Origin of the sequence: Bacillus cereus group sp. BfR-BA-01316 (genome assembly GCF_022664195.1) — a bacterium.
Taxonomy (GTDB): domain Bacteria; phylum Bacillota; class Bacilli; order Bacillales; family Bacillaceae_G; genus Bacillus_A.
Window position 1 is genome coordinate 1 of the sequence record NZ_JAKUGX010000032.1, and the last position, 57,671, is coordinate 57,671.

Sequence of the window (57,671 nt, forward strand, 5' to 3'; positions counted from 1 at the left end):
TCACTTTTCCAGATCCATCTGCTAGTTTATTTACTCCATCGATTAGCTGGGTTGAGCCAGTTGACATTTTATTTAGACCACCATTTAAAGTGCCTATGCCTGTTGTTACTTTGCCCGAGCCATCCGCTAATTGGGTTACTCCATCAATTAATTGACCTGACCCGTTATTTAATTTATCTACACCCACTTTGGCATTACTTAATCCTTCACCAAACCCTTGAAATTTTTCAACAAATCCTTTTTGTGCACTGGCTAATTCCTCAATACCATCCGTTAAAGATTGCAATTTCGCTGTATTCGGTAGTTTGTTTTGCGCATCACTTGTTGTTTGATTTATTTCACCTTTTAATTGTTTTACTTCTTCATTTAATTTATTTGTTCCACCTGCTACTCCAATAGCTTTTTGCTGAACTGTGGCTGTACTTTTTGCCGCATTTGTTATATACGGTTGTAACTGCTCTTGATATTCTTTTGGTAAACTCTCGATTTGCTTTTGCAAATTAGCTACATCTTGTGCTGCAGTTTTTGCATCTCCTGCTGTTGATTGAGTAAATTCATTTAACTGATTTACGTTTTCTTCAGCTCCGTTCATTTTCTCATTTACCGTATTTAATATAGTAGGAACTTTCGACTGCATTTCCTCTAAACCTGCAACAGAATTTTTCACTTTACTATTTAACTCTTGCAAACCCTTTTCAATTTTTTGAGAACCTTCTTCTAATTGACTTTGTCCACCAACAAGCTTTTCCATACCATTTGCTAATTCATTCGTTCCTGTTTTTAATTCACCTGATTTATTTGCTAATGTATTCAAACCATCGGTTACTTTCTGGGATCCATCTTGTAATTTCCCTATACCAGTCTGTATTTCACCTGTTTTGCTATTTAATGTATTTAAACCTGCTGTTACTTTTCCGGACCCATCTTGTAATTTATTAGATCCATCTGCTAATTTCTGAACTCCATCTTTCATCTCCCCGGATTTCCCTTGAAGTGTATGGAGCCCATCCGTCACTTTACTTGATCCATCATGCAACTCACTAGCTCCATCATGTAACTTATTTGCTCCGTCCGCTCCATCTGCTAATCCTTTTGAGACGTCTTTAATAGAATCAAACATTTTCTCTGCATATGTTTTTGTTAACGTGCTTGATACTTCACCTTTAATTTTTTCAATTGCTGTTCCGCCAATTTGTGAAGATAAGAAGTTTAAACTTTCATTTGGAATATATTCTAAGTTTAATGGTTTCGGATCGTCTTTTAATAACGTTGTAGCGTTACTTGAGAAGTCATCTGGAATACGTACTAACATGTAATACTTTCTGCCTTCCATTCCCTCTTTCGCTTCTTTTTCACTTACAAATTCCCATTTAAAACTTTTATTATCTTTTAAGTTATCAACGAGCCCTTTCCCGACCTCAATTGGTTTCCCATCAAGTTCTGCACCTTTATCTAAATTGACTACCGCAACTGGCAAGTCATCTAGCTGTTCATACGGATCCCAAAAGGCCCATAAAAACATACCCGCATATAAAATCGGTACAAATAAAACCGCAATGATTGAGATTAATATTTTTTTACTTTTTATAATCTCTGCAAATTCTTTACTAAGCAACTTATGCCATTTCATAATTTATCCCCCTTTTTAAAAATGACCGAAATGTCTATTTAGTCATTTTTACCCAAATAAAAAGGCTATATCTGTTCATACATATGCCTTATCCCCGAATTTATACTATGCACATTTTCATCTACTTGATTATACTATTTAACCACCCTTCTCATACATTTGACCGATTTGTTCAATTAGTCATTTTTTATAATATTAAAAGGATTATCTTAATTTGACAATCCTTTTAATAAATAAAGTTCGAATAATTCCGAGATTTTTTCTTTTTCTAACGGTTCATGATTTTTTTCCCAATCAAAAATAAGCGAAACGTATAGGCGAAGCATAATAAACGCTGTAATTTCTGGATCACATTTGCTAATCTCACCTTTTTCAATCGCAATCTCTAAATAAGATTGGATGACAGAAATGATTTCCACATCTACTTGTTGCATCACTTCTTGTACTTCTTTCGTTCCCATATCACGCTCTTCTTGAATTAGTTTAATCATGAGCTGATGTTCTTTTCTAAATTCTAATATGCTATATAATGCTCTATGTACATTTTCAAAAAATGAAATATCTGAACGAATTGCATTTTCTGCAACTTGCTTCATTTCTGTAATTAAATTAGAAATAATTTCGCCAAATAGTTCTTCTTTATTTTTGAAAAAAGTATAAATTGTTCCTTTTCCTACATTCGCTAACTTCGCAACTTGATCCATCGTCGTCGCCTTATAACCGAATGCTGAAAAAGACTTTGTTGCAGCTTCAATAATAGAACGTTTTCGATCTATCGCCACATCGTCACCTCCAAAAATGACCAATTGGATAATATAGTCAATCGGTACATATTTGATATTACCACACGCTTACATTCTATACAAGTTCTCTTTTTAGTTATTCCCAGTACAAAAACATTCCAGTCAATCTATATAATACTGTCATAGTGTATCAGAAAAAAAGGGGAAAGGAAAAAATGTTCTTCAGATATAATTTTTATGAACACCTTTTTCTTATTTCAACGTAAAAAGCGTAATTTTGTCTGAACTAGAATTCAATATGTCCTCTCTTTTCCTTTCACTCTGACAATCTTCTTCTACAGTTAAACCTTACCTAACAACACAAAAATCCCTCTTTTTCTAATAAACAAATAAAAAACCAAGAAAATCCTTACATTTAATAGTAATATAGAAAGTAAACATATTTATAAAAATAGTGGAGGCTTTTTCAGTCATGATGCGTGCGCTTCGTTTAAATATAAGGCAAGCTTTTTGTAGTCGGGTTTCTTTAATTATTATGTTTAGTGGATTAGTTCTTATTTCTATTTATCATTATTATTATGTAATGCGTTATTTAGGAGACGCAGCGAATGGGGCTATGGCAACTGCTTTTAAATGGATTGGGTTTCGTAATAATGAAATGGATGTTTATTTATTATTAATGCCTGTTATTGCAAGTTTGCCATTTAGTACAAGTTATAATTCCGATAAATCCGATGGTTTCAAAGCTTTTATAAGTAAGGAAATTTCCCTATTCTCGTATTCCTTTACAAAATATATCGTTACATTTTTTTGCGGTGGATTTCTTTATACTTTACCGTTCATTCTTTCTTTATTACTTTGCAAATTAACAATTCCAAATGGAGATCCCACCGTCAGTACTAGCATGATAAACGGCAACGGAATGTTCGCAGAGTTATATTTCTCTTCTCCCATCACTTATATTTATCTATATATTGGGATTAACTTTTTATTCGCTGGTTTAATGGCCCTCTTAGGTTTATCAGCGTCCACATGGTCACAAAAGGATTACATGGCACTTCTATTTCCATTTGCAGTTACTTCCATTCCTTTCGTCCTGCTAAATACAATATTCCCTACAATAGGCGGAGCACCTATTCACTTATATGATCCGAAACAACCATTACACGGGATGTCACCGTATATTTTACAATGTACATTTTTCTTCCTTGTCAGCTTATTCATGTACATAAAAGGATTACAACGGGACAAAAAAAGATATATGAGAAGACTTCAAAAACGAGATCGATGTAGAAAAGCTTTTCAGCCATTATAAAAACCTAATTTCCTCACGTTATCTTGGAAATTAGGTTTTTTCTATTCATTTACGGCGTACCAGCCAATCCCCACAAAATAACAACAGCCGCAAAGTAAATTGCTTTAATAGCTACCACTAAACATAATGAAATAATTGCATATTTACTTAATTCTCTTCTTGCACCTATTAAAGTAAAAATAACCGCCAAACTAAACGTTACATAGGAAGTTGCTGTATTTATTAAGTAATACATACTATCTAGATTCTGGGTAAGCCCTGTTATATCGGCTACAAACTGAAGCATGACGACTGTACTAAAAAAAATTGCAAGCTGATTCATTAATTTTCCATTTATTTGTGCTACCATATATCTACACCTCTCTCGTTTAAAGTCTGAATATTTAATTAATATTATCACCAAATCATAAAAAAAGGAATTCCCTCTGTATAATTCTATGACGATGTAAAAACAAAAAAGAACGCTTAGTTACCTAAGCGTTCCCCTACTTTAAGAAGCCTTCTTCAAATCAATTTGAGCAAGTACTGGGTCGTGGTCACTTACGCGTCCATGTTCTTTCATAATGTTTGAGTTTAGGTGTACAGGGTCTACAATTGTGTGCGGTGCGATGTTATTCGTTACTAAAATATGATCTAGCACTTGTGCATTTCCTTCATGAATGTACGTGTAGCGGTTCTCTTTCGGCACTGTGTTTAACATATCTTTTAATATCGTTCCTTGCAGTGCTTCTAACGGTTTAGAGAATTCAAAGTCATTCATATCACCTAATACAACAACTGGCGCATTCGTATTCTTTTCTTGAATACCTTTTACGAAATGATTCACTTCTTGTGCTAATTGTACTCGTTTTTCTTCACTCTTTAATACGAGAGGTTGTACTTTTCCAAATGGCGTTGCATCTCCTAATTTTGAGTTTAAGTGATTTGCAACAACAACGACGTTTTGTCCTTGGAATGTAAATTCTGCTGCTAACGGTTTACGTGTACTTTCAAATAATGGATTTTCGTCTCCGATGCGGACTACATTTTTATCTAGTAACTTCGGTACTGTCGCTAATTTCACACGTGATGGATTATAGAAGAAACCGACGCGAATATTAGCTCCTGGTGCTCCTCCGTCTTGATTGTTGCTTGGCACAATTTCTACATACTCATACTTCGGTCCACGAATTTCTAAAACTGCATCAATAATACGTTTTGCACTTAAAGAAGCATCTGTTGTTCCGTCATTAATCGATCCATTATTATCTTGCATTTCCTCTACACCGATAATATCTGGCATTTTTAAATTGTATTTAATAGAATAAGCTAACGCTTTTACTTTCTCATCTGATGTTTCTTTTTTATTCGCTGAGAAGTTTTCAATATTATATGTAGCAACTGTTAACTTATCAAGACGCGGCTGAATATTTGCCCCTACTTGCTTAAATCCACCATCTACTGCAGATGGTAATTCCGTTACTGGCGAAATGCGGTATGAACCGTAGTCATATCCTACTACTCCCGTTATATCTCCAGTGAACGTATCGCCTACTTTCGCGACATAATCACGAGGTACCTTTACAGAAAGACGTTCAGGGTTTAATTGGTTTTCATCTAAAAGCGGTGTACCATATTTCGTTACTACTTTATCTCCGCCATTTTTTACTGTTACATATAAATTTCCGTTTTTCTGAGGAGCGATAATTTTTGGCGCTGGCATCGTAACACGCATACCTTCTACACTTTCATAAAAATCGATTGCATCTTCATTTGGATCAAATAAACCGAATGCATCATTATCGATAATTTGATCAGGGATTTTCACACCGTTTTCTCCTAGTACAATCGGTGCTGGTAAAGGTTGATCTTTTGCGATTACAGCAATGCGACTCGCCTTAATTTCAGTCGTCGTTAAGTCTGTTTCAAAACGTTCTGCATATCCAGGTCCAACATATTCTTCTACTTCTCCATCAATTTGAATAAGATCTCCTACCGCTACATTCGCATCTTTTTTGTATACGTAAATACCTTCTGAAGTAGCTGGATCATTATCCGGCTGATTATCTTCTATATAAAAACCATTTTTATCAAGCGCTGTGACAACGCCTTCCACATTATTTACTTTCTTCCCATTGTAAGGAGAAATATGTGATTTCCCTTGAATATCATGAATACGAACTGGTTCATTTGTTACGATTATAAATGAAAATGTTGAAATCGCTGAAGAAGTAAGCCCTTCTTTTTCTGCGATTGCTTTCACTACACTATTTTCATTCACTACAATTTGTCCGTTATAGCGAACGCTTTTATTTGTAGGATTAGAGCCATCTAACGTATAGTAGATTGTTGCTCCTTCTGTGTTCGTTGTTAATGTTACTGCTGTTCCTTTAGCAACTTCCCCGCCATTTGGTGATGCTACTACATCGCTAACACGGTTTTGTTCTTCCCCTTGAAACTTATGAGCTGTTACTGATTTTAAACCTGGGCTACTAAAATATAATTCAAGCGTCCCTGTCAACCTAACTTTCTTCCCGATATTTTCAGGGTGATCTTTCACATTTACTGCCGATCTCACATCGCCTTTTGGCAACTGAACAGGCATGATCTTGTCTGGATTCGTTTCGTTTGGCGAATCGGCAATTGCCACATTTGTGTCGTCAAACTTAGCCGGATCCTTTGTGTACTTAGAAGGACTTTGCGTATATCCAACGATATATCCTTCCACTATCCCCTTCGTTTTCCCTTGCTGCTTGAATACTTGAATTGCTTTTTCTACTGACATAGAAGTAGTTTCTTCCGCCTGCGCTAAAGTTCCAGTAAATGAAAGCAATAACAATAATGATAAAAAGATACTTAACAATTTCTTCACAGCCATTTTCCTCTCCCTATTTCATATTTTCTCAGCATTTCTATCATATCAAATGATTCGTTATATAGAATGCTATTTCGACAAGTTTTACACAAAATTTATTTAATTTACAAGTTTTCAAACTATAATACAAAATAACTTATATAGGTTTATTGACTAACAGGTATTTTATCCAATAAACAAAACGCCTTCAATATAATTGAAGGCGTTTTGTTTGAAATATTTTAATGTGCGACTAATTCGGTTCCAATTACTTTCTCTAAATGAGATAACACACGCTGTGCCGCTCTCTCACCTTGCTCAATACAAGCCGGAAGACCAGAACCAGCGTAAGAACTACCTGCCAAATACACACCTGGCAATTCTTCCTCCATAAATGTTGTGAGCTTCTGCATTCGCTCCTTATGGCCTACTGTATATTGAGGCATCGCTTCTTTCCATCGGCTTACAATTGTAAACTCTGGATCCTCTGTAATATCCATTGTCTTTTGTAAGTCTTCTAATACGAGCTGCACAATTTCTTCGTCCGTTTGTTCGACAATCGCTTCATCACCTGGGCGTCCGACGTAACAGCGAAGAAGCGTTTTTCCTTCTGGCGTTGTATGTGGCCATTTTTTATGTGTCCACGTACACGCTGTAATCGTGTAATCACTATTTCTTGATACAACAAATCCGGTACCATCAATATCACGCTGAATTGCAGACTTCGAGAAAGCGAGTGCCACGTTTGCAACTGATGTAGACGGAATGTTACGGAAGAAACGAAACTGCTTGTACTGCGCAAACATAGACGGTAATACTTTATGCGGTGCTGCAACTACAATCGCACCTGCTTCCATTTCTTTTCCGTTACTAAGAGTAATCGTATAACTATCACCAAGTTTTGCAACTTTTTCAATACGAGTTCCCTTCATTACCATATCATTAGGAATCTTCACTTCAAGAGATTCTACTATAGATTCTAAACCGGTTTTCACAGTTTTAAAGATTCCCTTTTTCATTTCAGCCTTCTCTTGTTTTGGAGCGAGCGTACGCATACCGAGTGAAATACTACGGTGCTCCTGTTCAATTTGATAAATTTGAGGGAATGTTGACATTAAACTCATTTCATCAATATCCCCTGCATAAATACCAGATAATAATGGCTCAATTAAATTTTCAACGACTTCATTTCCAAGACGATGCCTGAAAAACTGCCCGAGTGATTGATCAGAAACTGGTTTTGATCTAGGCATTAACAAGTCAAAACCAGCTCTTAATTTACCAATTGGGGAGAACAATCCGGAAAAGAGAAACGGCGTAATTTGCGTTGGAATTCCCATCATTGAACCGCTCGGCATTTTATGTAGCCGATTGTTTACGAGAACGAACGATTGACCAGTCGCATTATTTACAAGTTCAGCATCAAGTCCTAATTCTTTCACTAATTTAGCTGCACTCTTTTTTCTTGCTAAGAAGGAATCAGGGCCACGTTCAATTGTAAATCCATCTTTTTGCACGGTTTGAATTTTCCCGCCAAGTTTACCAGACGCTTCTATAAGCAATGCATCTATCGGCAAGTTTTTTTCACGAATTTCTTTTTGTAAGTTATACATTGTTGTTAATCCTGTGATGCCACCGCCGATGATCACAACTTTTTCCCTCAAGTAAGCTCCCCCTTTCTACTTACATTACAGATTCTTTTTTCTTTAATACAACATCTGCTAAACAGTCGATAAATGCAGATGATGCGTTTGGCATTTCTGGACGATAATATTTCGCGCCAATTTCATCCGTTACAACTTTACACTCAAAGTCATTGTCATATAAAACTTCTAAATGTTCCGCTACAAATCCAACTGGTGCATATACAAATGAACTGTAGCCGTACTTTTCATTTAGTTCTCTCGTTAAATCTTGTACATCTGGACCAATCCAAGGATCTGGTGTATTTCCGGCACTTTGCCAGCCAACTGCATAATTTGCTACTTCAGCACCACGTGCAATATAGTCAGCTGTTTCATTTAATTGATCTGGATATGGATCGCCGAGTGTGATAATTTTCTCTGGTAAGCTATGTGCAGATACGATTAACACTGCTTTTTCACGTTCTGCTTCTGACATACCGTTATATATACCTTTCACTGCATCGACCCAATACTGAATAAATTTCGGTTCTTTATACCAGCTATCAATGCCGTGAATTGTTAAGTTTCCAAGTTTTTCTGCTTCTTCTTGCGCTCGTCCTACATACGACTTCACGCTAAAAGTAGAATAGTGAGGGGCAAGAACGAGTGCAATTGCATCTTCTATTCCATCTTTATGCATAGCTTGTACTACATCTTCAATGAACGGTTCAATATGTTTTAAACCAAGATACATGTGGTACTCTACTTCATCTTGCATTTCATTTAAACGCGTCTCTAACTTTTTAGCTTGCTCTAATGTAATAGTAGCTAAAGGAGAAATACCACCAATTGCACGGTAACGCTCTGTTAAATCTTCTAGCATTTCAGGACTTGGCTTTCTTCCTCTGCGAATATGTGTATAGTAACGTTCAATATCTTCTTCTTTATATGGCGTTCCGTATGCCATTACAAGCAAACCAATTTTCTTTTTCATACAGCCAATCTCCTTTACTTCGCTAACTGCTCTTTAGAGTATTCATGAATAAATGTAGTTAAGCGTTTTAATGTATCTGGATTTACTTCTGGGAATACGCCGTGACCTAAGTTAAATACGTAACCTGGCTGCTTCATCCCTTGATCTAAAATACCTTTTACATGTTCTTCAATAACAGGCCAAGGCGCTAGTAAGAACGAAGGATCCATATTTCCTTGTACCGCCTTATGAACACCGCGTGCGCGTGCTTCTTCGATTGATAAGCGCCAATCTAAACCTACTACATCAAGAGGCAAGTCGTGCCATTCATTCACTAAGTGTCCAGCCCCAACGCCGTGCATAATCATTGGAACACCCATCGTGCGAACTTCTGCAAAAATACGCTCCATCGCTGGTTTAATAAATATGCGGTAATCCGCTACATTTACTGTTCCAACCCAAGAATCGAAAATTTGAACAGCTTTTACTCCTGCGTTAATTTGCGCTTTTAAATATGTAATAACCATATCTGCAAGCTTATCCATTAATGCGAACCAAGCTTTCGGCTCTGCATACATAAACGCTTTCGTATTATGATAGTTACGAGAAGGACCGCCTTCAATCATATAGCTCGCTAACGTAAATGGAGCTCCTGAAAAACCGATTAACGGTACATCTAACATTTCTGTCGTTAATAAACGAATTGTATCTAGTATGTAAGGTACATCATCTTCTGGATTGATTTCCCCTAATTTTTCTACGTCTTGTAAAGAACGGATTGGATTATCGATAACTGGACCAATGCCAGATTTAATTTCCACATCAACACCAATTGCAGGTAGTGGTGACATAATATCTTTATAAAGAATTGCTGCGTCTACGTTATATTGATCAACTGGCAACTTTGTAACGTAAGCGCACAGCTCTGGATTATGTGTAATTTCAAATAAAGAATATTTCTCTTTTATCTTTCTATATTCCGGCTGTGAACGACCTGCTTGACGCATATACCATGCTGGTACATACTCTGTACGTTCCCCCTTACATGCTTTTAAAAATGTCTCATTTATAGTTCTTACCAAGACCCTAGCTCCCTTCCTTACCAATGCTTTTTCTTTAAATATGCTCTATTCCGATATTTATCTTTTTTTACTATACAGCTTGTAAAAACAAAATGCATAACATTATGTACGTTGTTCATTAAATTGACACAAACGTTCGTAAAACCGTTTACTATTTTCACAACATTCTTATTATAGCACAGAGAAAAACTACGGTTTAGCTACTTTTGACTTTTCTCCTTCACGGTTCGTTTGTGTGTCATATGGCACAACGTAAAAACTTGGTTTTGAGAATATATTAATAAACTTTTCCTCATATTTCCCTGTTCCTTTTACCGTTCCAACGTGAGTATGCCTTCCTTTTTCAACTTTATAAATTCGATACATAATTCTCTCATCAGGAAGCGGCGTCCAGCTTAGTTTCATTGCAAATAAACCGAAAGGACTAAAAGCTAGTTTTGCTTCCACGTTTTTAATCTTATCTAAACGAATTGGCAGCCCAATTGTTTCAACACCTTTTGGTCTATGAAAACTCGCTTTATCTTGTATATTTGCTTTCGTTAAAATCTTTTTAAATAACATCGTTGCAGATGCATTTCCATCTTGTAATTGATGCTCTTTATCGGTGCGGTCATAGCCAATCCAAACTGCACCTACTAAATTCGGTGTATATCCAACAAACCACATATCACGCGCGCCATGGTCATCATTCGGCAATGAAGTTGTGCCTGTTTTTCCAGCTAAAGCTCCATTATATACGCCAGCTTTCGCCGTACCTTCTTTCACAACTCCTTCAAGCATCTTTGTCATATACCATGCCGTTTGCTTCGAAAAGACTTTCGTTTCAGCTTTTGATGATTCTCCAATGACTGCTCCGTGTCTATTTAATACTTTATCGATAACGTGCGGTTCGATAATATTCCCATTTGCTAAAAAAGATCGGTACATTTTGACAAGATCAAATGGAGAAACACCATTTTTTAGCCCGCCAAGTGCTGTGCTTAAACCTGAGTCCGCAATATGAACATTCCCTTTCTCTAAATATTGCTTTCCCTCATCTACCCCTAATTCATTTAATAAAGATACAGCTGGCACATTTGCTGATTCTAATACCGCATCGTACATCGTCATCTCTTTCGCATACTCATGATTATAATTTCGAGGTTCATAGCCTTCAAACGAACTTTTTTCATTCGTTAATAAAGAATATGGATTATATTTCTTCGTCTCGAGTGCAGGTCCATATACAATAAGCGGCTTTAAAACAGAACCAGGCTGCCGCTTTGCAAAAACGCGATTAAGCCCTCTCGGAACATACCCTCTTCCTCCAATCGCGGCTTTAATTCCGCCAGTCTGATTATCCATTAATAAAAATGCACCTTGCGCCCCGTTTTCTTTACCAGGGAAATTTCTCGCATCTTGAAACTGGTTATATGCTACCTTTTGAACTTTTTCATCCATCGGTACGACAAACGTATATCCTCCGCGCAGTACTTCTTGATGCGATAAACCATATAAACGCGCCGCTTCATCTATAACCATATCGATATACGGCATATATGCGAGTTCACGTTCATCTGAATTTTTATAAAGAGCGATTGTTTTTCCTTGGTAACGAACACTATCTTCCGCTGTTAAATAGCCTTGTTTATGCATAAGTGACAAAATAAAATCACGGCGTGCCTTACTCTTCTCAGAAGATACGTACGGTGAATAGCCATTTGGCGCTTTCGGAAGCCCTGCAAGCATGGCTCCCTCTTCCACTGTTAAATCTTCTACATTTTTATTAAAATACAACTTTGCTGCCGCTTGAATACCATATGCCCCATGACCGAAATAAATATGGTTCATATACATTTCAAGAATTTGCTGCTTCGTATATTTTTGCTCTAATTGAAGAGAAATTGCGACCTCTTTCAATTTACGCGTAAATGTTTTTTCGTGAGTTAAAAAGACATTTTTAGCTAGTTGCTGCGTAATTGTACTACCGCCTTCTACCTTCTCTCCAGCTAATGCGTCTTTATAAAGCGCCCGAAATATAGAAGGGTAATCAATTCCTTGATGCTCATAAAAACGAGAATCTTCCACAGCAATAAATGCTTGCTGCACGTACTTTGGAATTTCTTCGATCGGCACGAGCTCTCTATTTTCTACATATAACTTCGTAATTTCTTTTCCTTTCTGGTCAACGATACGTGATGAAGAGTGGAAAACAAGCTGCTTTTCATCCATCATATAGCCACCAGTTAACACAATAAGTTTATAGAGTACAATCGCTACTACAAACGTTGCTACCCCGCCTAATAAAGTCCACTTTGCTTTCTTCATACATCGGCCTTCTTTCCAAATGATGGTACATTTATTATTTGAAAAAGGACTATCTTTATGTATATAATCTTCGAAGTTTTTCACAAGAGTTGATATAATAGAGACAAACTATAAAGGGGGCATTAAAATGAAGGCTATTATTTCATACGAAACACCTCTAGAACAGGCACATTTCACTGCAAAAAATAACGAAAAAGATATGTTTTACAAAGAAAATACTGAAGAATCTGTAGAATCTGCACTTCAGTATGACGTATTAGACGCTGTTGGAGAATTTAAAGGACAACCTGGCTACATCGTTTGTAACAACATTTCTGTAACAGACGAAGGTCGCCCTGTATTTGAAAACCGTTTTAAAAACCGTGCAGGTCTTATCGAAAACGAACCTGGTTTCCAGGCAATCCGCGTTCTTCGCCCATTAAGTAATGATACATATGTCATTTTAACGATGTGGGAAACAGAGCAAAACTTTAAAGACTGGACAGAATCACGTTCATTCGAAAACGCTCATAAAAAACGCCCTGCACATGCAGAAGCACAGGCGCATCCACATGCAGAACAGCAAAAAAGCATTTTTTCTCGCCCGTCGTTCGTGACTACTTTTGATGTGTTAGTTTAGTTTGCTGAGTTCGGAGCCCACGGTATGTGAAATTATATGAACGATTTTTTCAATATATCTATCACATCTTGAAATATATCAACGATTCGACTAAAGATATCGATTTAACGACAAAAAAGGAAACACCATTACACACTGGTGTTTCCTTTTTCTTTGTACCAATTATATATGCAAAGCGCGTCTTCTTTTCGCATATGCTTCACTTTATACCTATGCCCCGCTACCGATATGGCAGCTGTACATAACTCGTCTTTCTTTTGAAAATGCGACTGATTATATCCTACTACTTGAACATGCCTTCTTCGCATGATCCCTGTATATTTCGCAAGGCCTCGGTACACCATTATTAACTGATTTTCTCGTATCATATATCCACCACTTTTATACCTAGCGTATGCAAGTATTGTAAATACAGTAAATAGCAGTATAAGAACGAACAACGCAGTATGTTGTTTAAAATATATACTCGCACCAGCGATTGGCACAGCGAGCACAGCACTTGTAATCCAGCCCATTACGACGTAACGGCGCAATGCAGCCTTCGGTAAATGAACGATTTCTTCTTCTATTTCATACGGCAACTGTAAATAGGCAAGTAACTGCTGTACATCTTTTTTCTTCATGAAAGGATGTAACATCACTTCATTACCGGCGGATTCTATACTTTGAATGATTTCCACTTCGACAGAACAATAACCGAAAGGCTGGCGAAGAATTCCTTCTTTCACAGTAATCGCTTGAATGCGGTGTAGTTTTAAAACAAACTCTTTCTTATCAAATAATCCTTGTACGATGCGAATTTCATTTCCGTTTCGCTCTACTTTAAAGTTCGCATATTTTAACGCATAGCCAATTGTAGAAATGACCCACGAAATCGCCATTAAAATCGCGGCCATAACAATTAATTCATATACACCGTTATCCATCACATACGCTTCTACTTTATTTATGAGCCATTTCGGAAGAAATTCATTAAACTCTGTGTAAATAAGCAGTAGTCCAGAAAATACTAACCCGAATCTGCCAGATGTAATGGATGCGAATAAAATTTCTTTCGCTGTTAACTGATAAACCGTCTTACTTTCTTCTTCTGCGGGCGCCTCTTCACTCAGAACGCTGCTCTCTTTATGTAATAAAGCAATCAGTTCCTTCGCTTTATCTTCTTTAATACCAGCTAACATCACTTCTGGCTCACTACCGCCGCCCGCTACTTCAATATTTAATTTCGCAAGTCCAAGCAGTTGGTAAATGACATTAGAAGATGTACTAATGTTTTGCACACGGTCTTTATTTAAATAACTTTCCTTCTTCACAAAAACACCGTGTTTTATATGTAAAATATTATTCTCAATCCAGTACACTTTGAAATACCATTTTACAGCTGAAAAGATTGCCATAACGAATAATAGAAACAACAAAACAAAATAAAACAAATACCAAGGCTCATTCTCATCAGAGCGAAATATTACAAGAAAGATAAAAGGCAATAAACCCGCAATTCTAATACCTAATAATATCGTGATCGGATGTTGCCTCTTATACACCCTCATCACTCACTTTCGCAAGTTCTCCAATTTGTCTTTTCAACTGCTCTGCTTCTTCTTTCGTTAAGCCTGGAATACTATGAGAAGTTGCCGCTGTTGAAATATGTAATTCTGCTAAATTATACTTTCTCATAATTGGCCCTTGCTCAATCGTTACGTGCTGCACGCGGATCATCGGAATAAGCACGCGCTTTACAACGAACATTCCTTTTTGAATTTCAATCTCTTCTTCATTTAATCTGTAACTATAATAACGCTGACGTAAATTTGGAAACACAAAATAATCAAGTGGTATAAATGTAATAGCGCCTGTTACTAACAATCCAAACAACCAGCCCCACCAATTAAAATTGATCATAAAAAAGAAATACGCAATTACGACTGCTAGTATAACTGCCGCCCCAATTAAAGCGTGACTTCTCCACACTTTTAGCATATTAGAATGAATCTCCTTTTCTAACGGCTGCATCTCATCACTCCAATTATATGAATTTATTAATTATATATTAGCAGAAAATAAGGTTTTATATACAATTTTGTAAAATTATAGTTATCACATCGTATCGAGCATTTCTTTAAAATTCCCTTCATTAATCGAATACACTTGAAACTGTATGTAATCTATTTCATTCGTATTAGGACGAGCATATGGCAAAATGTTAAATTTAGAAGCAGATCTTCCTAACATATCTGTAACCATAAGAGCAACATCTACATACTCAAAATCTATACGGAACGCTACCGATTTGCCTGTAAATTCATAATCTTTAATCGCGTCATAAGACTTATTTGCACTAATCAGCATCACTTTTAATAGTTGGTTTAAATTTTCTGGTTTGAAATTAATCATGGACACAACTCTTTTTTTTAATAAAACACTACGAAAATAGTGTAATCTTTTACTTTCATAGCTTCACACATCAATTATATTAAAAATAAAGCTAGTTTTTTATAATTTTTTTGATATAATTACTTACGGGAAACGGGAAGACATTTATCTTCCCTTGTGTTTTTATTTGCATCTAGTACTTTTGCTAGATGCTTTTTTTATATCATTTTTATTTATAAAATTTGCTTCCAACTAACATCCTTCACATCTTCGCTAGTCGGCTTTCTAACTAATCCCATACAACATTCCTCGCAAGCACCAAACGCAATGAAATTTTTCTGCGCTTGCCTTAACGAGGCCTTATTTGCTCCGCCTTCAAAGTCATGATCGTTAAACTGAACCTCATCATCTTCCCAATAACATATTTTACAAATTTCATATGTACCTGGTGGTTCTTCTTCTAATGTTTTATATCCGCAGCATGGACAAGTGTATTTCATTTGTTCACTCCATTATTAACTTATTTTTTCTCCCATATATTCCGGTTCACAAAGAATGTAACAGCGCAAATCATAGTTATCCCCATGAAATACATCATTTGAAGAGTACTAGAATCTTCATATGTAGTTGGCATTCCTATCGTTACGAAAAAAAAGATAAAAACAATACTAAAAGCTAAAAGCAAATATAATAGTAAAGATATAATATAGCTCAATTTAAAGGGTACAATGATAAATCTAAACAATAACTCTCCAAGAAGACATCCACCTAAAATAATAGGTGCTCCAAAATACAATGTAAGGACTCCCATTTGCGCAGTAGCTTGAATTACATTTCCAAGTATGGTCGAAGTCTCCTCATTAAATCTTTCCATTCTATCATATAAATCAAGTACCGTTAATGAAACAAATAAACTTAATATAGAAAATGAATACGGTATTAAAAATTTCCCCAATCACATTCACCTCACTTTTTTCTTTACATATATTATTAATTATTTTCTATCATTTTTATATAAAAAAATAACCCGTCTTCCATGAAAGACGAGCCATTCCAATTAATTCTCACTTAATCAAGACCAACTAACTTTCTATTCTATAGTATAAATTAGCATAACACAGCAAAAAGAACCCTCTATGATAAAACATAGAGGGAAGAATTTCTATATAAAAACCTATACCTTATCCTGAAGTGAACCCCGAAAACGGGCCACATATTAAATCTGTTCCCTATATTCTTTAGGGAATAGGTGGTTTAGATGTTTTATTAGAAGATAGTATCTTCTTTTTTATAATATTCTTTTGAAATCTCTTCATAAAATGCTGCCGATGTCGCGTAAAAATAAGGCGCTAACCATAAGAAACCGATTCCTATAGTAAGAATACTTAAAATGAACCAGCCAAGGAAACTTAAGCATAGTAAAAAGTAATCCATTTTATGTCCATTCATCATACGGCGACTTTCGGTAATTGCTTGATTCGCTGTGTATTCTGGATGATCATTCAAAATAAAATACGTCATAGAATAAGAAAATGATTTAATAATACCCGGAATAATAAGAAGTAATGTCCATAGCATCAAGTATACATACATTAGTAAATATGTTAAAAATGACTTCATAAACTTACTTCCATCGCTAAACCATCTAAATAAATGACCAATGCGAGCACTAGTCCCACGGATTACATTTAAAACAAGATAATAGGCGCCTATTGTTAACGGACCGATAACAAGCATTGCAATAATATTTACTGTAAGCGAATCACTTGCTTCTTTCCAGCCCCAAAAAATCGAGAAAACACCTGTGATTAGAAGTTCGACAGCTCCAATAAGGATTCCAAGTAATATGGTTACCCCTACCGCTAATCCCCATTTTCCTTTTAATGCATCAAGTGCTTCTCTTTTCAACTGACTTATCATATACAACCTCCTAATACTATTTCTATTTTAGTATACCATTTATATCAAAACTTCCACAAAATTTCTAGAAATAGAAGCGTACTACCTTTTTTCTAATACATATTAATAAATGTGCACTGTAGTTGTACTAATATATGGATTAAACTAAAGAAAGCCTAGTCCGATTTCAAGCTACTCATTTCTCTATAACAAAAAAGCCTGCCTTTCATAATAGGCAAGCCTTTTCAAGTTAATCCTCACTTATTCTCTTCTTATACCAATCCTGCATTCTCTCCGCATCTTCTACTCTTATATGCTCTAGTTTGTAATCTGATGATGCACTAGAGAACTTATACGTACATAAATCCGCTCGGCGCTGGAAATATGATTGTGTCTTTTCAATTGACTGCACGTGTCTTCTTCTGACAAGCCCTGTATATTTCCCAATACTGCGGTAAACAAGTGTAATTTGTTCTCCGTTTACACCGTAACCATTTGTTTTAAATGTTGCATATCCAAGTGTAAAGATGAGGATAGCAAGCGGTAATACAGCCCACATGATGAAATACTTTTCAAAGTATATACTTATTCCAGTAAGCGGGATTGCTAGCATAGCGAAGAAAATAAAACTATCTATTAAGTAGCGGCGTAGTGCCGCTTTTGGTAATGATGTAATGTTCGTATTCAGTTCATATGGTAATTGTAAATGTACAAGTAAATCTTGCACACGATCCTTTCGAATAATCGGATGCAGTGTAACTTTGTCTTTCTCTTCTCCCATTCCCTTACTTTGAATGACTTCTACTTGTACAGCACAATAACCGAACATCTGACGTAAAATACCTTCTTTTATCGTAATACCTTGAATACGGTGTAACTTTAGTACAAGCTCTTTCCTTTCAAGCAAACCTTGAGAAATACGCACTTCATCATTTTTTCGATTTACTGTGAAATTCCCATGTTTTAATGCATAACCAATCGTGGATACAATCCACGAAATGACGAGTAAAATAGCTGCCATGTAAATCCACCCATATACATCATGGTCCATAACATAAGACTCTACCCTGTTTTTAATCCATTTCGGAATGTACTCATCTACTTGATGGTAAACGAAAAATATTAAGGAGAATAGTAATCCAAATTGACCAGATGTAACAGATGCTAATAAAATTTCTTTCAAAGTTAATTTGTACTCTGTCGCTTGCTTTTCCTCTGTAATGACTTCTTTTTCTACTACTTCTTCTAACGTTTCTTCTGCTTTCACTTCTGGAGTTGGCTCATTTAGTAAGGAAATAAGCTCCTTCGCCTCATCTTCCGTAATACCAGCTAGGCTTACTTCTGCATCATCGCCTCCGCCAGCTGTTTCGATTTGAATTTTTTTTAAACCGAGCATTTGATATAACACGTTAGAACTTGTATTAATCGTTTGAACACGTTCTTTATTTAAGTAGCTCTCCTTCTTCACAAAGAGCCCTTGTTTAACATGTAATACGTTATCTTCAACCCAGTATGTTGTGTAATACCATTTTTCAAACGCTGAAAAAACGGTGAGTAAACCGAATGCAGCGGGAATTAAATACCAAAATGGAAACTTTCCATTTAAACTAAACATGAAAATAATTAATGGTATAAAATCTGTTATTTTTAATTCTAATAACATCGTGATTGGATGCTGCCTCTTATACATCCTCATCACTCACTTTCGCTAATTCTGCGATTCTCGTTTTTAACATTTCTGCTTCATACATCGTTAAGCCGGGAATACTATGAGAAGTTGCCGCTGTTGAAATATGTAATTCTGCTAATCCATGTTTTCTCATAATTGGCCCTTGTTCAATCGTAACGTGCTGTACACGAATCATCGGTACTAATACGCGCTTTACAACGAAAAGACCGTGTTGAATTTCAAGCTCTTCTTCATTTAATTGATAGCTATAATAACGTTGACGAAGTTTCGGAAACGTAAAGTAATCAAACGGCGTATATACAATTGTTAATCCGATGAGCACATAGAAAATCCAAGCCCACCAATTAAACTTAATCATAAAGAAAAGATATGCCAAAATGACTATAATACTAATTCCTAGCTCAATTAAGGAACGCGTTTTCCACACCTTGACCATGTCAGGATGAATTTCATTTTTCAATGGCTCCATATAACCACTCCAAATCTAGTAATATAATATACGAATACTCTCAATCTATATTTTACATAACTTTACATAAAATTGAAATTTTATTGTTTATCCTCTTTTTTCTCAGGAATAAAATATCCGAACCAAAGTAGCCAAACTAAACTAATTAATGCAAACCAACCTTTATCCGCTTGAAAAGCTTCAATCATACCTGGAATTTTATACACTCCAATAAACCCCAAAAACCCGAGCCACCAGTTTTTTTGCATTTTCACCTTTATTCCCCCTTCATTACGTTTTTCACATTTTGAATCCAAATTTCTTTATACTTTAAATCGAATCCTATTAATATGTAATTACTCATATTATCAATAACGAGCGCTAACGTATGCGCGTTTTCTTCTGTTGCATGTTGTGACACAACGCCAAGTTCCACACCTTGCTTTAATAAATCGTGGAATCCATTTAAAAACTCTTCTTGTATTTCAAATAAGCGTTTCTGGTACTTTTCATTTCGCGTCGCAGTTACGATAAATTCATTTATGACGCGTAGTATGCCTTCTTGACCTTTATACTCAGACAACATATGTAAACCATCTGCGATTAACTTTTCTGCAAAGTTTTCTTTCGTATATTGTTCTTTATCGAAGTAATTGACAAAATGATATCCAGAAAATATTTCTTCAAATAAAAAATCAACTAGCGCTTCTTTAGACGGAAAATGATAATAAATAGCTGGCTTTGATATGCCTACTTCTTTCGCAATCATTGAAAGACTCATCTTCTCAATACCGTGCTCTGCCATTAGTTTAAATGATGCCTCTACAATGTTCTGCGATGTTTGTAAATTTTTTGTCATACTGTACCTCTTCTTTTTTTTACTTACCGGTCGGTAAGTAAATTGTAAAATGAAAATGAATGATTTGCAAGTTAATTAGAGTTTTTAAAGGAACTTCTTGATGAACCTAGAAAAATATAAAGTAAAAACAACGTATAACAATAAGGGAGCCATTCATATGGGATATGGCGGTAAAGGTGGTAGTGGTAGCCGCGGCGGTGAAGATGGCAAAGATGGTAAGGGCGCTAGTAGTGGGCTTTTATTACTCATTCTGCTCTTTATCGTATTCATTATAATTGGAGCTAGTTATAGTGTGCTTAGCTTCTAAGAAAAGACACAATTCAGTTAGTTATAGTAGCGTAGAAAACTGAAACAGATTACATTTTTCCTTCTTAGGATTTCTCCACCAGTTGCCTGCCAGCTACTAGGCGACTGGACTTTCACCAATAAGGGCACGCATAATAAAAAGCACCGGTTATATTTAACAGCCAGCGCTCTCTATTTTCGGTATTCTTATAATGTTTCATCTATATTTCCAACTCGCATGCGTGGGCGCTCTGTCGCAAACGTAAATCATTATTGATCATCCACAATAATGTACGCTGTTCTGATTGGCCCGTGTACACCTACGACAAGGTTCATTTCAATATCTGCGCTATTTGACGGACCAGAAACGAAATTCACACAAGCCGGCAGTTTTTCTCCCGCTTTATTTTGATCATGAATAAGTTTTGTAGCATGTGTTAATCTTGGTACAATCGTACTTTTAGGAACGATTGCAATATAGGACTCTGGAAGAAGGCTAACATGTCTTCCTTTTAACCCGTCATTAAATAGCACAACGGTTCCTGATTCTGCCAAAGTCATATCACTGAACGTAATGCCAAGGTCAGCAGCTTTCGCAAATTCTATGTCTTCTTCCTTATGTTCTAATCCCCATGTACGAAAATGTGTTGTACCTTCATTTTTGAAACATGGAGTGAGACCATACTCATTAAAGCGCTCATCATTCGAACACATAACTGATTTAATGTTCCATTTTTTTATAAAAGATTGAAATGTTTCAACAAGATTTTCCTTTGTTGTTCGCTTTACTTCTGTATGAATCACTTCGCAGTGCTCCATTAACTTTAATACAAGTTCATCTTGTGTGAGTCCGTCAAATACATTCCACTGCGGGGCAAAAGACCATTTCGGTCTTTTCACTGCTTCTGGACGTTTCCTACCAAGCTTTTCTGATAATTGGAGTAAAAATTCCTCACGATTTTGGATGGCCATCATCGTTCTCCTTTACGTGTTTTTCAAACCACTCTCGAAACGGTTGTTTTTTCGGAACTGGAAAATCTCTCGCGTCCGTCCAAGCTTTTAACGGCCCAATTCCGCGCTCGATCTTATCCCCTTTTGCAAGAGGTTTTAATGCATACGGAGCGCTCTTCGCAGCAAAAGAAAATAGTCTAGGACTCTTCACCGCTTTTTCAAAACCTTTCATAGCCACGTTCCAAGCTACAGGTGATTGTTTTTCTTCTACAATGCGGCTGCGATGTTTAATTAATAAGTCATGTAACGGGATTTTCACTGGACACGCTTCTGTACAAGCACCACAAAGGCTAGATGCATAAGGTAAATCTTTATATTCATCATATCCCCCTAAAAGCGGTGTCAACACAGCTCCAATTGGTCCTGGATAAATAGAGCCATATGCATGTCCACCAATATGCCTGTATACAGGACACACATTAATACATGCCGCGCAACGAATGCACTGAAGGACACTTTGGAATTCTGTTCCTACAATATCGGAACGACCATTATCAACAATGACTAAATGAAATTCCTCAGGTCCATCTGTCCCACCAGGCTCAGTTAACCCTGTAATATAACTTGTTAACTTTTGCCCTACAGAACTTCGGCATAGAAGTGTTACTAAAACATCAAGCTCTTCCCACGTCGGAACAATACGTTCCATCCCCATAACTGTAATCAACGTTTTCGGAAGTGTCGTAGTAAGTCTTGCATTTCCTTCGTTTGCTACGATAGAAATTGACCCAGACTCTGCAACAGCAAAGTTACATCCAGTCACCCCTATATCCGCTGCAAAAAAATCATCACGTAAATAAGATCTTACAAACCTCGCCATTTCCGTAGGATCAGATGTTCCAGTATAATCTAACTTTGTTTTAAATATTTCACAAATGTGTTCTTTATCCTTGTGAAGACACGGAACAACAATATGTGACGGAGGATCGTGGTCGTTCACTTGTAGAATAAATTCAGCAAGATCTGTTTCTAACACTTCCGCTCCAGCTTCTTCAATCGCTTCATTTAAACTAATCTCTTCCGTTACCATAGATTTTGATTTCACAATTTTTTTCGCATTTTTCTTTTTTACAATCCCTTTTACATATTCCCTTGCGTCTTCTGCAGTCTTTGCAAAATAAACAAAACCACCGTTTTTTTCAATATTTTCACTCAGTTGATATAAATAATAATCCAGGTTTTCTAATGTATGCTTTCGAATTTCTTCTCCTAAAGCTCGCCATTCCTCCCAATTCCCAAGACTCTCAGTAGCTTTTAATTTCTTGATTCTAAGACCATCTTGCGCTTTCCTAACAGCCTGTCGCATAAATTGATCCCCGATGCCTGTTTCAGTACGCTTATGAAAGGGATCGTTCCCAATTTTCATTCCCATCTCTATATCCCCCTCTTATTTTCGATCTTCATTTAATACTTGAGCAATATGTTTTACATCAATTGGATAACCATTACGTGTTAAACGTCCCTTTATATTCATTAAGCAGCTACAATCCATCCCAATTAACACTTCCGCACCGGTTTCCATAATATGCTTTACTTTTTCCTCAACCATTTGCTCAGAAATTTCTGGCATTTTCACTGAGAATGTACCCCCGAATCCGCAGCAATCATAATTATGCGGTAGTGAAACAACTTCCAGTCCCTTTACACATTTTAATAATTTTTGCGGCGGTTCCTTAATCCCCATTAATCGGCTCATATGACAAGATGTATGAACCGTTGCTTTTTTATGAAGCTCCGCACCTAAGTCTTCTTTCCCTAATACTTCAACAAGAAATTGCGTGAACTCATATGTTTTATTTGCAAGTTCAGTAGCTTTTTTCTTCCACTCCGCTTCACTTTCAGAAAATAAGCTAGAAAACTCGTGAACCATCATAGCGCAAGACCCTGATGGTGCCACAACATATTCTGAACTAGCAAAGGCTTCAATCATATGTTTTGCAGCTGTTTTTGTTTCTTTAACATACCCGCTATTATAAGCAGGTTGTCCGCAGCACGTTTGATTTTTAGGAAAATCAACTTCACACCCTAAATCTTCAAGAATTTCCACAACATCTCTTCCTACTTCTGGATAAAAAACATCTGCAACACAAGTGATAAATATTGATACTTTCATATTTTGCACCCCTAAATACAGTAAAGTAAGCTCAAGTAACTTTATAACCAAATATCCTTTATCTGTATATTATTGGTAATAATTTTAAAAATATGAATAGAAATAGCAAAAAACATCCTAAATTACACATTTAGGATGTTTTTTGTTAAGCAAATCAATTTCTATTAAGCAAGCGCATACGATAACAATTCATCGTCACTTCCCCAAGCCTTTGCAGTAATTGATAGTTCGCATATGCACCGACCGGGGCACCGATTATCGGGACGAGCTGAAGCATTTTTGCTAAATCTATATAGTCTCGGTATTCTGTTTGGAACTTTTCCCAGTCCATATGATTTTCTTCTTCTGTATCCCACGTTTCAATTGCTTTCCATACTTCTTTTCTATAGTCATCACTCGAAAAAGCAAGTTGGAAAACGTGAAGGATAAAAAGGCGTTCTTCTTTTTTACTCGTATCAAATCCGTACAATGTTGCTGCATCAAATAAAAATTTTATTTTAATGGTAAGTAGAAGCGGAAAATCAGCAAGGCCGAGGAGAATACCACCTGCTCCTGTTCCGGCCCCTTCTGCCGCTGCGACTTTTTTGTACTCATCCATTTTTTTACGTACTTCATCGTCTCGTCTTTGCAGTGACCAGTTCGTTTCTTTTAGCTTCGGTTTTATGAAGTTTGATCCAGCACTAATTGTTTGTACCATCATCCGAATCGTTTCTGTTAGTACCCTTTGTACTTTCGCGGGCACTAGCTGCTGCACTTTCACCTGCACTTTTTTAGAGAACCGTGTCATCATAGAAGAATCTTTCAAGAATGTAGCTTTCCACTGCTCCAATTCTTTTATAACCTTCTCTTCATATGTAATCATAGGTTCATTCCTTTCAGTTTAAACGCTCAATGCGCTTTGCACCGTATTGATAAACGAAACCAATACTAAATAATATGCTTACGACAAATAAAATGCCGGTCATCATGAAATCTTTCGTCGCAAATGCAAATATAACTGTAAACACAACGCTACCGATGATGAGAATCGCATTTAATAAAGTAAGAAAATCTTTCTTCTTCTCATCTCCCCCTACTGGATATAAATCAAGCCAAATTTTCATGCGGTGATGTTTCCAAAGGGTTAATAGCTGATAGCCGATTAAGTATAAGAAAATAAGACTTACGATAAAGCGTCCATATAAAAATGGGATGAAGTAAAGAATAATCCCGCCAAGAGCGAGTAAACGCGCATATAATCCGAAATAGTTACCTGATCTTAAAAATGTTCTCGTATATAAGTATAAATATGTACGTTTCTCACCGATCATCGAAAGAATGAAATCAAGCCATTTTCGGCGTGATACTCTCTCTTTTAACGCTGGTACATCAACGAACATATTCGCAATGCGGTACAGCAGCATCATTTTTTTACCTTCTTCAGAAATTAAATACTCCCAGTTTAGCGGCTTTCCCTTCACCTTTTGATGCATAACAGCAAGGTATAGCGCCATTAAAAAGACAATTACACCGGTAAAAATGACTGAAGTACGTTCTACAAGGAAGTACACAAATAAGCCGTTTAAGATAAAACGAATGAACCAATCTGCTTTTTGAACGCTTTGATCTGTTAAAAATGATTTTTCCCACGCTACGAATAAATTCCACGCCTTTACAATGACAAACGCGATTACAATCCATATGTAAGCCGCTCCTGTTTGTTTCATTTGCTGGAAGTATAACGGGGCAAGCGCAGCTGCTACCATTGCGATTATGTATAACTGAATCATAAACGTAAAGAGAAATGCCTTTGTAAAGTAAGGCTTTAACTTTTCTTCAACTGGCAGTAAATAAACGAGGTCCGCTTCTTTTAATAACGTTTGTATGGATCCGGCTGTTAATACGAGGCCAAGTAAGACTGCCATAACAATCGCTGTCGGAAACGAAGGTGTTAACGTTTGTAACCATTGCTGGTAATAATACGCTCCTGCGCCGATGATAAATACGAAAATAAATTTCAAATGATCATTAAATACGTATTTACTATATGTACGAACTTCTTTTAGAAAGTGCCGAAATCGTTCTTTCCATAACGCTGTGCTATTCATAATCTTCTTCCTTTGTTAATGCAATGTAAATATCATCTAACGTTGCACCAGGCATATTAAATTGTGATTGAAGTTCTGATAATGTTCCCATCGCTCTCACTTCACCTTGATGCAAAATAATGAATGAATCACAATAGCGCTCTGCTGTCGCTAAAATATGTGTACTCATTAAGATGCCCGCACCACTCTTTTTCATTTGATCCATCATTTGAAGGAGTGATTGAATCGCTAACGGATCAAGACCAACGAAAGGTTCGTCCACAATGTAAAGAGATGGTTCAACTAAAAATGCACTCATAATCATCACTTTTTGTTTCATCCCTTTTGAGAAATGAGACGGAAACCATTTTAAACGATTTTTCATGCGAAACTCTTGTAATAATTGTCCTACGCGTTCTTCATATTGTTTTTCATCTACACCGTACGCCATCGCTGTCAATTTCAAATGTTCTTCTAACGTTAACTCATCATATAATACTGGCGTTTCTGGAATGAAGGAGAAACTAGAACGGTACGCTGTCATATCATCACGAATTGTTTTCCCATTAATTGTGACAGTTCCTTTTTTCGGCTCCATTAAACCGATGATATGTTTAATTGTCGTACTTTTCCCAGCTCCATTTAAACCGATTAAGCCGACAAGTTCGCCTTTATTAACAGAGAACGAAACATTTTGCAGTACAGGTCGTTTCGTATATCCTCCTGTAACATTTTCTACACGCAATAACTCGCTCATACGACACCACTTTCTTCATTTATATTCATTCTCTTTTGTAAGAAATGTATATATTCATCTTACCAAAAATCATGGTGCACTACATAGTATCGATGCCTTCAAAAAAAATTTTAAATTTTTTGGCATATATTTTTACGAAAGCGGACATCATAATTAGTGAAGAAGGAACACATTGAAAAAGCAACCACCAATTGATGAGTACAACAACACAGTGAAGTCATCATGAAATGGGGTGTCCATGTTGGACAAAGAAATTTACACATAACCAGATCATTTGTTTCATTTTCGAAACGGGGTGTCTCCGAAAGAGCATATACTGTTTTAAAAAATAAACAATTTCATTTTAAAAAAAGATTGCAATTCATTTCACTTGAAAATGGGGTGTCTACGGCAGAAACTTTAGCCGATTTACCGTGCATTTCTTAAATAAATGAGGTGTCTGCGAACCGTAAATTATAAAAAATGCTTTTTCAATCCCTCTTCAGAAAACAGGAAGCTGAGTCAGCTTCCTGTTTTTCGTGTTTGTTCTCCTATGTAATTATGGTAAAATACGGCTAAGGCTATTTGAAAGGATGAGATCGATGAATCATACAGCGGACAATTGTATTTTTTGTAAAATCATTGACGGGCAAATCCCTTGCTCAAAAGTATACGAAGATGAACATGTACTCGCATTTTTAGATATTAGTCAAGTAACAAAAGGACATACTCTTGTTATTCCGAAAGTACACAAACAAGACATTTTTGCGTTAACGCCAGAAATCGCATCACATATTTTTGCTGTCGTTCCAAAAATCGCAAATGCAATGAAAGCAGAATTTAATCCAGTTGGTTTCAACCTACTTAACAATAACGGCGAGAAAGCTGGACAAACTGTATTCCACTTCCACCTTCATTTAATTCCACGCTACGGTGAAAACGATGGTTTCGGTGCTGTTTGGAAATCACACCAAAATGAATACACAATGGAAAATTTACAAAACATCGCAAGTACAATTGCAAATGGTGTGAAATAGTGCCACTATAATAAGAAGTAATACATAACAAACCGATTCCTCTGGCATTTATTGCATGGCTTGTTTCTTCACAAAAAATGCCGGGGGTATGATTTTTTGTGCATAGCATGTACAAGAGAGAAAAGCTCACTTTTCTTCCCCTTGTCTTAAAGATATGCACACTTTTATACATCATGAATACGAACGAAAAATAAGGAGGTTTCCTTTTATGTCAAAAGCTAAATCCTTTATTACAGGTGTACTTTGCGGCGGAGCAGTTGCTGGACTAGCCGTTCTTTTCTCAACTCCTTCTTCTGGTAAAGCTATGCGCGGTAAGCTGAAAGAAAAAGGGACTGATATTAAAAAGACATTAGCTGATATTACAGCTGATACAAAGTTATTAAAGCGTCAAATCGTTGAAACTGCTTCAGAAGGTAAAGAAGTATTCCAAGAACTAAAAGACGATATGCATGACACTCTTTCTAACTGGAAACAAGATATTTCTCAAAACAAACGACATATTGAAAAAGAAATTTTAGACATTCAAAAGTCAATTGAGAAACTACAAGAAGCCGTTCCAGAAAGAGCGTAAACATATTCCTGCTTAGTTTTTTGCATATAACAAATATTTTTCATACGAATTGACCTTAACACGGCATATCACATAGATATGCCGTGTTTTTATGCATTTACAATATATGTTATCCCTTAACATGTAAAGACAACACATGTATTCTCGACTCATAAAACGCTTCCAGAGTTATGCATGATTTGTATAGAATATCGTTTTTCCGAAAAATTTTCACAATTCTCACAAAAAGACTTTATTAATTTTTATTTTACTGGCATAATAGATAATAATGAAAAAAGAATGTTAAAGTGGGTGAGTAAATGAAAAGTGGAGAAAAAAATTACTCGGTAAAAGAAGCGATGATTTTCAGCCAACGTATTGCTCAATTATCGAAAGCGTTATGGAAATGCGTAGAGAAAGATTGGCAACAATGGATTAAACCTTACGATTTAAACATTAACGAGCATCATATTTTATCAATCGCTTATCATTTAAAAGGGGCTTCTATTTCTGAGATTGCTAAGTTTGGAGTTATGCACGTATCAACGGCGTTTAACTTCTCTAAAAAGCTAGAAGAACGCGGCTATCTTGTATTCTCTAAAAAAGAAGATGATAAACGAAATACGTACATTGAAATTACAGACAAAGGGGAAGAATTACTACTTCGCTTAATGGAGGAGTATGACCCTGAAAATAATTCTGTTTTTAATGGGGCACTTGAACTTCGTAATTTTTACGGTAAGTTCCCAGAAAATATCGAACTTATTGCGATCCTTCGCAATATTTACGGACAGGACTTCATCGATATTTTTGAGAAATCATTAGAGAATATTGAGGAGAACTTTACGGAGACCGATCAAAAATTAGTTAAGAAATAATCTATTTATCCTTTTGCAATCATGCGTAAGAATTCATTCATAAGTGGCACAAATAAGCCCTGTTTTGCTAGCGCTTCCGCAGTTTCGTGTACTTCGAGCTGATGTGGAAGCGCTTTTTCAAATTGATCTAATAGCGCATCAAACAATAGAAGCCCTTCTGCTTTCTCCACTACATATTGTTCGTTCAGCTTTTCACAAAGTTTTATTATACGTTCAATGTCTTTTTTACAAGCTTTTTTCTTTATGATTAAAGAATAAAATGGACACTTTTCTTCATCAATCATTTTAAATAGTAGGTCTACGTAGTATTCAGCTTGTTCTAGTCTTCTTACAACGTCCATTTTCTCCCTCGCTTCCTAACACAAAGTCTTCTATTTCTGAATTTTGTAACACGAACAAAATATCGTATGATACAATATATAAAGTATATGTATTTTAGCCAAAAGGAGGTCTCGCCTCATGACTCTTATAACCGTTGTTTTTGTCGCATTCGCACTTCTTGTTATATTTTACACGAATTTCATGACACATACACTGTGTGAGCGAAAACAAATATCTGCGAGCCGCCAGCCCGGTGTCTTTCGAGTTATTAATGTATGTATTACCATTCTATTAATTTCTAGTTATACAGAAATTATATTTCATGGAAAGTGAGGAAGGAAAGCCCCTTCCTCATTTTTTTCCTCTATAAGCAAATTATACCTACTATAACTAATAAAATAAACAGTACAAGTAATAAAATAAGTTTTGAATTCATCCCCCATCCCCTCCTATTTTCTGTATATGCGACATGCGCCCAATATGGTACCCTTTCAAAATCTGACACAAACTGGTTAAAATTTCTTTATCCCGCATTAACGGGCAGTAGGCAAAATGAAGTAAAACCTAATGAAACTGCCCGTTAATGCCCGATTCGTTCAACTAATAATCCTTTGGGACACTTCACCCAAAGGATTAAAGTTTCACTTTATCAATAGGAAAACCCGTCGAAATATGATATATTAAATTTTGTACATATTGCTTATACTATGAAATAAACGACACGCATCTAAACTTTATCCTAAAGCCTCGGTAAGCCCTGTTAAGCGTGCTTTTACATATTAAAAAAGCAAAGACATCAGTGAGACTTAATCAGGTTCTTATGAACGAAAATAACCTATCATAAGGCGTTTCTTCATTTGTACGGGATAAATTAAAAATACATAATAGTAGGAGTGTTTATTGAATGAAGAAAGCTATGCTTGCCTTAGCCGCTACAAGTGTAATCGCATTATCAGCATGTGGAACATCATCATCATCATCAGACAAAATTGTTACATCTAAAGCTGGTGACATTACAAAAGAAGAGTTCTACACTCAAATGAAACAAACAGCTGGTAAACAAGTACTAAATAACATGGTTATGGAAAAAGTACTTATTAAAAACTACAAAGTCGATGACAAAGAAGTAGACAAAAAGTACGATGAAATGAAAAAGCAAGTCGGTGACCAATTCGATACACTAATGAAACAACAAGGCCTTAAAGAAGAAACAGTCAAAAATGGTGTTCGCGCTTCATTAGCTCAAGAAAAAGCTATTGAAAAAACAATCACTGATAAAGAACTAAAAGAAAACTACAAGCCTGAAATTAAAGCAAGCCACATTCTTGTAAAAGATGAAGCTACTGCGAAAAAGGTTAAAGAAGAGCTTGGACAAGGTAAATCTTTCGAAGATTTAGCGAAACAATACTCTGAAGATACTGGTTCAAAAGAAAAAGGCGGAGACCTTGGCTACTTTACAGCTGGTAAAATGGTTAAAGAATTCGAAGATGCTGCTTATAAAATGAAGAAAGATGAAGTAAGCGAACCTGTAAAATCACAATTCGGTTACCACATCATTAAAGTAACAGATATTAAAGAACAAAAACCATTTGATGAAGTAAAAGGCGACATCAAAAAAGACCTTGTTCAAAAGAAATCACAAGATGCTCAATTTATGAACGATCTTATGATGAAAGAAATCAAAAAAGCTGACGTAAAAGTTGACGATAAAGATTTAAAAAATCTTTTCGAAGAGCCAAAAGCTGACGATAAAAAAGACGAAAAGAAATAATGAAGTGAAAAAAGCTTGGGAATATCCCAAGCTTTTTTATTTTGTAGTAGTTTTTTTGCCGATAAATCGATATACTCCCCCACCTTACTCCATTCAACACAAAAAAACCTTGATTCGCGCAGAACGAAACCAAGGTTTATCTCATTATCATTGATTAAATTAAAAAACTATGTTAAATTAGTACAGAAACGCATTCATCAAAAACAAGAGAATGTATTTATCCGTATCTTAATTGTACACCAAAACACATCTTCAGTCAACCTCTATTTTTCACTTTTAAAGGAGTGCTTACGTATGAACAAAAAACTTGATCAAGAGCAAAAACGATTGGATAACGTAATAGAAACGATTACGGAGCAAATTGATAAACTGAAAAGCGAAACTGGCAGACGCCGGGCAGAAGTAATCAACATTCGTAAACACTTCTGGGATGATGTAAAAGTTAACACTGATACTTTTGACGATTATCTTGAAACAGTTATCAACTTAAGACAACAAGCTCAGTCACTAGCCGTAACACAAATTACCCATAAGCACACCTTTAATCGACTTGCCGCACTAAGGCGTATGCATAAAGCACCTTACTTCGGACGAATCGATTTCAAAGAAGAAGGAGAATCTAGTGCAGAACAAATTTATATCGGCGTTGCTACACTTACCGATGCAAGCGGAGAAAACTTTCTTATATACGATTGGCGCGCACCAATTTCAAGTGTCTACTACGATTATCCACCAGGACCAGCTGAGTACAGTACACCAGGAGGCGTAATCCGCGGCAATGTGGAGAAGAAATTACAATATATTATTCAGGGCGGCACGATCGATTCAATGTTCGATACGAGTCTCACAATTGGAGATGAAATCCTACAACAAGCGCTCGGAAAAGGAACAAACAAACATATGCAAAGTATTGTTGCTACTATCCAGCGCGAGCAAAATGAGATTATCCGTCACGATGAAGGGCGACTACTTATCGTTCAAGGAGCTGCTGGTAGCGGTAAAACATCAGCTGCCCTGCAGCGAATCGCCTACTTACTATATAAATATCGCGAATGGCTAAAAGCAGATCAAATCATTCTCTTCTCCCCTAACTCCATGTTCAACAGCTACGTGTCTAACGTATTGCCAGAACTCGGTGAAGAGAATATGCAGCAAGTTACATTCCAGGAATATTTAAACCATAGACTAAGCAAGTCATTTGACGTTGAAGACCCTTATGAGCAATTAGAATATATGCTAACTGAAACGAATAGCCCTGCTTATAAAGCTCGAAATGCGAGCATTCGATTTAAAGCATCCACCCAATTTTTCGAGACAATTAGGATGTACAGACAATCTCTAGAATCGTCCGGTATGTTGTTTAGAGGAATGAAATTTAGAGGAAAACCAATTGCCTCTGCTAAACAAATTACAGAACAATTTTACAATACCGATCCCTCCCTCCGCTTCCATAATCGAATTGAGAAGTTAACGGAGTGGCTAAATAAACAAATAGATGAACTTGAAAAAAGCGAACGGACGAAACCTTGGGTGCAAGAAGAAATTGAACTGCTTAGTAAAGATGAATATCAAAAAGCTTATAATTACTTACAGAAAAAAGGAGAGTTTGCAGAAAACTCATTTGACGATTACGAAAGTGAAAATAAAGTACTTAGCCGTATGATTATCCGTAAAAAGTTAAAACCGCTGCGTAAAGGCGTTCAAACGCTACGTTTCATCAATTTCACAGGAATATATAAACAGCTCTTCACAGATTCATCATGGGTTACTGGCGAAAAACCTAAAGAATGGGACGACATTTGTTCACTAACTTTGAACATGTTAGATGAAGGAAAGCTACATTACGAAGATGCGACTCCATTTTTGCTTTTAAAAGAATTAATTGAAGGCTTCCAAACAAACAGATCCATTAAACACGTACTCGTAGATGAAGCACAAGATTATTCTCCGTTTCAGTTCGAGTTTTTAAAACGATTATTCCCTGCCGCAAAAATGACTGTGCTCGGAGACTTTAATCAAGCAATATTCGCCCATGCTAGTGAAACAGTTGATTTCCATACACTTACTAGCTTATACGGGCCTGATGAAACAAACGGCATCAACTTAACTCGTAGCTATCGCTCAACAAAACCGATTATTGAATTCACACGATATCTCGTACCTGAAGGAAAGAACATTAACGCCTTTGAACGTGACGGTGAGAAACCTACAGTGACTAGAGTTTCTGATTACAGCGAACTGCACGACCGTATTACTTCCAAAGTCGCTGAATTACAAAAACAACAGCACAATACGATCGCAATTATATGTAAATCCGCAGCAGAAAGCGCCGCTGCATACGAGGCACTCAGTCATATCGAGAATATTAAACTTGTGAAAAGTAACTCGGCCGAGTACGAGCAAGGTATTGTCGTTATCCCTGCTTACTTAGCGAAGGGTATCGAATTTGACGCTGTCATTATTTACAATGCAAACGATGAAGTATACCAAGATAAGAGCCTTCGTAGATTGTTCTACACTGCTTGTACGCGCGCAATGCATGAGTTACAGCTTTATAGCGTTGGTGAGGTTAGTCCTTTTGTGATGGGGGCTGATTTGGAGAGTTTTGAACTTATTACACCTTGATATTAATCAAGGTGTTTCTTTTTTATGCAGGACTTACAACTAAAAAATAGAATATATCATTTTAGAAAAAAATAAGGAGTGAAAAGATGAATCATTATTTCATTGCTATTTATGACGGTGAGTTTTCTACCGAAAAATTACATACCATTTTACAATCTAATCCCACTTTTACCGAACTAAACGTCCGCACCGTTTCAATCTCATCATCAAGACCTTTCACCTTATTAGTTGGTGAAGAACACGATACACTCACAACTGGACTTACAGACAAATACCACTTATTAACGAAAGAATTACAAGCACTTGAACAGCAAGAGAAGTACTATTACGTATACGATTATAAAATTAGAAAGACCATCGAGAATCCTACCCAAAAATGCTTTCCATTAGCCAAAATTAATGTAAGTGTTACGAAATTCCATAAGATGATTCAAAAAGTAAAAGACTTAAAACGACCTGTATTTGCCGGCTATAATATCTCTTTTCATGACTCGGACATACTTACAATTGATGTACTTCTTTCTTCTCATTTATTGGATCCTAACACTTCTGAAAAAGATGCGGAAGAATACTTATATTTATAACAGTTAGCCGAAGCTCTCTCTCGTTCTGAATTATGTACTTCTATTGAAGCGAGTTCACTTATTTAAATACAACAAGAGGGTTATTTGTCATAACCCTCTACATACTATCTATTATTTACGTTTGTAATTAAAAAACCACCTAAAGGCTCCCCTTCAGGTGGTTCGCTATTTTACGCTAACGCCGCCGCTTGTTCTTGCTGATCTACAGGAATTACAGCGTCTGTTAATGCTTTTTCTAGTTCAGCTGTGTATTTCATTTGCTCTTCTTTGCTCCAGCCTAGTTTTGCAGCCATGTAGTTGATTACTGCTTCTTTCCACTCGTATACCCAGTGGATGTTGAAGAATACAGCGCCTCTGCGGCGTACGAAGAAGTCAACTGGTTTCGCTGTCATTTCGTAATCCATTGCGTATACAAGTGGGATTAGAACGTCTAGCGGCATGTTGTATTCTTTCGCTTCGTCTTTATGTTTTTTCGCTAAGTCAAACAATACGTCAACGTTAGAGCCGTAGAATTTCGCGAACTCTTCCGCTTGCGCTGTCGTTAAACCGTATTTCGTACCTTCGCCTGCTTTTTTCGCGATAAATGCTGAGAATCCGTGTGAACCACTTACATGACCACCAGAGATTGGCATATGTTTCGTATCGCTCTTCGGATATACGCTATGTCCTTCTTTTTGTAATAGATTCGTTACGTAGTCTATTACCATTTCAGCCATTTTGCGGTATCCTGTTAATTTTCCACCTGCGATTGTAATTAAACCAGATTCAGAAGTCCAAATTTCATCTTTACGAGAAATTTCAGATGCATTCTTACCTTCTTCATAAATTAACGGACGTACACCAGCCCAGCTTGATTCAACGTCTTTCTCCGTAATTTTCACGCTTGGGAACATGTAATTAATCGCATTAATGATATATGTGCGATCTTCTGTTGTCATGTGCGGTACAGCTGCGTCTTTATCATAGAACGTATCTGTTGTACCTACGTACGTTTTTCCTTCGCGAGGAATCGCGAACACCATACGTTTATCTGGTGTATCAAAGTAAATCGCTTGACCTAATGGGAAACGTTTTTGATCAATTACTAAATGCACACCTTTTGATAACTGAAGTACTTTCCCTTTTTTAGAGTTATCTTTTTCACGAAGTGTATCTACCCAAGGACCAGCTGCATTTACAATTTTCTTACCGTAAACTTCATACACTTCTCCGTCTAGTAAATCGATTACACGTACACCGCATACTTTTCCATCTTTATATAAGAAACTGTCTACTTTTGCGTAGTTAACAGCTTTCGCACCGTGTTCAATTGCTTCTTTCATTACTTCAATTGTAAGACGCGCATCGTCTGTACGATATTCTACGTAGTAACCGCCGCCCTTTAATCCTTCTTGTTTTACAAGAGGCTCTTTATTCAATGTTTCTTCACGGTTAAACATCTTTCTGCGCTCGCTTCGTTTTACACCTGCTAAGAAGTCGTATACACGAAGACCAATTGATGTACTAAATGACCCGAACGTGCCGCCTGTATGGAACGGAAGTAACATCCACTCTGGTGTCGTTACATGGGGACCGTTCTCATATACGATCGCACGCTCTTTCCCCACCTCTGCTACCATTTTCACTTCAAGTTGTTTTAAATAACGTAAACCGCCGTGTACAAGTTTCGTTGAACGACTTGATGTACCTGCTGCAAAGTCCTGCATTTCAAACACAATCGTTGATAAACCGCGTGTTGCCCCATCTAATGCAATACCAGAACCAGTAATACCTCCACCAATTACGATCACATCTAACTCTTGTTTATTTACTCCGTTTAATACGTCTTTACGTTGTTTACTTGAAAATTTCATGGTAATTCCTCCCTTTGATAACGAAAAAAGAGACCACGAACTCCGCTATAGATTTCGCCTCTATAGCGTGTTGTGGTCTCTCCAAATCTCCTACCGAATTATTAACTTGTCATCATTATAACACTGTTTATGATTATTTGAAAGCTTTAGTTGCTTCAATTGCCTTTTTCCATCCAGCATATAGCTCTTCGCTTGTTTCCGCTTCCATTGCTGGTGTAAAGCGTTTATCCATATGCCACTGTGCTTTAATTTCATCTTGGTTTTTCCAATATCCAACCGCAAGACCCGCTAAGTATGCTGCACCTAATGCTGTCGTTTCACTGATCACTGGACGCTCTACAGGAACGTCTAACATATCACTTTGGAACTGCATTAAGAAGTTATTCTTAACTGCCCCGCCATCAACGCGTAATGTGTTCAGTTCAATACCTGAATCTGCTTCCATTGCGCATAGTACATCTTTCGTTTGGTATGCTAAAGATTCTAGCGTTGCACGAATGAAGTGCTCTTTCGTCGTACCGCGTGTTACACCAAACATAGCGCCGCGTACTTCACTATCCCAGTACGGTGTACCTAATCCTACGAATGCCGGTACTATGTATACACCTTCAGTTGATTCAACACGGCTAGCGTACACTTCACTCTCACTCGCATCTTTAAACATGCGCATTCCGTCACGTAACCACTGAATTGCAGAACCTGCTACGAAAATACTTCCTTCTAATGCGTAATTCACTTTACCATCTAAACCCCATGCAATTGTTGTTAATAGGCCATGCTCAGAAGCTACTGCTTTTTCGCCTGTGTTCATTAACATGAAGCAACCAGTTCCGTAAGTGTTCTTCGCCATACCTTCACCGAAACAAGCTTGTCCAAATAATGCTGCTTGCTGGTCACCAGCTACACCTGCGATCGGTACATTTTGACCGAAGAAGTGGTAATCAATTGTTTCTCCATATATTTCAGATGATTGACGTACTTCTGGAAGCATGCTCTTTGGTACTGTTAACATGTCTAGAAGCTCATCATCCCACTGTAAGTCGTGAATGTTAAACATCAATGTACGTGATGCATTTGAATAGTCTGTTACGTGCGCTTTACCACCAGACAATTTCCATACAAGCCATGTATCAATTGTTCCGAATAATAACTCGCCGTTTTCCGCTTTTTCTCTTGCACCTTCAACGTTATCTAAAATCCATTTTACTTTCGTACCAGAGAAGTATGCATCAATTAAAAGACCTGTTTTTTCGCGAACCATATCGCTATAACCTTTTTCTTTTAACTCATCACAAATTTCAACTGTTTGACGAGATTGCCATACGATTGCGTTATAAATTGGTTTTCCAGTCGTTTTATCCCATACAACCGCTGTTTCACGTTGGTTCGTAATACCGATACCGGCGATTTGTTCTGGCTTCACATCTGCTTCACTTAAGCAAGTTGCGATAACTGCTAAAATAGATCCCCAAATTTCTTGTGCATTATGCTCAACCCAGCCTGGCTTTGGAAAATGTTGTGTAAACTCTTTTTGAGCTGAATGAACGATTTTTCCTTCTTTATTGAAAAGAATTGCGCGTGAGCTTGTTGTTCCTTGGTCTAATGAAAGAATATATTTTTTCATATCAGTTTCCCCCTATGCTACTTTTCTACTATTTGTAGTAGCTCCACTTTTTTTACTTGTCATATAAGAGATTGCTAGTACAATCACAGTTGTAATAATCACATAAATAAGTGCTGAATTTTGTTTTCCTTCAAATACAACTTGATGGAATAATCCTGCAAGTGATCCACCTAGAATTGGACCAACTACTGGAATCCATGCATACTTCCAGTTTGAACCGCCCTTTCCTGCAATCGGAAGGAAGAAGTGTGCAATACGCGGACCTAAATCACGAGCCGGGTTGATTGCGTATCCTGTTGTTCCACCTAATGATAAACCAATACTTACAATTAAGAAACCTACGATAAATGGATTTAAACCATCTGCAAATTTATTTGCTCCAATTGCTAATATACCAAATACTAAAACGAATGTTCCAATCATTTCACTTAAAAGGTTTGTAAATGTGTTCGGAATTGCTGGACCTGTTGCAAATACACCTAACTTTGTTCCTGGATCTTCTGTTTCTTTCCAGTGTGGTAAGTAATGTAAATATACGAGAACTGCCCCGATAATTGCCCCAATCATTTGTGCTGCGATATACATAGGTACGTCACTCCATGGGAACGCTCCCTTAAAAGCAAGTCCTATCGTTAAAGCCGGATTCAAATGTGCCCCACTAATTGATCCAACTGCATACGCTGCCATAGCAACCGCTAAGCCCCAGCCCATTGTAATTACAATCCAACCGGAATCTTTCGCAAACGATTTCTTTAAACTTACACCAGCGCAAACACCGCCACCAAGTAAGATTAACAACGCAGTCCCTATTAACTCTCCTAAAAATGCTGACATAGTATCCCTCCACTATCAATTTTAACGTTTTCAAGTGTGATAGAGGTAAAATGAATGGCCATTCGTTTTTTTTTTCAAAAGAAAAAGATCCACAGCTTACATGCTTCTATATAAGAGTATATAGAAACAATAAAATGTGGATCTCTTCTTTTCTCCGTCACGTTTATTAACTTGTCTATAATGTTAACCCTTAATGAAAGCGGTGTCAACAGAATTTTTTCACATTTTCGTCACTTTTTTTGATAATGTTTCCATAGTTCTTTTTTCGATGTCGTAATTGCTGTCGCACCAGCATTTAACGCTCTTTCAACGTCTTCTACAGTTCGAATGAAACCACCTGCTAAAATTGGTACACCTGTACGCTCTTTCACTTCAGCGATCACACCCGTTAGCGCACCAGGAAGCACCTCTATATAATCCGGCTTCGTCTTTTCTAGCAAATTACAGCTCTTTTCCATTGCGCTAGAATCAATTAAAAAGATGCGTTGAATGGAGACGACACCTTTTTGCTTCGCCTTCATAATTACGCTCGCCTTTGTCGATAATAACCCGTACGGTTTATATTCTTGGCATAAAAACTCCGTCGCATGCCCATCACTTTGTAATCCATGGATCAAATCCACATGTAAAAACACCTTTTTCCCATGCTGCTTCGCGAGCGACACAACACTCTTCAATTGACCGACATGAATATCTAAAATAATAATATACTCATACGAACTATGTAATAGCTTTTCCAAATCTTTAATTTGCCTCACTGCCGGCAAAATCTTCTGTTCATGAAATTCCATTCTATATGTCCCCTTCTTTATATCATCCTATCCTTTATAGTACACAATTTGGGTGAAAAGAACAGCTAGCGTGGGGAATTTCCTTCATTACCTATATATTTTCTTCAACTTATCAGAAACCGTACCACCTATAACCATTAATATGAAGGGTAAAAAATTCATTACATATGGTGCATCTGCTACAATTGTAATGCCTGCTCCTGCAAACTTATTTAACATCCATACAACGATTTTTGTAATAAACAAAAATACCCCCATCATGAATAGACTATCAAAAAACACCTTCCATTTTGGATACGCCAATTGTTTACTATCTTCAATTACCTTCTGCGTCAACTCTTCATCACTCCTCAATAACTCATCAATCGTAATACCGAACAGATCACTTAAATGAATAATAATTTCAATGCTCGGATAGTTCTTTCCCGTTTCCCATTTCGAAACAGACTGCCTACTTACATGAATTTTTTCAGCCAAATCATTTTGCGACCAATTTCTTTTTTCCCTTTCTTCTTTTAAACGTTCGCTAAAAATCATACTGTTCTTATCACCTCTCTACGTCTAGTATGGTCAAATAAATGATGAAGAGTAAAGCTAGTTATCGTTGCATAGCCTGTGCAACTTGTGCGTTACACTTCAAAATAGCACTATGTAGTATTTAGATTCCATATACTTTTTTCCTATAATAATTTCCCGAACAATAATACAAATAACGAATACTAGTAAAGACAGGACTAGACATAAAAAATACGCCATTCCTTCCTATCGTTCTCCAGAAAGAATAACGCATATATCCATGTTTACTCATCCGTTTTCGGTTTATAAGAAAAACCCGGATATTTCACAACAGGCCACTTTTCTTTACGTAAAGAATCCATCAATTGCGGGCCAACATGTACATTACTTTCCACTATTTCTTTAGGAGTCAATGCCATCCATTGATTTAACGATACATCTTCAAAGCGGTTGCTTCTGAACATCTCTAAAAACCATAATGTTTCGTCACCGGTGTTTTGAATATAGTGTCCAGTCGCAAACGGTACATATCCGACATCACCAGCTCTATAATCAAATGTACGAGCTGTACCGTTTCCAAGAAACACAGTCATTCTCCCTTGCCCTGTCAAATAATATTGCCACTCATCATTGTTCGGATGCCAATGAAGTTCTCTCATACCACCAGGCTCAATCTCAACGAGCGCCGCTGCAATTGTTTTTGAAATAGGAAAATTCGTAGAATCTACAATTCGAACGCTACCACCAGGTGTCTTAATCGGTTTTTGTTTTAACAGTTCATGTTTAAACGTTAAAGGAACTTCTCCTTTTGGCGACTGAACTTCCTGACTCTCAAGCGAACCCGGTACCTCTCCTTGATAAATATAGATCTGCTCTGAAGGAATAGAGTTAAAAGCACTTTCTGGCACTCCGAAATTAGCCGATAGAACTTCTTTTGGCGTATGTGCAAACCAGTCGGAAATAGATAAAGTAGATAGATCAGAAAAATGTCCATCATCGAAGACAAGCAGAAATTCGCAATGCTCCAATCCTTGAATCGAATGCGGGATGCCAGGGGGAAAGTACCAAAGATCACCTGGACCAACGTCAGCAATGAAATTTCGCCCTTCTTGGTCAACTGCAGTTATTCGTGCCTTTCCTAAAAGCATATATGCCCATTCTGCCTCTTTATGCCAATGAAGTTCACGTACTCCCCCGGCCGTTAAACTCATATTTACCCCAGCAACCGTAGTCGAAACCGAAAGTTCCCGAGCAGTAATCTCCCGAGACCACCCACCTTGTTTTAAGATCATAGAAGTGTCTGAAAATGAAAATTTCAAGTTAGGAACTAGCCCAGCATCTGTAATAGGTGGAACGAGCATATTCGGATTTTGAATATCCCGCATAACATTACGTGGTCCAGAATCAATCGCACCTGCTCCATCACTGCGGATTGGTTGTGGTATACTCCCTCCTGTTTCATTAACAGTACGTTCTTTCATCATTACACTCCTTTTTCATCCGATTATTAAGTAAAAAGCTTCCGTCATAGTGTATGAATTGGGCTTTGGATGGTTACTGTGCCTATGGATACAAGGGGTTCTGCCTTAACAATCCGCTAAAGCTTGATGCGATCTTAATTTAAAAGGGAGTATCCAACAAACTAACATATAAAAAAGAAGAGAAATCCCTTTCTCTTCTTTACAAGTTTCTATTAAAGCAATACCGAATCTTTATCACTATCCTGATTACGTTTCTCTCGCTCTTCTTCTAAACGCTTCATATAAACTTCGCCTTCTTTTTCGATAAACTCATTATCCATGTCTTGCTCTTTTTTCGAAGTATATAAAACCATGTAGCCACTCAATACGATCCCAACAATTACAAGATAAACCCACCATGGTAAAGTTTCCACTTTCGTTCATTCCTTTCCTTAGACAAGCCTTATTAGTTTCACTGTATGAGGAAAGAAGTGGATTTATGCTTAAATTTTTCATTGTGGATTCTTCGCGAAGAACGCTTGTACATATTCCATAAACTCGATTGGCTCTTGGCGGAACGGTGCGTGGTATCCTTTTTCAATGATATGAAACGTACTATTTGCAAATAACTGATGATACAGTTCACCATTTTTCCAAGAAACGCTCTTATCATGCCTACCCCATATAATTAAAGTCGGCACCTTAATTTTATCCGCTTCCATCGCAATACGGCGCTCTCTCATTTTCGTAAGCTCATCATAATGCTTTTTATCATCGCGACTATTTTTCACTTCATTTTTATTATAATCCGTAATCTCTGTTACAGTTTGTAAGTCCGTCGATAGTGGCGTCACTTCATAACTTTCTTTTTGCTGGAAAGATTCAATCCCTGTAGAATCCGCTAAAACGAGATGGGTAACCGCGTCCGGATATAAATACGCTAAATTAAGGGACATCTCTCCCCCCATTGAATGACCAAGTACCGCAAACTGATCATATCCAAGCTTCTTCATTAGCTTATAATATAAATTCACTTGCGCAGGAAACGAATACTGAAAATCAATCGGCTTAGAAGAACGCCCAAATCCTAAAATATCAACAGCGATAATCGTATGATCTCTCGCGAGTTCCGGATAAATATCACTAAACCCATCTGAAGAACCACCAAACCCGTGAAGCATAAGTAACGGCGGTTTCCCCACGCCAATTTGCTTAAAATATATCGTCTGCCCATCGATTTGCGCCATACTCTCTTTCGTATTTATCTTCATCATAACAGTATCCTTCACTTCTTCAACCTTCGCAATCGGCTTATCAACGAAGTTACATACTACTAACAAAACGAGCACAATACCGCTAATCATATAAAACTTAAACCGTTTCAAAATCCCCGTCTCCTTTCTCATGTTGCCATTTAAAGTTTTTACATTTTTTGGTTGTTTTATGATTAATTTTAATTGTAACTGAAACGGTTACAATTATATTAAAAAAATATAACTCATTTCTATTATTGATAGTTATTTTGTAACTATTATAGTTACATATAAAAAGTAAGTCAATCCTTTTCTCTGCATGGCCTAAAAATAAAGAAGGAACTTCCACGTGAAGTCCCTTCTTTATTTTTATTATAGTTGGCTTACTCCGCCGTCGCCTCTATTATCTGCTGGTGCTCCGCCATCTCCTTTATTGAAGTTAGCTGGTGCTCCTCCTGTTTCGCCAATATTAACGTAGTCTGGTCTTGCTGGTGCTCCACCTGTCTCTCCTATATTTAATGCTTGATTTGTAAATGAACCATTAGCTCCAATTGATAACGCACCTACTAACGCAATCCCCAACATTCCAAAGTGAATCTTTTTCATTATTTTAGCGCCCCTTTTTTCGAAAATTTTTTTTGAGCTTTATGACTCATATAAAAATAATGACTTGCTTTATTGTGATTCTCTTCTTTATAAAACCTTAAAGCTAACATTTCAGCGTATTCTTGTATACACTCCCATAACTCTTCTTTCTCAAAATAAGAAATACCTTCTAAAACTACTTCCTCTAAGCTTAATGTAGGTGCTTTTTCGTTTACACTTTTCAAAATCATAAAACGGTATTGAAACTCTTCCTTATTTAATTCTTTACAAATATCCAAACCTTTTTCAATTAAATCCGCCGCCAGTTGATATTGCCCTAATTTATAATATTCACGCGCTTCAACAAATAGCGCTTTAAAAAATTTCGGCTGTTTTTTTATAACTTCGGATGCATGACGAATTGCGAGTTCCGATAAATCTTGGCTAGCATATAAAAAAGCTAAATTATGACGCACCATTAAAATATATTTTTCATAATTTACTTTTTGGAAAATATCCATAGCAGCATTAAAGGTTTCTTCAGCGAGTTCGTAATTTTTCAGATCTACACAACACAGACCAAAAGCATTTTCACATAGCGCTATATTTATTTCACAACCTATATGTTTTTTAAATTCCTCTTTCGCTTTTCTCAAATAATCAATTGCATTAACTTGTTGGTACGTCTGATAGTAAAAATTACCCATACGATAATCAAATTCAGCATTCTCTAAAGAGTGCGAGACATCTTTCAGTAATTCATTTGCCTTTTCATAACTTTCCTTCGCATCACCATATTTAGACATTGAAGTACAATATATCCCTTTAAAGAAATGATAATAATATGCTAAAAATCCTTCAGTTGGGATTTCAAAAGATTCTATTCTCTCAAAACTATTTTCTTTTATATTCAACCAATCCGTCAGCATCTTATATCTAAAATCTAATAATGTAAAATACAAAGATAATTCTTGATCCACTTCCAAACCACTAATCTTACTATCAATCTCCTCTTTCATTTCCGTAGCTTTCTCTATTTGTTGCTGCAACATTACACGATACCAATCATCTAAAGAATGTTTCATTTGCTCCTTTGTTACTACATCTACTCTCATATCTTCTCATCCCCTTTTCTCCCAATTCAATACTTGGGATATTTATACAATTATCCAAATTGTATATTACCACCCCTTTTCGGAAACTTGAGAAACATTTGTCAGAATATTTATCAGTCCAAATAAAAAAGCAAGCAATTCTAGCTATCAGCTAAAACTACTTGCTCTTCTACATACTACCTATAAATAAAAACGTCCATCTTTACTCTTTAATAAATTCCTTCGTGCTTCTCACTGTATCAATCGGGCGAACTAATTTTTCAATTTCTTCACGTTTTGGCTCTAGGAATGGAGGTAAAGATAATTTTTCTCCAAGTGTTTCATAAGATTCATCTCCCATAAATCCAGGGCCATCTGTCGCAAATTCGAATAAAATTTGCGGTGCAACTCTTGCGTATAATGACTCAAAGAAGTGACGATTTACATAACCAGATGTAGGGAGTCCAACACTACTCATTCTCTCAATCCATTCTTCTAATACAGCACGGTCCTCTACGCGGAATGCCGCATGATGCACTGTACCAAAACCTTGTTGTGCTTCAGGAAGAACCGTATTATGTTCTACAATGACAGAAGCACCGTTTCCACCTTCACCTACTTCAAATAAGTGGAACTCTCCTTCTTGATCAATCTCTTTAAATAATAGAACTTTTTCTAGCACTTCTTTGAAATAACTAAAGTTTGCGATGCGAATAAATACAGGTCCTAAGCCAGTAATTGCATATTCTAATGGAACTGGCCCATTTTGCCAAGGTGTACCTGATTCCACACCTTTATCCAATTCATCTGAGATTAATTGATAGTGTTGATCATCAAAATCAACGAAAGAAAGAGTCTTCTTACCGAATTGCTTTTTAACTCCAGTATGTTTCACTTCAAGACGGTCAAAACGTTTCACCCAATATGCTAATGCTGCATCACTTGGAACTCGGAACGAAGTCTTTGAAATTTCATTTGTACCGTGTACACCTTTAGGAACGCCTGGGAAGTCAAAGAAAGTCATATCCGTTCCTGCACTACCTTTATCATCTGCAAAGAATAAATGATAAGTTTGAATATCATCTTGATTTACCGTTTTTTTAACGAGACGCATTCCTAAAACATAAGTAAAAAATTCATAGTTCTTTTCTGCACTACTTGTAATCGCTGTAACATGGTGTATTCCTTTTAGTTGGTTCATTTTATATTCCTCCAATAGTTTTAATTTATCTTTTTACGGTTATATGTCTGCTTGCTGTTCCCACCAGTAAGGCTGGAAACGAAGCACGTGTTTATAAAAGTAATTATTGAAATGTGAGGATGCCTCTTCATTTTACTAATCAAGTGATAGCTAAAAAATAATTCATACGAAAGCAATTTAGAGAATGAAGTGTACCTTTCTCATATGACTCATTTCCTTTCGTTACTATCACTTTACAACTCAAGTGATTAAAAAGCAAGATATTTATCTCGAATTCGAGATATTTTTTTAATATGTTATTCATACAAAAACAGCCTCATTAAGTTTTTTAACACTTAATGAGGCTGTTCTATTTACAATTTTAATTATGGAAAGTCGGCTTATAGAACGAACGATTATCAAGAGCAAAGACACGCTCTGTGTATTCGCCTGGTTTTGTGCGTCCTAATGCGCGGTCCATCATGTTCATTTTTGCATCTAAGTTGTCGATGTAGTGCAGAATTTCTGCTTCTTTTACTAATGGTGGTTTTGGGCTACCCCATTCTGCTTTTCCGTGATGGGAAAGGACGATGTGCTGAAGGATTAATACTTCTTCTGCATCGATTTGTAGTTCATCTGCTGCTTTACCAATTTCGTTCACCATGATAGAGATGTGGCCAAGTAAATTTCCTTCTAACGTATACGTTGTAGAAATTGGGCCAGATAGTTCGAATACTTTACCAAGGTCGTGTAAAATAACGCCTGCATAAAGTAAATCTTTATCTAACGATGGGTATAGAGCCGAGATAGCTTTCGCTAAATCTAACATCGATACAACATGATAAGCTAGTCCAGATACGAACTCGTGATGATTTTTCGTCGCTGCTGGATATTCTAAAAATTCATTTTGATGCTTATTTAATAAATGTCTTGTTAGACGCTGAATGTTCGGGTTTCTCATTTCAAATATGTATTGCGTAATTTTCTCAACCATATCTTCTTTTTTTATTGGAGCTTTTTCTACAAAGTCTGAGATGTCCGTTACTTCATTTTCATTCGCAACACGAATTTGTTTCACACGTAATTGAATACGCCCTTTATAATTTAGAATATCTCCAGCTACTTTAACGATCGTTTCCGCTACATATTGTTTCTCAACTTCTGGTGATACATCCCATAGCTTCGCTTCAATATCTCCACTTGGGTCTTGTAAGATTACTGTTAAAAACGGCTTCCCATTGCTTGCGAGACCTTTTGTCGCTGTTTTAATTAACAAGAAAACATCGACTTGTTCACCAACTTCATATTCTGCAATTTTCTTTTTCATTCGAATTCCTCCACCAAATCAATTACTTTTAGTATAGCATACTACAACTCATTTTCTTTACGCTTACGTGTTAATTTTATAATCTGATTTTCTGTAAAATAGGTTAATAAATGCGCATGGCATGTAAAGAAGATAACTTGTCTATCTTTCGCAATTTCCTTTATAAGTTCAATCGTTCGATTGGTCCTTACCGCGTCAAAATGTACGAAGCTATCATCAATAATAAATGGATAATCATGCTCAAACGTTTTCGCTAGTGCAAATCGTAACGATAAATATAACTGCTCCGCTGTCGCTTGGCTTAGTTCATGACTGTAAAAACGCATACCATCGTTACGTTCGACAATGAACGATTCCGTTTCTGACGGTGAGAATATTTTACTATATCGTCCGCCTGTTAAATACACGAAATACTCTTCGGATTTTTGTAAAATACGCGGAAAATGCACTTCATGATAATATTGCTTCGTTTTCGTTAATACTGTCTTTGCGGCCGCATATGCAGCCCACTTCTTCACTTGTTCACGCACTTGTGATTTTTTCATTTCCCACTCATGTAGTAAATCACCATACGTACTGCCTTCTTCTAAATTCGCAATTTCTATTCGATGCTTCGCAATACGCTCTGTCAGTTCTTTCTCTTTCGCAAGACAGTTTTGCACGGCTGTAATTTCTTGCTTTAATTTTTCATCATAACCGTCAGCCTCATAATGCTCAGCTAACGACAAACTCGTTAAGCGCTGTTCTAAAAGATCAATTTGAGGTAATAAACGCCCCACTTGCTTATCCGCATCTTCACGTTTTTCCGCCAATTTTCCTGCTTCTAAAAACATCTCTTCATCTGTAGATTCTGCGATATGCCATAACCCATCTCGCTCTACTAAAAGTTGTTTTAATTGCTCTTGCATGAACTCGTATTCTTCTTGCCATTCCGCCAGCTTCTCTTTCAGCTGCTTACAAGTTTGGCGCTTCTCTTTCTCATTTTGCATACGACTTTGCGCCTCATGCAATTTACTATATTCTTTACTACCAATAACAGTTTCTAGTTTATGCTCAAAGTGCGAAATCATTTCATATAATGAAGATTTTCGCGTGCTTTGCTTCTCAAAATCACGATATAATGACTGCATTTTTTCAATACGCTCAAATGCTGGCAATATGTGCGCATACGTATACAATTCAGGGAACATATAACGCGTTTTATACGCATCTACTTGTTCTCCCGCACGGAAAGTTTCTCTCTCCCATTCCTCATACGATGAAACGACTTTATCATAAGTACGTTCCATTTGCTGTAATTTATACGACTCTCGCTCAAATAACTTGCGAATCTCTTCATCCTTTTCTAACTGATAGCGAACTGACATCGCTTCTTCACTTTGACGGCCGCCAGCACTTTGCTGAAGAGTAAGAAGCTCTTCTTGTAATCCGCTTGACGGATCTTTATATAAAACGAGCGCTAAAACAATCCCTACAAAAACAATAACACTAATAAATAACATCGCGCGGTTATCTATAAACAAACTCGTGAATAAAACAAGCGTGTTAATAAGCAATAACAGAAGACAAATTCTTTGCCACTGTTTTTTCTTTTGTATAGCCGCTCCTGCTTTTTCCTCATACTTACGCTTCATTCTTTCTGCGCCCATACCTAAAAATGCCGCATCTTGAAATGATTTTTCTTTCTCAACTAACGTATTTCGTTCTTCATCAGCTAACAATTGCTGTCTTATTTGTCTTATATTTTCTTCTTGCTCTTCTAATTGCTCTTGAGCCGTTTTAAAACGTTCATCTAGTTGTGCTTTTTGCGTTTCTAATTCACGCGCCTTTTGTACAGTTTGCGTAATTAATTCTTTCGTCGCTAAACTTATATCAAATGAAAGAACAGTCTCTTGTTCAAAAGTAGCGCCAATTTGTTGCTCTAATTCTGCGATTTCTTCTTTTATATTCGTAATACTTCCCGTCATATCACGCATTTCTTGGCGTGCATTTTCATAAGACATATGCTGCATACGCAGTTCTTCTACATAACTTTCTTTTTGTAAAAATGCTTCATCTATTTCTGTGGAATCAATTTCTGATTGCGCTGTTTCTATCTTTTTTTGAAGTGAATCTACTTGTACCTGCAGCGGTTCTATCTTTGCCTTTACCGCCTCATAACGCGCCATCCCGTTTACAGGAAACTGCCCGTTCTCGTTTTCTAACACTTTCTCGTGCGCACTCTTTTCAATAACGAGAGGCTCAAGCGCCGCTAATATTTCATAGTCTTGCTTTCGTCTTTCGGCTGACTCTTTTTCCGCACGAACAGAAGCAAGTTTCTCTTCACTTTCTTTTAACTGCTCGACCTGTTTTTCATACGTGCCAATCTTTCCTTGCCACTCTTTCATCTTTTCCTCAATTTTCTTCATCTCTTGCAGTGACACGTTAATTTCAGGATTACGACCACTCGGCTTAAAACGCTGATTCATTTCTTTTTCTAATTTTTTATCTAACTGCAATAACGCATCACTTCCGACTGCGCTTGCAGAAAATAAATAATTACCGATATCCGCTTCGCCAAGCTGATGAATATTTTGAAGACCATGCATATCAAACGAAAAGACTGAATCAAATAAGCTTTCATTCATGCCGCTTAATGTATCTTTTAAAATATCTTCGCCGCCAGTTTTCCCGTCTTCAAAATAAACGGTCACCTCACCAGATGCCGTCTTTTGCAATCGTTCAATTTTCAAACGGCCGTACTTCTCTGTTTGCACGGTGATCGCTCCGCCGTACTTCCCGCCTTCTTTCGGCTCATAACGGCGCTGACCTCTCGTCGGAAAACCGAATAAAATACTTTTCATAAACGAGCGAATTGTCGATTTACCCGCTTCGTTTTCACCATACAACACCGTCAGCAATGAAAGATCCATTTCCACATTTTCTAGTTTTCCATATCCATAAATATGGAATTTTTCAATTCTCATTTTTTATCCCTCTCTTGCTGGAATAATTGCTCTAAAATAATATTTTCCGCTTCCTTTTGAATCTCTCTCTTCTCTTCTTCTGTGAAAGATTCAATGCTATTACGCGCCACAGGAGATGTCCAAATCGTGCGCAACACTCCGTCCATATTTGTGAAAGTTTCTAACTCCTTTAGCACACTACCGACGAAATGATTTTCTGCTTTCAAACGTTCGATTTCTGCAAAAGAAACCGTCTCATTTTTCCACTTCATCGCATATACAAAATCTTTTCGCTCTTCTCCCGCTGCTAAAATATGAAAAATCTCTTCCACGCGCTTGTCTTCACGTAAATAAGGAGAAAGTGGCCCCTGTCCTGTAAATACAACAGTTAAAAGTGTGCCGTCCTCTTCTCTTCTACATTCATTCATCGCAGTTGACGCCGCCGTCATAAGATCATCAACAGTTTCAAGTCCATCGATACTAACTTCTATCTCATCCCATACAACATCCGCAGTATGGAAAAACGAACAATGCGATCCTTGTTTCGTGAGTTCGATAAGATACGCACCCTTTTCTCCTGTTTCCTTACGATGACGCCCTTGTATATTACCTGGATAAATAATGTACGGCTCTTCCGATAAAATTTCACGTTTATGTATATGGCCAAGAGCCCAATAGTCAAACTGCTTTTCTTTCAGCTCACGAATTTGAAACGGTGCATAGCGATTATGCTCCGCATCCCCTTCCACACTTCCGTGAAGCATCCCAATATGAAAAGGCGCATCACTCATTTTCGTATATTGCGCTGTCATATTATCCGTTACTGCTTGCTGCAAATAACTAAACCCATAAATAGAAGCTAATAGCTCACCATTTTTATAAAATGATTTCTCTTCTACATAAGGCTCAATAAACACATGAACATTTTCCGGAAACTCAATTGCTGCCCAGCTTCCCCCTAAATGATCGTGGTTACCGTGAATAATAAAAACGGGAATATCATACTGCGAAAGTCTCTTCATTTGCTCACGCACAAACACTTGCGCTCTCAAACTTCTCGTCTCCGCATCGTACAAATCCCCAGCTAGTAATACGAAATCAACGCGCTCTTGAATCGCTTTATCAACAATACGCTCGAACGATTCAAACGTACTTTGCTTCATTCTCTCCCAAACAGACGATGGTATATTCATTTCCATCCCTTTAAACGGACTATCCAAATGCAAATCAGCCGCATGTATAAACTTCACTTGTTTCACAAATAAACGATCCTTTCTATGTTTCAAAAGTTTCATCTTATCAACATTAAAATTGCTGAAAACTAGTAATAAGCAGGGGATGAAAAAAATCCCCCACTGATTAAAGTTTCACTTTACCCCGAATTAACGGGCAGTAAGGCTAAGAAGCTAATTTGAAAGCAAACTGCCCGTAATTACCCGATTGGTTCAACTAATAATCAGTGGGGATGAAAAAAATCCCCACTGATTAAAGTTTCACTTTATTGTAACACGCAATGTCATATATTTCTTTGCATATTCTAGTGATTTATGACAAAATAGTTATAAGATTCTGATTTTAATTATTGGAGGGAATTTTCATGGGAGTATACATTCTAACAGTCTTTGAAAAAGATGGTTCAAAAGCATTAGACGAATCATTCGAGGCGGCAACTGAAAAAGAAGCGAAAGCAAAAGGCGAATCTATTTTACAAGAAAAAGGATTGCATGAAAAAACACATCGCTGCACATCTTCTGCAGGTAAACTCGTTTTATTCCAGCGCTAAAAAAAGAAGCGTTATCCGCTTCTTTTTCACTCTACTATATCTTCGTCACACCACGTAAACACCACATCTAGAATGCGATTACCGATACGTACGCGCTTATTCCATTTACCTGTTTGGATCTGATGTTGCAATTCCGCTTTCATCTTTTCCGTCCAGTCGTGAATCGTTTCACTACGGTCGTACGGATATACGCTCGGAAACTCTTCCTGCAGAAGATGTAAACTCTCTGCATCAAAATGAAAATGGAAGAAGTAGTTTGCTGTAAGCGATGGTTCTTGCAATCGTAAAAAATGATCGTCAATTTGCTTTCTATTTCTATAGAAAGTAAAGATGTTCACTTTTCCGCTCGTAATTTGGTCAATTTGAATTTCGTGCTTCTCTATAATCACGTCTTGCCCACCTCGTTGTATACTACCTTTAGTATATATGTCTTTTGCAACAAAGTTAACCATTTTCGCGCGAAATCCATTTCCTTCATTATATTACCTGTACCTCCAAGTACAATCAGAACAAATAAAAAAGTTGAAGGGGAGCGATCACATGTATTTCGGAAGCAAAGGTTGGTATGTAAAAGAACTGAAAAAATTAGGTATTCGTACTTACGAAGGTAAAAAACTAGAATCTTATCGTACGCATATTTTATCTAGTTTACTTGAGAGAATGAAGAAAGCTTCGGCTTAATAGATGTAGGAAGCGGCTACGGTTGCTTCCTTTTTATTTAGTAGATAAAAAGGAAATCACGATACCTTAGCATTCTATCTTTACCGTTATACTCTCTTGATAAAAACCACCTAGTATCAACTGAATCTCTATTATCAAATACTCTTCCAGATGATTATTCGTATATATTTTAAACTCTCCATACTCATTAACCCGTCCACTTCCAACAAGCATATCGCCGCTCGTTATGACAATTGTTTCATAAGGTTCCGCATGGCCCGATACATAATTATCACCATATTTCACAAAATCTATCGTTATTTTCTCATGAATATTACTAACTGAATCTATACATTTCTTTTCATACAAATTAGCATTTAGTTCTTCGGCCCTCGAAAACGCTCGATTCCTGCTAACCTTTTCTGAAGAGAAAGCAAAACTCCCCAGCCAACTAAACCTATAAAATGTAGTAATAGGTAGAAACATCTGTGTTAACTCCCCCATTTCTTATCAACTGCAATCTTTGAATGAATTTACAGCAATACGTTCTATGTTGGGATAAAAGAAAACGTCTGTAATTGTACTGTTCTTAAATCTCTCATACTTTCTGAAGCATAACATGAGAAAGAAATAAAAAAATCGTACAAAAGGGCAAGCCTATAATGTACGATTGGGCATATATAATGTTTTAAAAATGAATTAACTTCCTTTCAATAGATACAGCTACCGCTTCTGACCGCGAATTAACACCTAGTTTATTGTATATATTCGTTAAATACGCTTTTACCGTTCGCTCAGCTATCCCCATATCAAATGCAATTTCTTTATTCTTATATCCGCGCGAAATAGCTTTCAACACAAACAGTTCTTTATCTGTTAAGTTATTTTCTTCAACCTTATCAGCATGTACTTCTTTCCTTTTATACTTCACTATCTTTTCCATAATATTTGGTTGTAGTAAAATTTCACCTCGAATAGCCGCTTCCAATGTTCGAAACAAATTCTCACGATCCGTATCTTTTAGCAAATATCCTTTTGCTCCTAACTCAATTCCCTTTAACATTAATTCATCTTCGTTATAAGTAGTTAATATAATAATCGGTGTATGATTTTGTTTTTTATTTAAAGCCTCAATTGTTTCTAAACCACTCATTTTAGGCATATTTAAGTCCATTAAAATGACATCAGGCTTCTTTTTTTCTATGAAAGAAAGGGCTTCCTCTCCGTTTGCAGCCTCACCTATAATTTGAAATGAATCACTCGTTTCTATTATTAATTTCAGACCTTCTCTTACAACGAAATGATCATCCACAATTAATACGTTATACTTCATGGCTATCTCCTTCTTTATTTATAGGCACTTGAATATACACTTCCGTACCCTTCATCTTTTTACTCAATATATGTATTTCTCCCTTAATCAATCGAATACGCTCATTTAAGCCAATTAAACCATAGTGTCCAGGATTCTTACCGATATATCTAGTGTCAAAACCAATTCCATTATCTTCAACTTCAATAGTAAGTTTTTCAAGGTCATCGATATATTCAACTTTTAAATTTACATCTGTTGCCTGCGAATGTTTTGCGATATTCGTTAAACATTCACTAATTACATATAAACAGTGCTCCTTTACTAAGCTTGAAATATGCGGGGGGCTTTGAATAGTAAATCTCACATGTATAGACGTAGCCTCAGAAAAACGTTGAATCTCTTCCTCTACTGCTTCATTAAATGAATTGGTAGTATGACGCAAATCATCAATAACCAACCTTGCATCATGTAAAGTTTGTCTCGCCCTTATCATAGTTTGTTTCATAATCTCTTGAGATCGTCCTGTATTCCCTTTTTGCATATGGGCATCTATTGCTTCCAATTGCATAATTAAGCTCGCTACACCTTGCGCTAACGTATCATGTAAATCTCTTGCCATTCGCTGCCTTTCATTAGCTAATGTCAATTCTTCCACTCTCATATATGCAGACTCTAACTCTTGAATGTAGCTCTGTATACGATTGCGTGCATCAAATTGCTGCTTATTAATATAGGAAAAAGGAATAATAATTGCTAATACTAAAAGGAACATAGAGATAAGAATAGCTACTTTATTCACACCATAATTGATACTGATTGCAGTACAAAATATGGCATACATGAGAGTAAAAACTGCCATTACTTTAAATATATTGTTATAAACATATAGACTTTGGGCAATTAAAATAGGGGTTAATCCAACAAAAATAGCTATTGAACCATTTGGTACAATAAATGCAGCGAGAAACACAATGAAGAGTTGTACAAAAAAGAAGTACAACAATTGCCTATTCTTTAATGAACTCGCATACCAATGAAAAATAGTATGAATAACAATGACTATTGTAAAGAAGAAACTATCCATAGAGTAAATATTATTACGAAATTCTAAAAGCATAGAAGCTATATATACGAGTGTAATCCATAAAACAATAAACCTTCTTGGAATAAATACTACTTCTAATACATTCGTATCCAAATCTATATTTGAATTTATTTTTTTCATATTCGACCTCCACCATTACATTATACTATATAAGATGCGACTGACATTTTGATAAATTACTGATTCTTCATTACCGAATGCGAATATGAAATATTGCATATCGAAATGTGTTGATGCACTTGTGAACGCTTACTATAATGAGGGTATAAAGATTTATTACATCTTACTATTAAAAAAAAGGAGGCAATCATATGGAAATCGCAATGGCAGTTTTAAAATTTGTAGGTGGAATAATTCCATTGGTTCAAGAACTTTTAAAAGCATTCATGTAAGGTTATCATTCAGCAATTATCTATAAGAATTATCATACAAATGATCTGTATATCAAAACAATTTGATACACAGATCATTTGTATGAGTAAACTTTAAACGAGAGCTATGTATCCTAACAGAACAATAATGATACATCTATCTCAAGTCGGAAAAAGGCGCTCACAAGGGCGTCTTTTTATTATATTACTATGTACCTAATAGCTTATTCAGGAAATCCATTTTACAATCCATACAATGTTACATAATTCATGTATCTTTTTGAAATTTGCACAATAAAAATCCCCTCAAAGCATATACTTCAAGGGTCGAGCCTATTTTTCATTAAATTTTTCACACACAGCAATACCATTTTCTACGATTTTATCAAATGAATAAACGACGACTGTCTGTTCCTCTTTATTTAGTGCTACTGAAATAATCAATTAAGCTAAAAATGCTATAATCAATCCAATCACACTAAGGGGGACCAATTATTTTGCTTAGAAAATGCATTCAATTTCATGAGTTTGGCAATCCGAAAGATGTGTTACAGGTTGAATATAAAAATATAGAACCATTAAAAGATAATGAAGTTTTAGTTCGTATGCGAGTCAGACCGATTAATCCATCTGACTTAATTCCAATAAGCGGAGCATACTCACATAGAATTACTTTACCTAACATACCTGGGTATGAAGGTGTTGGTATTGTAGAAGATGTAGGCTCTTTCGTTTCTAGAGACCTTATCGGTAAACGTGTTTTGCCATTACGCGGAGAAGGTACTTGGCAAGAGTTCGTTACAACATCAGCTGATTTTGTAGTCCCTATTCCTGATTCCATTGATGATTTTGCAGCGGCACAAATGTATATTAATCCCCTTACAGCGTGGGTCACATGTACAGAAATTCTAAACTTAAAATGTAATGATGTTTTATTAGTGAATGCTTGCGGCTCCGCTATTGGTCTTCTATTTGCTCAGTTATCACAAATTTTAAACTTCCGATTAATTGCAGTTATAAGGAGTAATAAGCATACAGAGGAATTACTTCGCCTCGGTGCCGAATATGTCATAGATACTTCCACTTCCCCACTTTATGAAACAGTTATGGAATTAACAAACGGGATAGGTGCAGATGCTGCGATTGATTCTATTGGAGGATCAGATGGAAATGAATTAGCTTTCTCCTTACGTCCAAATGGGCACTTTTTAACTATCGGTCTTCTATCAGGAATACAAGTTAACTGGGCAGAGATTGTCACGAAAGCAAAAGTGCACGCGAGCATATTTCATTTACGACATTGGAATAGTGACGTGTCAGCATATAAATGGCAAGAAACGTTCCATCATTTAATCCGTTTAGTAGAAGATAAAAAATTGCGTTTCATGACGGTACATTCTACGTATGACTTAGCAGATATGAAAAATGCAATTGATGTAGTTCAATCTGCCGAAAAAACAAAAGGGAAAGTGTTTTTAACGAGTTATTAAATTCGTTTTGATTAATCTTTTAAATAGACCAAATTAATCCGTGGATATTACGTTTAACAAAAAAATTGTAAATATATGGTATAGTTTAATTGAAAAGCGAAAGGAGATTCTAACATGTGGTTAATTACGGCAATTGCGCCTGTTGTAATAGTCGGAGGAATTGTAGTATTTGTAATTGAAAGACTTAAACATAAATATAACCAAGGAAAATTAGGTAAGAAAAAATCAAAAGAAGCTCAAAATTTATTAGATAGTTTAATACCTATGGGAATGCTTTTTGGCTGTGCTATCGGTTTGATTTTCGGCATATTTTTCCCGGATTCTTTACTGTTTACAGTTAGTTTAGGAGCTGGAATAGGCTATTTATTTGGATTTTTTGCTTATGAAATTTATAGCACGAAAGGCAACAATTATTCATAATCGAGAAACAGACGCGATTGTGGCATAAGCGGGGACAGTACATATTAGTCATGTAAAATATGTACTGTCTTTAACTTAAAAACAAAAAAATCCCCTCAAAGCATAAACTTCAAGGGGTGAGCCTGTTTTTTATTTAATTATATACGTACAGCTGTACCGCTTACAGCAACCATTAACATTCCATCACGAACAACTTCGTAATCTACGTCAATACCAACGATAGCGTTCGCACCTTTTTGTTTTGCAAGTTCTTTCATTTCGTCCATCGCAATATCACGAGCTTCTTTTAGCTTGCTTTCTATGGTTAATGAAGAAGTATGGATTAGAACAAGGTGAAAATCCTGAATAATAAGCAGCTGACCATATGAGATAGCTGCTCATTTATAAAGAGGTACCGTCACATCGCCATCAAGCTAACAATTTGTAGCACCCCATCGCCATCAACCTAACAAAACAGGTTGCCCCCAAAACGAAATTCCAAAGCTTAAATACAGCATTTCCCATTATCTCCACGGAGAGATCCCTGTGGCTTTGAAATAAAGTTTAATAATTTATAAAAAAGTCTGATCGTTTAAAATAAAGATTGATAATATGTAAAAAAGTTTGATCAAAATCCTGTGTTGATGTGCAGGATTTTTTCTTATTCAGTAATCGGGCCATTTAGTTGAAGATCTCATCAGATAAGTAATAAT

Annotated in this window: 57 protein-coding genes and 3 pseudogenes; 15 read left to right on the plus strand and 45 right to left on the minus strand. The window is 36.5% G+C overall.

All coding sequences use genetic code 11. The features are described 5' to 3' along the window. Both MR071_RS20250 and MR071_RS20255 read right to left on the minus strand, forming a co-directional pair. Positions 1–1,630: YhgE/Pip domain-containing protein (locus tag MR071_RS20250; protein WP_242237669.1), on the minus strand; the 1,630-nt coding region annotated here is incomplete at its 3' end. A gap of 209 nt (positions 1,631–1,839) precedes the next feature. Further along, positions 1,840–2,412, minus strand: coding sequence for a TetR/AcrR family transcriptional regulator (locus MR071_RS20255; RefSeq protein WP_088077914.1), 573 nt, complete (start codon positions 2,410–2,412; stop codon positions 1,840–1,842). A gap of 433 nt (positions 2,413–2,845) precedes the next feature. Here MR071_RS20255 and MR071_RS20260 point away from each other — a divergent pair, with 433 nt between their 5' ends. Beyond that, entirely contained in the window at positions 2,846–3,688 is an 843-nt protein-coding gene (locus MR071_RS20260; protein WP_242237671.1) for a hypothetical protein, read from the plus strand. A 49-nt stretch (positions 3,689–3,737) separates the two neighbouring features. Here MR071_RS20260 and MR071_RS20265 read toward each other — a convergent pair whose 3' ends face one another. The 6 genes from MR071_RS20265 to MR071_RS20290 all read right to left on the minus strand — a co-directional run bounded on the left by MR071_RS20265 (position 3,738) and on the right by MR071_RS20290 (position 12,508). Beyond that, positions 3,738–4,037, minus strand: a complete 300-nt coding sequence (locus MR071_RS20265) for a hypothetical protein (protein WP_105586568.1) — start codon at positions 4,035–4,037, stop codon at positions 3,738–3,740. Positions 4,038–4,178: 141 nt separating this feature from the next. Next, a complete protein-coding gene (locus tag MR071_RS20270) occupies positions 4,179–6,545 on the minus strand; it encodes a DUF6359 domain-containing protein (RefSeq protein WP_242237675.1) in 2,367 nt (788 codons plus the stop codon). Between the two features lie 218 nt (positions 6,546–6,763). Next, positions 6,764–8,185, minus strand: a complete 1,422-nt coding sequence (gene hemY / locus MR071_RS20275) for a protoporphyrinogen oxidase (RefSeq protein ID WP_242237677.1) — start codon at positions 8,183–8,185, stop codon at positions 6,764–6,766. Positions 8,186–8,204: 19 nt separating this feature from the next. Continuing rightward, positions 8,205–9,140: a ferrochelatase gene (gene hemH, locus MR071_RS20280; RefSeq protein ID WP_242237679.1), complete on the minus strand. Its 936-nt coding sequence runs from the start codon at positions 9,138–9,140 to the stop codon at positions 8,205–8,207. 14 nt (positions 9,141–9,154) lie between these two features. Then, positions 9,155–10,201, minus strand: coding sequence for a uroporphyrinogen decarboxylase (gene hemE / locus MR071_RS20285; protein WP_242237681.1), 1,047 nt, complete (start codon positions 10,199–10,201; stop codon positions 9,155–9,157). A 189-nt stretch (positions 10,202–10,390) separates the two neighbouring features. Further along, positions 10,391–12,508 (minus strand): transglycosylase domain-containing protein, encoded by a 2,118-nt coding sequence (locus MR071_RS20290; protein ID WP_242237683.1) that lies wholly within the window; start codon positions 12,506–12,508, stop codon positions 10,391–10,393. Positions 12,509–12,635: 127 nt separating this feature from the next. Here MR071_RS20290 and hmoB point away from each other — a divergent pair, with 127 nt between their 5' ends. After that, a complete protein-coding gene (gene hmoB, locus MR071_RS20295) occupies positions 12,636–13,127 on the plus strand; it encodes a heme-degrading monooxygenase HmoB (RefSeq protein ID WP_242237685.1) in 492 nt (163 codons plus the stop codon). A 128-nt stretch (positions 13,128–13,255) separates the two neighbouring features. Here hmoB and MR071_RS20300 read toward each other — a convergent pair whose 3' ends face one another. From MR071_RS20300 to MR071_RS20345, 10 genes are all read right to left on the minus strand, one after another. Next, complete coding sequence (locus tag MR071_RS20300) at positions 13,256–14,671, minus strand: PH domain-containing protein (protein ID WP_242237687.1); 1,416 nt, start codon at positions 14,669–14,671, stop codon at positions 13,256–13,258. After that, entirely contained in the window at positions 14,664–15,140 is a 477-nt protein-coding gene (locus tag MR071_RS20305) for a PH domain-containing protein (RefSeq protein WP_105586560.1), read from the minus strand. The genes MR071_RS20300 and MR071_RS20305 overlap by 8 nt, the downstream gene beginning before the upstream one ends. 84 nt (positions 15,141–15,224) lie before the next feature. Next, positions 15,225–15,521 carry a protoporphyrinogen oxidase gene (locus MR071_RS20310; protein ID WP_105586559.1) on the minus strand — a complete coding sequence of 99 codons (297 nt, stop codon included), beginning with the start codon at positions 15,519–15,521 and terminating at the stop codon, positions 15,225–15,227. Between the two features lie 212 nt (positions 15,522–15,733). Beyond that, a complete protein-coding gene (locus MR071_RS20315; protein ID WP_105586558.1) occupies positions 15,734–16,000 on the minus strand; it encodes a CPCC family cysteine-rich protein in 267 nt (88 codons plus the stop codon). A gap of 20 nt (positions 16,001–16,020) precedes the next feature. Next, a complete protein-coding gene (locus MR071_RS20320; RefSeq protein WP_242237689.1) occupies positions 16,021–16,455 on the minus strand; it encodes a hypothetical protein in 435 nt (144 codons plus the stop codon). A 311-nt stretch (positions 16,456–16,766) separates the two neighbouring features. Further along, complete coding sequence (locus tag MR071_RS20325) at positions 16,767–17,420, minus strand: DUF975 family protein (protein WP_242237692.1); 654 nt, start codon at positions 17,418–17,420, stop codon at positions 16,767–16,769. A gap of 229 nt (positions 17,421–17,649) precedes the next feature. Further along, positions 17,650–19,089, minus strand: a complete 1,440-nt coding sequence (locus MR071_RS20330) for a PH domain-containing protein (RefSeq protein ID WP_242237693.1) — start codon at positions 19,087–19,089, stop codon at positions 17,650–17,652. Continuing rightward, a complete protein-coding gene (locus MR071_RS20335; protein ID WP_002201475.1) occupies positions 19,082–19,558 on the minus strand; it encodes a PH domain-containing protein in 477 nt (158 codons plus the stop codon). Before MR071_RS20335 ends, MR071_RS20330 begins: the two co-directional genes overlap by 8 nt. Before the next feature lie 80 nt (positions 19,559–19,638). After that, complete coding sequence (locus MR071_RS20340; RefSeq protein ID WP_181149522.1) at positions 19,639–19,812, minus strand: hypothetical protein; 174 nt, start codon at positions 19,810–19,812, stop codon at positions 19,639–19,641. Between the two features lie 2 nt (positions 19,813–19,814). Next, on the minus strand, positions 19,815–20,396 hold the full coding sequence (locus MR071_RS20345; protein WP_105586552.1) for a TetR/AcrR family transcriptional regulator: 582 nt from the start codon (positions 20,394–20,396) through the stop codon (positions 19,815–19,817). Between the two features lie 100 nt (positions 20,397–20,496). Between MR071_RS20345 and MR071_RS20350 the strand changes: the two genes are divergently transcribed. Further along, on the plus strand, positions 20,497–20,703 hold the full coding sequence (locus MR071_RS20350) for a sporulation protein YjcZ (protein WP_242237696.1): 207 nt from the start codon (positions 20,497–20,499) through the stop codon (positions 20,701–20,703). 248 nt (positions 20,704–20,951) lie between these two features. Here the strand turns inward: MR071_RS20350 and MR071_RS20355 are convergent, their stop codons facing one another. The 6 genes from MR071_RS20355 to ecsA form a co-directional block, all read right to left on the minus strand. Next, positions 20,952–21,653, minus strand: coding sequence for a LutC/YkgG family protein (locus MR071_RS20355; RefSeq protein WP_242237698.1), 702 nt, complete (start codon positions 21,651–21,653; stop codon positions 20,952–20,954). Then, positions 21,634–23,064, minus strand: a complete 1,431-nt coding sequence (locus tag MR071_RS20360) for a LutB/LldF family L-lactate oxidation iron-sulfur protein (RefSeq protein ID WP_105586549.1) — start codon at positions 23,062–23,064, stop codon at positions 21,634–21,636. Before MR071_RS20360 ends, MR071_RS20355 begins: the two co-directional genes overlap by 20 nt. Before the next feature lie 15 nt (positions 23,065–23,079). After that, entirely contained in the window at positions 23,080–23,805 is a 726-nt protein-coding gene (locus MR071_RS20365; protein ID WP_105586548.1) for a (Fe-S)-binding protein, read from the minus strand. Between the two features lie 154 nt (positions 23,806–23,959). Next, the gene (gene ecsC, locus MR071_RS20370; RefSeq protein ID WP_242237700.1) at positions 23,960–24,667 is read right to left on the minus strand and encodes an ecs operon protein EcsC; all 708 of its coding nucleotides are present in this window, start codon (positions 24,665–24,667) and stop codon (positions 23,960–23,962) included. Between the two features lie 13 nt (positions 24,668–24,680). Continuing rightward, positions 24,681–25,892: an ABC transporter permease gene (locus MR071_RS20375; RefSeq protein ID WP_242237703.1), complete on the minus strand. Its 1,212-nt coding sequence runs from the start codon at positions 25,890–25,892 to the stop codon at positions 24,681–24,683. After that, positions 25,885–26,628 carry an ABC transporter ATP-binding protein EcsA gene (ecsA, locus tag MR071_RS20380; RefSeq protein ID WP_105586545.1) on the minus strand — a complete coding sequence of 248 codons (744 nt, stop codon included), beginning with the start codon at positions 26,626–26,628 and terminating at the stop codon, positions 25,885–25,887. The genes MR071_RS20375 and ecsA overlap by 8 nt, the downstream gene beginning before the upstream one ends. A gap of 581 nt (positions 26,629–27,209) precedes the next feature. Here ecsA and MR071_RS20385 point away from each other — a divergent pair. The 3 genes from MR071_RS20385 to MR071_RS20395 all read left to right on the plus strand — a co-directional run bounded on the left by MR071_RS20385 (position 27,210) and on the right by MR071_RS20395 (position 29,072). Continuing rightward, the gene (locus MR071_RS20385; RefSeq protein WP_242237705.1) at positions 27,210–27,644 is read left to right on the plus strand and encodes an HIT family protein; all 435 of its coding nucleotides are present in this window, start codon (positions 27,210–27,212) and stop codon (positions 27,642–27,644) included. 208 nt (positions 27,645–27,852) lie between these two features. Beyond that, on the plus strand, positions 27,853–28,215 hold the full coding sequence (locus MR071_RS20390) for a YtxH domain-containing protein (protein ID WP_242237706.1): 363 nt from the start codon (positions 27,853–27,855) through the stop codon (positions 28,213–28,215). A gap of 299 nt (positions 28,216–28,514) precedes the next feature. Continuing rightward, positions 28,515–29,072: an HTH-type transcriptional regulator Hpr gene (locus MR071_RS20395; protein WP_002011118.1), complete on the plus strand. Its 558-nt coding sequence runs from the start codon at positions 28,515–28,517 to the stop codon at positions 29,070–29,072. A gap of 5 nt (positions 29,073–29,077) precedes the next feature. Here MR071_RS20395 and MR071_RS20400 read toward each other — a convergent pair whose 3' ends face one another. Then, entirely contained in the window at positions 29,078–29,413 is a 336-nt protein-coding gene (locus MR071_RS20400) for a DUF1878 family protein (protein WP_242237708.1), read from the minus strand. A 118-nt stretch (positions 29,414–29,531) separates the two neighbouring features. Between MR071_RS20400 and MR071_RS20405 the strand changes: the two genes are divergently transcribed. The 4 genes and pseudogenes from MR071_RS20405 (at position 29,532) to MR071_RS20420 (ending at position 34,439) form a co-directional block, all read left to right on the plus strand. Further along, a complete protein-coding gene (locus MR071_RS20405; protein ID WP_242237710.1) occupies positions 29,532–29,726 on the plus strand; it encodes a hypothetical protein in 195 nt (64 codons plus the stop codon). 571 nt (positions 29,727–30,297) lie between these two features. After that, a complete protein-coding gene (prsA, locus tag MR071_RS20410) occupies positions 30,298–31,164 on the plus strand; it encodes a peptidylprolyl isomerase PrsA (protein ID WP_242237715.1) in 867 nt (288 codons plus the stop codon). 294 nt (positions 31,165–31,458) lie between these two features. Next, positions 31,459–33,789 carry an RNA polymerase recycling motor HelD gene (gene helD / locus MR071_RS20415; RefSeq protein WP_242237717.1) on the plus strand — a complete coding sequence of 777 codons (2,331 nt, stop codon included), beginning with the start codon at positions 31,459–31,461 and terminating at the stop codon, positions 33,787–33,789. Between the two features lie 86 nt (positions 33,790–33,875). Continuing rightward, positions 33,876–34,439, plus strand: a pseudogene (locus MR071_RS20420) (hypothetical protein). Positions 34,440–34,543: 104 nt separating this feature from the next. On the opposite strand, the gene glpD reads toward MR071_RS20420, so the two are convergent. From glpD to MR071_RS20495, 15 genes are all read right to left on the minus strand, one after another. Further along, complete coding sequence (gene glpD, locus MR071_RS20425) at positions 34,544–36,226, minus strand: aerobic glycerol-3-phosphate dehydrogenase (RefSeq protein ID WP_242237719.1); 1,683 nt, start codon at positions 36,224–36,226, stop codon at positions 34,544–34,546. Positions 36,227–36,359: 133 nt separating this feature from the next. After that, the gene (gene glpK / locus MR071_RS20430; RefSeq protein WP_105586534.1) at positions 36,360–37,850 is read right to left on the minus strand and encodes a glycerol kinase GlpK; all 1,491 of its coding nucleotides are present in this window, start codon (positions 37,848–37,850) and stop codon (positions 36,360–36,362) included. A 12-nt stretch (positions 37,851–37,862) separates the two neighbouring features. Beyond that, entirely contained in the window at positions 37,863–38,684 is an 822-nt protein-coding gene (gene glpF, locus MR071_RS20435) for a glycerol uptake facilitator protein GlpF (protein ID WP_002030197.1), read from the minus strand. A gap of 230 nt (positions 38,685–38,914) precedes the next feature. Then, positions 38,915–39,475, minus strand: a complete 561-nt coding sequence (gene glpP / locus MR071_RS20440) for a glycerol uptake operon antiterminator GlpP (protein ID WP_242237721.1) — start codon at positions 39,473–39,475, stop codon at positions 38,915–38,917. 87 nt (positions 39,476–39,562) lie between these two features. Next, positions 39,563–40,012: a helix-turn-helix domain-containing protein gene (locus MR071_RS20445; protein WP_242237723.1), complete on the minus strand. Its 450-nt coding sequence runs from the start codon at positions 40,010–40,012 to the stop codon at positions 39,563–39,565. Between the two features lie 263 nt (positions 40,013–40,275). Continuing rightward, a complete protein-coding gene (locus MR071_RS20450) occupies positions 40,276–41,472 on the minus strand; it encodes an oxalate decarboxylase family bicupin (RefSeq protein ID WP_242237725.1) in 1,197 nt (398 codons plus the stop codon). A 212-nt stretch (positions 41,473–41,684) separates the two neighbouring features. After that, complete coding sequence (locus MR071_RS20455; protein WP_000449223.1) at positions 41,685–41,885, minus strand: sporulation YhaL family protein; 201 nt, start codon at positions 41,883–41,885, stop codon at positions 41,685–41,687. 78 nt (positions 41,886–41,963) lie between these two features. Continuing rightward, positions 41,964–42,836, minus strand: coding sequence for an alpha/beta fold hydrolase (locus MR071_RS20460; protein WP_242237727.1), 873 nt, complete (start codon positions 42,834–42,836; stop codon positions 41,964–41,966). Further along, entirely contained in the window at positions 42,823–43,053 is a 231-nt protein-coding gene (locus MR071_RS20465) for a hypothetical protein (protein ID WP_242237730.1), read from the minus strand. The genes MR071_RS20460 and MR071_RS20465 overlap by 14 nt, the downstream gene beginning before the upstream one ends. A gap of 23 nt (positions 43,054–43,076) precedes the next feature. After that, positions 43,077–43,310 (minus strand): Phr family secreted Rap phosphatase inhibitor, encoded by a 234-nt coding sequence (locus MR071_RS20470; RefSeq protein WP_242237732.1) that lies wholly within the window; start codon positions 43,308–43,310, stop codon positions 43,077–43,079. Beyond that, positions 43,310–44,404 carry a response regulator aspartate phosphatase gene (locus MR071_RS20475; protein WP_242237734.1) on the minus strand — a complete coding sequence of 365 codons (1,095 nt, stop codon included), beginning with the start codon at positions 44,402–44,404 and terminating at the stop codon, positions 43,310–43,312. Before MR071_RS20475 ends, MR071_RS20470 begins: the two co-directional genes overlap by 1 nt. A gap of 202 nt (positions 44,405–44,606) precedes the next feature. After that, positions 44,607–45,584 carry a ring-cleaving dioxygenase gene (locus MR071_RS20480; RefSeq protein WP_242237736.1) on the minus strand — a complete coding sequence of 326 codons (978 nt, stop codon included), beginning with the start codon at positions 45,582–45,584 and terminating at the stop codon, positions 44,607–44,609. Between the two features lie 361 nt (positions 45,585–45,945). Next, positions 45,946–46,890, minus strand: a complete 945-nt coding sequence (gene yhaM / locus MR071_RS20485; RefSeq protein ID WP_002150118.1) for a 3'-5' exoribonuclease YhaM — start codon at positions 46,888–46,890, stop codon at positions 45,946–45,948. 41 nt (positions 46,891–46,931) lie between these two features. Next, a complete protein-coding gene (locus MR071_RS20490) occupies positions 46,932–49,856 on the minus strand; it encodes an ATP-binding protein (RefSeq protein WP_242237738.1) in 2,925 nt (974 codons plus the stop codon). Further along, positions 49,853–51,094: a metallophosphoesterase family protein gene (locus MR071_RS20495; protein WP_242237750.1), complete on the minus strand. Its 1,242-nt coding sequence runs from the start codon at positions 51,092–51,094 to the stop codon at positions 49,853–49,855. The genes MR071_RS20490 and MR071_RS20495 overlap by 4 nt, the downstream gene beginning before the upstream one ends. A gap of 338 nt (positions 51,095–51,432) precedes the next feature. Between MR071_RS20495 and MR071_RS20500 the strand changes: the two genes are divergently transcribed. Further along, positions 51,433–51,618, plus strand: coding sequence for a YhzD family protein (locus tag MR071_RS20500; RefSeq protein ID WP_105586524.1), 186 nt, complete (start codon positions 51,433–51,435; stop codon positions 51,616–51,618). A 26-nt stretch (positions 51,619–51,644) separates the two neighbouring features. On the opposite strand, the gene MR071_RS20505 is transcribed toward MR071_RS20500, so the two are convergent. After that, positions 51,645–52,007 (minus strand): hypothetical protein, encoded by a 363-nt coding sequence (locus tag MR071_RS20505; RefSeq protein WP_242237740.1) that lies wholly within the window; start codon positions 52,005–52,007, stop codon positions 51,645–51,647. A gap of 151 nt (positions 52,008–52,158) precedes the next feature. Between MR071_RS20505 and MR071_RS20510 the strand changes: the two genes are divergently transcribed. Beyond that, positions 52,159–52,299 carry a YflJ family protein gene (locus MR071_RS20510; protein ID WP_000273535.1) on the plus strand — a complete coding sequence of 47 codons (141 nt, stop codon included), beginning with the start codon at positions 52,159–52,161 and terminating at the stop codon, positions 52,297–52,299. A 66-nt stretch (positions 52,300–52,365) separates the two neighbouring features. Here MR071_RS20510 and MR071_RS20515 read toward each other — a convergent pair whose 3' ends face one another. From MR071_RS20515 to MR071_RS20525, 3 genes are all read right to left on the minus strand, one after another. Next, positions 52,366–52,764, minus strand: coding sequence for an Ig-like domain-containing protein (locus MR071_RS20515; protein WP_242237742.1), 399 nt, complete (start codon positions 52,762–52,764; stop codon positions 52,366–52,368). 202 nt (positions 52,765–52,966) lie between these two features. Further along, positions 52,967–53,611, minus strand: a complete 645-nt coding sequence (locus tag MR071_RS20520) for a response regulator (protein ID WP_242237744.1) — start codon at positions 53,609–53,611, stop codon at positions 52,967–52,969. Further along, positions 53,601–54,818, minus strand: coding sequence for a sensor histidine kinase (locus MR071_RS20525; protein WP_242237746.1), 1,218 nt, complete (start codon positions 54,816–54,818; stop codon positions 53,601–53,603). The genes MR071_RS20520 and MR071_RS20525 overlap by 11 nt, the downstream gene beginning before the upstream one ends. Before the next feature lie 85 nt (positions 54,819–54,903). Here MR071_RS20525 and MR071_RS25645 point away from each other — a divergent pair. The 3 genes and pseudogenes from MR071_RS25645 (at position 54,904) to MR071_RS20535 (ending at position 56,979) form a co-directional block, all read left to right on the plus strand. Next, positions 54,904–55,090 (plus strand): annotated as a pseudogene (locus tag MR071_RS25645) (hypothetical protein). 476 nt (positions 55,091–55,566) lie between these two features. Then, entirely contained in the window at positions 55,567–56,559 is a 993-nt protein-coding gene (locus tag MR071_RS20530; RefSeq protein ID WP_242237748.1) for a zinc-dependent alcohol dehydrogenase family protein, read from the plus strand. 114 nt (positions 56,560–56,673) lie between these two features. Then, positions 56,674–56,979: a hypothetical protein gene (locus MR071_RS20535; protein WP_105586518.1), complete on the plus strand. Its 306-nt coding sequence runs from the start codon at positions 56,674–56,676 to the stop codon at positions 56,977–56,979. Between the two features lie 137 nt (positions 56,980–57,116). Here the strand turns inward: MR071_RS20535 and MR071_RS20540 are convergent. Beyond that, positions 57,117–57,278: pseudogene (locus MR071_RS20540) on the minus strand (heavy metal-binding domain-containing protein); the annotation flags it as partial. Between the last annotated feature and the right edge of the window lie 393 nt (positions 57,279–57,671).

Bases quoted from the DNA above. Each gene is read 5' to 3' on its own strand.
- MR071_RS20260 (WP_242237671.1), top strand. From the start codon at position 2,846: ATGATGCGTGCGCTTCGTTTAAATATAAGGCAAGCTTTTTGTAGTCGG.
- MR071_RS20265 (WP_105586568.1), bottom strand. From the start codon at position 4,037: ATGGTAGCACAAATAAATGGAAAATTAATGAATCAGCTTGCAATTTTT.
- MR071_RS20270 (WP_242237675.1), bottom strand. From the start codon at position 6,545: ATGGCTGTGAAGAAATTGTTAAGTATCTTTTTATCATTATTGTTATTG.
- hemH (WP_242237679.1), bottom strand. From the start codon at position 9,140: ATGAAAAAGAAAATTGGTTTGCTTGTAATGGCATACGGAACGCCATAT.
- MR071_RS20290 (WP_242237683.1), bottom strand. From the start codon at position 12,508: ATGAAGAAAGCAAAGTGGACTTTATTAGGCGGGGTAGCAACGTTTGTA.
- hmoB (WP_242237685.1), top strand. From the start codon at position 12,636: ATGAAGGCTATTATTTCATACGAAACACCTCTAGAACAGGCACATTTC.
- MR071_RS20305 (WP_105586560.1), bottom strand. From the start codon at position 15,140: ATGCAGCCGTTAGAAAAGGAGATTCATTCTAATATGCTAAAAGTGTGG.
- MR071_RS20310 (WP_105586559.1), bottom strand. From the start codon at position 15,521: ATGATTAATTTCAAACCAGAAAATTTAAACCAACTATTAAAAGTGATG.
- MR071_RS20315 (WP_105586558.1), bottom strand. From the start codon at position 16,000: ATGAAATACACTTGTCCATGCTGCGGATATAAAACATTAGAAGAAGAA.
- MR071_RS20325 (WP_242237692.1), bottom strand. From the start codon at position 17,420: ATGATAAGTCAGTTGAAAAGAGAAGCACTTGATGCATTAAAAGGAAAA.
- MR071_RS20330 (WP_242237693.1), bottom strand. From the start codon at position 19,089: ATGTATAAGAGGCAGCATCCAATCACGATGTTATTAGAATTAAAAATA.
- MR071_RS20335 (WP_002201475.1), bottom strand. From the start codon at position 19,558: ATGGAGCCATTGAAAAATGAAATTCATCCTGACATGGTCAAGGTGTGG.
- MR071_RS20345 (WP_105586552.1), bottom strand. From the start codon at position 20,396: ATGACAAAAAATTTACAAACATCGCAGAACATTGTAGAGGCATCATTT.
- MR071_RS20350 (WP_242237696.1), top strand. From the start codon at position 20,497: ATGAACCTAGAAAAATATAAAGTAAAAACAACGTATAACAATAAGGGA.
- MR071_RS20355 (WP_242237698.1), bottom strand. From the start codon at position 21,653: ATGGCCATCCAAAATCGTGAGGAATTTTTACTCCAATTATCAGAAAAG.
- MR071_RS20360 (WP_105586549.1), bottom strand. From the start codon at position 23,064: ATGGGAATGAAAATTGGGAACGATCCCTTTCATAAGCGTACTGAAACA.
- MR071_RS20365 (WP_105586548.1), bottom strand. From the start codon at position 23,805: ATGAAAGTATCAATATTTATCACTTGTGTTGCAGATGTTTTTTATCCA.
- ecsC (WP_242237700.1), bottom strand. From the start codon at position 24,667: ATGATTACATATGAAGAGAAGGTTATAAAAGAATTGGAGCAGTGGAAA.
- MR071_RS20375 (WP_242237703.1), bottom strand. From the start codon at position 25,892: ATGAATAGCACAGCGTTATGGAAAGAACGATTTCGGCACTTTCTAAAA.
- ecsA (WP_105586545.1), bottom strand. From the start codon at position 26,628: ATGAGCGAGTTATTGCGTGTAGAAAATGTTACAGGAGGATATACGAAA.
- MR071_RS20385 (WP_242237705.1), top strand. From the start codon at position 27,210: ATGAATCATACAGCGGACAATTGTATTTTTTGTAAAATCATTGACGGG.
- MR071_RS20390 (WP_242237706.1), top strand. From the start codon at position 27,853: ATGTCAAAAGCTAAATCCTTTATTACAGGTGTACTTTGCGGCGGAGCA.
- MR071_RS20395 (WP_002011118.1), top strand. From the start codon at position 28,515: ATGAAAAGTGGAGAAAAAAATTACTCGGTAAAAGAAGCGATGATTTTC.
- MR071_RS20400 (WP_242237708.1), bottom strand. From the start codon at position 29,413: ATGGACGTTGTAAGAAGACTAGAACAAGCTGAATACTACGTAGACCTA.
- MR071_RS20405 (WP_242237710.1), top strand. From the start codon at position 29,532: ATGACTCTTATAACCGTTGTTTTTGTCGCATTCGCACTTCTTGTTATA.
- prsA (WP_242237715.1), top strand. From the start codon at position 30,298: ATGAAGAAAGCTATGCTTGCCTTAGCCGCTACAAGTGTAATCGCATTA.
- helD (WP_242237717.1), top strand. From the start codon at position 31,459: ATGAACAAAAAACTTGATCAAGAGCAAAAACGATTGGATAACGTAATA.
- glpD (WP_242237719.1), bottom strand. From the start codon at position 36,226: ATGAAATTTTCAAGTAAACAACGTAAAGACGTATTAAACGGAGTAAAT.
- glpK (WP_105586534.1), bottom strand. From the start codon at position 37,850: ATGAAAAAATATATTCTTTCATTAGACCAAGGAACAACAAGCTCACGC.
- glpF (WP_002030197.1), bottom strand. From the start codon at position 38,684: ATGTCAGCATTTTTAGGAGAGTTAATAGGGACTGCGTTGTTAATCTTA.
- glpP (WP_242237721.1), bottom strand. From the start codon at position 39,475: ATGGAATTTCATGAACAGAAGATTTTGCCGGCAGTGAGGCAAATTAAA.
- MR071_RS20445 (WP_242237723.1), bottom strand. From the start codon at position 40,012: ATGATTTTTAGCGAACGTTTAAAAGAAGAAAGGGAAAAAAGAAATTGG.
- MR071_RS20450 (WP_242237725.1), bottom strand. From the start codon at position 41,472: ATGAAAGAACGTACTGTTAATGAAACAGGAGGGAGTATACCACAACCA.
- MR071_RS20470 (WP_242237732.1), bottom strand. From the start codon at position 43,310: ATGAAAAAGATTCACTTTGGAATGTTGGGGATTGCGTTAGTAGGTGCG.
- MR071_RS20475 (WP_242237734.1), bottom strand. From the start codon at position 44,404: ATGAGAGTAGATGTAGTAACAAAGGAGCAAATGAAACATTCTTTAGAT.
- MR071_RS20480 (WP_242237736.1), bottom strand. From the start codon at position 45,584: ATGAACCAACTAAAAGGAATACACCATGTTACAGCGATTACAAGTAGT.
- yhaM (WP_002150118.1), bottom strand. From the start codon at position 46,890: ATGAAAAAGAAAATTGCAGAATATGAAGTTGGTGAACAAGTCGATGTT.
- MR071_RS20490 (WP_242237738.1), bottom strand. From the start codon at position 49,856: ATGAGAATTGAAAAATTCCATATTTATGGATATGGAAAACTAGAAAAT.
- MR071_RS20500 (WP_105586524.1), top strand. From the start codon at position 51,433: ATGGGAGTATACATTCTAACAGTCTTTGAAAAAGATGGTTCAAAAGCA.
- MR071_RS20510 (WP_000273535.1), top strand. From the start codon at position 52,159: ATGTATTTCGGAAGCAAAGGTTGGTATGTAAAAGAACTGAAAAAATTA.
- MR071_RS20515 (WP_242237742.1), bottom strand. From the start codon at position 52,764: ATGTTTCTACCTATTACTACATTTTATAGGTTTAGTTGGCTGGGGAGT.
- MR071_RS20520 (WP_242237744.1), bottom strand. From the start codon at position 53,611: ATGAAGTATAACGTATTAATTGTGGATGATCATTTCGTTGTAAGAGAA.
- MR071_RS20525 (WP_242237746.1), bottom strand. From the start codon at position 54,818: ATGAAAAAAATAAATTCAAATATAGATTTGGATACGAATGTATTAGAA.
- MR071_RS20535 (WP_105586518.1), top strand. From the start codon at position 56,674: ATGTGGTTAATTACGGCAATTGCGCCTGTTGTAATAGTCGGAGGAATT.